Origin of the sequence: Paenochrobactrum gallinarii (genome assembly GCF_014205685.1) — a bacterium.
GTDB lineage: Bacteria > Pseudomonadota > Alphaproteobacteria > Rhizobiales > Rhizobiaceae > Paenochrobactrum > Paenochrobactrum gallinarii.
Window position 1 is genome coordinate 1 of sequence record NZ_JACIIU010000004.1, and the last position, 57671, is coordinate 57671.

A 57671-nucleotide genomic window follows, 5' to 3' on the forward strand; every position below is an offset into this window, starting at 1 on the left:
AAGCCACGAACGATAGTTTCTGACAACGGGACAGAAATGACCAGTCATGCCATTCTCAAGTGGTGTCAGGAGACAGGCATTGAATGGCACTACATAGCGCCTGGCAAACCAATGCAAAACGGGTTTGTCGAAAGCTTCAACGGTAGTTTCCGCGACGAATGCCTGAACGAGACCTTGTTCTCATCGCTCGCTCAGGCACGCACCGAGATCAAAGCATGGAAGGATGATTATAACAAAAACAGACCGCATTCCTCACTCGGCAATGTCACGCCGAATGAGTTCGCAATAAAAATGGCTCTAGAAAAACGGGCCGCTTAAGGCCAATAGTATAACCTAAGACTCTACTGAAAAATGGAGGAGCATTGGGGCCCAGGTCAATTCGTTAGCCATCACCGCTTTCAAAGGCTAGACTAATGTCTAGATTTGAACTTGAAACGCGCTTTGCAAGCTTAGAGAAACTTATACAGAAAGCAGCGACAAAAGGATTGGATGAGGAACACGCATCATATCTTTGTAAATTAGGGTGCGTTCAAGTTTGTGGTAATCTTGAGCGATGCATTGAAATAATCATTTGCAATCGGCTTTCCAACGCACCAAAACAATTCTCCAGCTTTCTCAAAACTTACTTTAAACGTGGAACGAATTATGATTGTGATAATATCATAGCATTATTACACAGACTGGATACAGACTGGGGGCATAAATTCAAAAACAATATAAAAGATAGCGATAAAGAAAGTATAAGCTCGTGCTACTCGGTTAGAAACTCAATCGCTCATGGTGGAGGTCAAAGTTTAGGGATAAAATCTTTACAGCAATACTATAATGCTAGCTTGAATATTGTCGCGGAAATTGAGCAAGCTGTGCGTTGACACCTTAATATAGATAACCCTTCAATCCTGCGTTTTCAGAGAAATTTAAAAACTATATCTATTACATGTTCATCCCCCCCAGAGCGCTAATGCTTTCTCAGCATCCGCCCTATGGTCTCTAATGCGATAGATAGTCTGTCTGGTCAGGCCTGTCTCCTTAGCAATAAAACTAATAGACACGCCATCTGACAAGCTAGACACGACCTTATCGAATGTAGCACGGTCATAACTAGGCTTCCTGCCTTTATAGTTATCCTCACCAGCCCTAGCCTTTGCACCCGCTATGCCAGCCTTCTGAGCCTCCTTAGTAGCCTCAGTTTGCGCTTGTGCAGTTGCAGCCATGAACGCTATCAGTGCGTCTCTAACAGCCATTTGGATAGGGTCTGTGGTTGAGCCATCGAATGTCATGTTATTGATCACAGTCTTGATGATCACACCACGGCGCATGAATTCCCTGATAGTGTCCGTAACGTCTGCATAGTTACGCCCTAAGCGATCAACCCAACGCACCACTAGAACGTCACCAGCGCGTAGCATATCAAACAAGCGCCTCCCCTCAGGACGATCTTTCATTAAGACACTGACACCAGATACACCATGATCAGCAATGACCTGATCAAACATAAAACCAGCAGCCTCAGCCTGTGCCTGTTGGTGGTCTAGGTTCTGCTCTGAGGTTGATACACGGGCATATAGAATGGTCGCCATAATATCCTCTTAGGGTGTACGTTAGATATATGTCCGAATGAATATGTGTACGAAAATAAATAGTCAACCCTAACGGACAAAAATAAATACACATTACATATGACCGCTAAGGTATACCCTATCGGACATACAGGCAGATGCCGCATGATCTAAGTGTGTCTGTCATTATCTGAATGGTTATACTCTTGTGCCTAGACCCTATCATAACATGACCAATCCAAATGCTTATCATTCATGCGTGTTTGAGACACTGGAACTAGGAAAAGCATAGGCCACGGGGGGGAAGCGATAATTCCACATATCCGATTACCGCCTGACATTTTTTCTAAAAAACAATCCGGTTATTGAACTGACTGAATGATCAGACACCAGATAGCAGGGATTATGATTATTCACTGTAGCGTCAGACCGCCTAGAGCGAGCCTGCCGAGAGGCTCCCTTAGAGAATCAGACGAATCAAATAATGATATTTAGAACAATCACGACTAAAAGCGTGGTACGTAAATGGGGTACGTAGCGTGGTACGCGGCCAACATTTCAACACTGCTAACTTATTGATTTTTAATGATAAGTACACTTCATATAGTGAATGGTGGAGCCAAGCGGGATCGAACCGCTGACCTCTTGCATGCCATGCAAGCGCTCTCCCAGCTGAGCTATGGCCCCATCAATCTTTGCTGCTTTTAAAGCAGGATGAACCGGGTGTTCATCTTAAAGATTCGCAAGTTTTAAACTTGCTATGGCGGCTACTTAAAGCGAGCCGCAAAGAAGATCAAGAGGTATTTTTCAACTCTTGTAAAAGTTTTGCACTTTTGTGCATAACTATTTGAAAATCGGCGGATATTTAAGCTTAATACCCGCCAATCTCTTAACTCGAAGGCGAAAATCAGCCTTCGTCGTCTTCATCACTGACACCGCCGCCGATCAGGCCGGTCATGTCATCCTCGTCATCTTCTTCTTCGAGGAATGTGTCGTCGCCGTCATCATCGAGCTCGACATCATCATCCAGATCCGGAATATCATCATCCTTCACATCACCATCTGCATCTTCAAGCGAGATGAATTCAGGTGCATCGGACGCAACATCCACGCCTTCTGCCTCTTCTTCTTCTTCTTCACGGCTATCAACCGATGTTTCGAAGTAAGAACGCGGATAAGATTGTCCTGTGTAAGGAGAAACAATCGGATCGCGATTGAGGTCATAAAATTTGCGACCCGTTTCCGGATCAATACGTTTAGTACCAAGTTCAGGTTTTGCCACGTCAAGCCTCGTCATTTTACTGGCTACAGCAGTCCGCGCAGGCACCTCACGAAGCCAAGCATCAGGACACGCCTTTTACGGTGTTTTTCCGGTGCATAAACGCAATTGTACACCTTTGTCAAAGACAAAGACGATATTGCCTCATCTTCGTCGCATGTTCTACATGTTTTTATCGCTCTTTCGCACCTTCACACTTGGTGAAAAGCCGCATTAAGGCACAGGATATTGTTTTGCAGGATGACCGCGTGAGCAAGCTGTGCTAGGAAAGCAACGCTTTTATCAATCCTGGTCGTTAAGACAGCGACCCCTTAATGCGACAAGCGAACAAACGAACATGTCCCATTCTGCTTCCCCGAAACCTGCAACCGCCCGCCGCTCATCAGAGCTGAAAGGCGAAATCCGCATTCCGGGTGATAAATCGATCTCGCACAGATCCTTCATGTTTGGCGGCCTCGCCTCCGGCGAAACCCGCATCACCGGCCTTTTGGAAGGTGAAGATATCATCAATACCGGCCGCGCCATGCAGGCCATGGGTGCCCAAATCCGCAAAGAAGGCGATGAGTGGATTATTAACGGCACCGGCAATGGCTGCCTGCTCGAGCCGGAAGCACCATTTGACTTTGGCAATGCCGGTACCGGCGCCCGCCTCACCATGGGGCTGGTTGGTGTTTATGATATGAAAACCACCTTTACCGGTGACGCATCCCTTACCTCGCGCCCGATGGCGCGCGTTCTCGACCCTTTGCGCCTGATGGGCGTGCAAGTCGAAGCAGCAAGCGGCGACCGTATGCCTTTGACCCTTCGCGGCCCTAAACTTGCAGCACCGATTCGCTACCGCGTACCGATGGCATCGGCTCAGGTAAAATCTGCCGTATTGCTGGCCGGCCTCAACACACCGGGCATCACGACTGTGATTGAACCGGTGATGACCCGCGATCACACCGAAAAAATGCTGCAAGGTTTTGGCGCTGATTTGAGTGTTGAAACCGATAATGACGGCGTGCGCCATATTCACATTGTTGGTCAGGGCAAGCTCACCGGCCAGACCATTGATGTACCAGGTGACCCGTCTTCAACCGCATTCCCGCTGGTTGCAGCTTTGCTTGTTGAAGGCTCCGATGTCACCATTCGCAATGTTTTGATGAACCCGACCCGTACAGGCCTCATCACCACCTTGCAGGAAATGGGCGCGAATATTGAAATTCTCAATGCACGCCTTGCCGGTGGTGAAGATGTGGCTGATTTGCGCGTTCGTGCATCAGACCTCAAAGGCGTCACCGTTCCGCCGGAACGCGCGCCTTCCATGATCGACGAATATCCGGTGCTGGCCATTGCTGCCAGCTTTGCCGAAGGCGAAACCATCATGGATGGTCTGGATGAACTGCGCGTCAAAGAATCAGATCGTCTGGCAGCAGTAGCCCGCGGACTTGAAGCCAATGGCGTGGATTGCACCGAAGGCGAAATGTCATTGACGGTTCGCGGCACTCCAAGTGGCAAAGGTATTGGCGGTGGCACTGTTGCCACCCATCTTGATCACCGTATTGCCATGAGCTTCCTCGTGATGGGCATGGCCGCAGAAAAACCGGTGACCGTTGATGACGGCAATATGATTGCCACATCTTTCCCTGAGTTTTTCGAGATGATGCGCGGTTTAGGGGCTCAGTTTGATGACTAAAGCTTTTACCATTGCCATTGATGGCCCTGCCGCTTCTGGCAAAGGAACCCTTGCCCGCAGGCTGGCCGAGCATTACGGCTTCCATCATCTGGATACAGGCCTGACCTATCGCGCAGTTGCCAGAACCATGCTGGATCAGGCTTTGCCGTTAAACGATGAGGCGGTCGCGGAAGCGATCGCCCTTTCTGTCAGCCTCAACCATCTTGATCGCAATGTGCTGGCTGCTCACGATGTGGGCGAAGCCGCTTCCAAAATTGCGGTGATGCCGGCTGTGCGTCGCGCCCTTGTCAAAGCGCAGCAAAACTTTGCGCAAACCCTGCCCGGCACCGTACTGGATGGCCGCGATATCGGCACGGTTGTCTGCCCTGATGCGCCGGTCAAACTCTATGTCACAGCTTCGCCTGAAACTCGCGCAGAACGCCGTTATCAGGAAATATTGTCCAAAGGCGGCCAAGCCGTTTACGATGATGTTTTAAGCGATCTGAAGCTTCGTGACGAGCGCGACATGGGCCGCAGTGATTCTCCATTGCGTCCGGCAAGCGATGCGCACTTGCTTGATACGACAAAAATGGATATAGAAACGGCGTTTCTGGCTGCTCAAAAGCTGATAGATGCGGCATTAGCCCGTCATTAGTTTTATCTGTTTGCCCAGATCATAAATACGCCAATCTTATTTTTTAAGATTGGGATACTTGTACTACACCTGCTTTGCTCCGCGTTCACCGCGCCGGATAGTCTCTTGATTTTATTCAAGAAACGGAACCGGAGCCAGGCAATTTGAAACACGAACCACCGGCGCTCAGTATCCGACTATATGACGGATACTTCAGGAGTTTACATGTCACAAATGAATCCTACACGCGAAGACTTCGAAGCTCTTCTGGCCGAATCTTTTGCATCTAATGACCTTGCAGAAGGTTACGTTGTCAAAGGCCGTATCGTTGCCATCGAAAAAGATATGGCAATCATCGATGCTGGTCTGAAGGTCGAAGGCCGGGTACCGCTGAAGGAATTTGGCGCCAAGGGTAAAGACGGCTCAATGAAGCCGGGCGATGAAGTCGAAGTTTACGTCGAACGCATCGAAAACGCCCTCGGCGAAGCTGTATTGTCACGTGAAAAAGCACGTCGCGAAGAAAGCTGGGTCAAGCTTGAACAGAAGTTCAACGCCGGCGAACGCGTTGACGGTGTTATCTTCAATCAGGTTAAGGGTGGCTTCACCGTTGATCTGGACGGCGCAGTTGCATTCTTGCCGCGCTCACAGGTTGATATCCGTCCTATCCGCGATGTAACCCCGCTGATGCACAACCCGCAGCCGTTTGAAATTCTCAAAATGGACAAGCGTCGTGGCAACATCGTTGTTTCACGTCGTACAGTTCTTGAAGAGAGCCGTGCGGAACAGCGCTCTGAAATCGTTCAGAACCTTGAAGAAGGTCAGGTTGTTGAAGGCGTTGTCAAGAACATCACCGATTACGGTGCGTTCGTTGACCTCGGCGGCATCGACGGTCTGTTGCACGTTACCGACATGGCATGGCGCCGTGTTAACCATCCATCGGAAATCCTCACCATCGGCCAGACCGTTAAGGTGCAGATCATCCGTATCAACCAGGATACACATCGTATCTCTCTCGGCATGAAGCAGCTTGAGAACGATCCTTGGGATGGCATTGGTGCGAAATACCCAATCGGCAAGAAGATCACCGGTACTGTAACCAACATCACCGACTACGGTGCATTTGTTGAAATCGAAGCCGGCATCGAAGGCCTGATCCACGTTTCAGAAATGTCGTGGACCAAGAAGAACGTACACCCAGGCAAAATCCTGTCCACAACACAGGAAGTTGAAGTTGTCGTTCTCGAAGTTGATCCGGTCAAGCGCCGCATCTCCCTCGGCCTCAAGCAGACCCTTGACAATCCATGGACAACCTTCGCTCAGAAATATCCGAAGGACACCATCGTTGAAGGTGAAGTTAAGAACAAAACCGAATTCGGTCTGTTCATCGGTCTCGATGGCGATGTAGACGGTATGGTTCACTTGTCCGACCTCGACTGGAACCGTCCGGGCGAACAGGTTATCGAAGAATACAACAAGGGCGATGTCGTTAAGGCAGTTGTTCTTGATGTAGACGTCGAAAAAGAACGTATCTCGCTCGGCATCAAGCAGCTGACCGGCGACAGCGTTGGCGAAGCAGCAACTTCAGGCGAACTGCGCAAAAACGCAGTTGTTGCATGTGAAGTAACCGCTGTAACCGACAACGGTCTGGAAGTACGTCTGGTTGACCACGAACTGGATAGCTTCATCAAGCGTTCAGATCTGTCCCGTGACCGTGACGAACAGCGCACAGAGCGTTTCTCCGTTGGCCAGAAGCTCGACGCACGCGTCATCGCTTTCGACAAGAAAACCCGCAAATTGCAGGTTTCCATCAAGGCTCTCGAAATCGCTGAAGAAAAAGAAGCAGTTGCACAGTACGGTTCGTCTGATTCAGGCGCATCGCTCGGCGACATTCTTGCTGCAGCAATGAAAAAGTCAGAAAACAACTAATTTTCTGACCAAGCGAAAAGCTTAAAAAAATGCCCGCCGATATCCCTATCGGCGGGCATTTTTGTTTGTACTTATTGGCTTTGCAATCAGGCGATCTGCAAGAGCTTGATCAGGCCGAGGCTGATGGTGACCAAGAACAGCAGCGATAAAACGGCTGTCAGTGTAACCCGACCACCGGCCTGCGCCACCGAGCGCACATCAACACCCAAGCCCAATGCCGCCATAGAAATGATTGTCAGAACCGTTGCGGTGTGCTGGATCACCGGCAGCAACGCTTCAGGGATGACACCCAGTGAGCGCAAAGCCAGCATGCCTAAAAAGCCGATAATGAACCAAGGCACCAGTTTGCTTAAACCCGGACGCGATCCTGCCTGACTATTACCATAGATGAGCGCCAGCACGAGAATAACCGGCCCCAGCATCAAAACACGCACCAACTTGACCAATGTGCCCAATTGCAGGCTCAACGCGCTCACAGGGGCTGTAGCGGCCAAAACCTGCGGCACTGCATAGACAGTCAAACCAGCCATCACGCCATATTGGGTGAAAGACATATCTAAAAGCGGCACCAGCAACGGCAATAGCAGCACAACCACCACACCCAGAATAGCAGTAAACGCAATAGATGCTGCCACATCATCGCTTTTAGCCTCAATCACAGGCGCAGCAGCGGCAATAGCCGAGTTGCCGCAAATCGAATTACCGCAAGCAACCAGCATCGCCATTTTCGATGGCAAACGTAACAAGCGACCGATGCCGTAGCTCACCGCAATTGTCAGCATAACAACCGCTGCAATACCGGTAATCAATCCGGCACCAGCGGCAACAATAGCCGATGTGCTGATTGATGCACCAAGCAAAACCACGGCAATTTCCAGTAGCATTTTTGCGGAGAAATTAATGCCGCCGGTAAATTTTGCCGATGGTCGTATGGTGGAGCGAATGGCAGTGCCAAGCAAAATTGCCAGCACCAGCGCCTCCAGCCAGGCGCGGCCAAAAATTTCAGCTTCGATCATTTCCAGACCAACCGCCACCAGCGCCACACCGCTGCTCAGCAGCACACCCCGCCAGTTTTTGTGAACAAATGCGTTTAACTTTTCTGTCATTGCCATACACTTTGAGACTAGAGCGTGTCGCGCTTAATCATATCCGCAGCGCTCGCTCTAATGTTTAATTTTACGCCTGTCTTTATCCCAAAACCGGTATCCACTTTTGGGAGACATGCTTTATTTTTCTCATCTTATGCAACAAATTATCTGTTCAATCCATTTCATTATATGGCATGATTTGTTCGATTAAATCGAATAATGGTAGTGTAATGACGCTGGAACAGCTCCGCATTTTTATTGCAGTCGCCGAGAAAGAACATCTGACTCAGGCGGCCAGTGAACTCCATCTGACGCCTTCGGCCGTCAGTTCGACCATCCGCACCTTAGAAGATCGCTATAGCGCCACCCTCTTCAACCGGATTGGCCGCCGTATTGAACTGACCGATGACGGACGGATTTTTCTGGATGAAGCGCGCGCCACCTTGGCGCGTGCCCGTGCAGCCGAATTGACCCTGTCGGAACTCGGCGGATTAAAACGCGGCAGTCTCTCTATTTTTGCCAGCCAAACCATTGCCAGCTATTGGATGCCGCCTCTGCTTGCCCGCTTCAAAGCTGCATTTCCGGCCATCAATGTGGCACTGCATATCGGCAATACCCATAGTGTTGCCGAGGCCACGCGCGAAGGCATTGCCGATTTAGGTTTTGTTGAAGGCACGATCCACGAACCGAGCTTAAATATAAAACGCGTGGGTGAAGACCAGCTTGTTCTGGTGGTTGGCAAAGACCATCCATGGATTCCCCATCCGCCTGCCGGTTTTGCTGATCTTGTGCAAGACGGACAATGGATTTTGCGTGAGGAAGGATCCGGCACCAGAGCCGTTTATGAAGATGCTTTGCGCGCGCAAGGTTTTGCACCTGAGCAACTGAAAATCGCGCTGGAACTTCCCTCCAATGAAGCGGTTTGTTCTGCCGTTCAATCGGGTGTTTATGCAACGGTGATTTCTGAACTGGCCGCCGCGCCGCATCTCTTATCCGGGCGACTGATCAGAATTGCCATGGCACTGCCACAGCGCCAGTTTCTGCTGGTTTCGCATAAAGAACGCTATCGCACCAAAGCCGCGCAGGCTTTGATTGATTTATTGCCAGCATGTTAGAGCGTGCCGCACTTAATGTTAGCCGCTGTGCTCGCTCTAACCTTCTGTTTTTTAAGCATGTCTTTATCCTAAAACCGCTGCCCACTTTTGGGAGACATGCTCTAGCGTATTTGCTTCAGCAAAGCCTGATCGGGGAAGCAGGTTGGTTGCATCCCTGCTTTACTCTGCCAAAGGCCGATGGAACGGCGAGTTTTAAAACCAGCCAAGCCATCAGGATTGCCGACATCATAACCATGCCCTTGCAGCCTCTTCTGCATAGACGCCACATCGGAACGATACATCTGACCGACCGGTCCCCAAGAGGTTTTAAAATTATCAGCACCATAAGCGATACGATCACCAACATGCCCGATAAACAAGGCATAAAGATCGCTCATATTATAGGCTTTCAGCACATAAAAATTCGGCGTCACGATAAAGGCGGGGCCATGCCGGCCAGCAGGCATCAGCAAGAAACCTTCACCTTTTAACTCATTGGCCGGAAAGGCTTTGCCGTTCACACGTTTGATGCCAAGACGCGCCCATTCAGCAATAGTTTTGCCTTGATCAGGGCCCTCCAGCGAGCAGGAAAGGCTTGCCGGCACATCCACTTCAAAGCCCCAGTCCCTTCCGCGCTGCCAGCCTGAATGGTGCAGATAATTGGCGATCGAGCCAAGCGTATCCGGCACGGAATTCCAGATGTCGCGTTTGCCGTCGCCATCAAAATCCACCGCATGTTGCAGATAAGAGGTAGGCATGAATTGTGGCTGACCTAATGCGCCTGCCCATGAGCTTTTCATGGCATTTGTATCAATAAGCCCACGCTCAACGATTTGCAGCGCTGCAATCAGCTCTTTGCGGAACATGTCCTTACGCGTTGCCATAAAGGCTTTGGTGCCAAGCACTTCAAATGCATTATAAGGGATTTTCACCCCGCCAAAGCCGGATTCACGCCCCCAGACAGCCAGCAAGGTTTGCTTTGGAACGCCATATTGCTTTTCAACAGCCCCGAGCACAGAGGCATATTGCTTCAGCCGCGCCTGCCCGCCTCGGGTCAGTTGCTGCATGGTTTTAGCGTTGAAATAATTGGCTGGCGCGCCGAATTCTGCCTGTGTTTGTTTTTTAGGTGTTGTCGGCTTGGTGCCTGGAATAACCAGATCCGGTAACTTCCAATTGATGCTCACACCGGCAAAAGCCTTATTGAAAGTGCCACTCGAAACACCTGCGGCTTGCGCTTCAGGCCACAGGTCTTTGACGAGCCAATTCTGAAAAGCTTTTTCAGTAGCGGCTTGATTATTTTGCGCCTGAGCAGCACCAAAATGTGCAAAAAACATCAAAAAAACACTCAAAAACACGTAAAATCGCAGCAACACTTTGAAAAAATAGCAGCGATTTTGCATAAATTTGAACCTTTTTTACTGATTTTCACTAAAAACTGGTACGTGCCCGCAGTGCCGCCGACAAAGTGCCTTCATCCAGATAGTCAAGTTCGCCACCCACCGGCACACCATGTGCCAGACGCGTGACTTTCACTTCAAAACCGGAAAGCTGATCGGTGATATAATGCGCGGTGGTTTGCCCTTCGACGGTGGCATTCACCGCCAGAATAACTTCCTTAATCACACCTTCGGATACGCGCTCCACCAATGTGCGAATATTGAGATCATCAGGGCCGATGCCATCAAGCGGCGACAAACGCCCGCCCAGCACATGATAGCCGACATTCATTGTGCCAGCACGCTCCAATGCCCAAAGATCAGACACATCTTCCACCACGATCAACATGGACGGATCACGGCGCGGATCGGTGCAAATGGTGCAAGGCTGCGCCGTATCGACATTGCCGCATGTGTGACAAATGCGAACTTTTTCGGCAGCCTCCTGCATGGCGCCGCCAAGCGGCACCAGCAAAGCTTCTTTTTTCTTAATCAGATGCAAAGCAGCGCGACGTGCCGAACGTGGCCCCAGCCCCGGCACCCGTGCCAATAGCTGAATCAAGCGTTCGATTTCGGGGCCGGCAATACGTTTGGACATGGTTTATGCAATCAATGAGGAGACATGAAAACGGCAGCGCATTTTTTGCACTGCCGCAAATTTTAAATAATCAGAACGGCAGTTTGAAGCCCGGAGGAATTGGCAGACCAGCGGTGAGAGCCTGTGTCTTTTCAGCCATTTGCGCTTCCAGCTTTGCCTTGGCATCATTGTGTGCTGCAATGATCAGGTCTTCCAAAATTTCGCCTTCGCCTTCCTTCATCAATGAAGGATCGATGTTAAGCGCCGACAAAGTGCCTTTGCCGGAAAGGGTCACAGAAACCAGACCGCCGCCGGAGCTTGCAGTAGTTTCCAGATTGGCGATTTCTTCCTGCATGACTTTCATCTTAGCCTGCATTTCTTTCGCCTGTTTCATCATGCCAAGCATGTCACGCATAAGAATTACTCCTGTTCACAACGCATAAGAACATAGCCTTACCCGCCAAATCAAACTGATCGATTATTCATCGTCTTCCGAAGATATATCGATGAGGTCTGCGTCTATATCAATATCCAGATCGGAATTTTCCGGTGCTGAAATGCGCACATCGGTGATTTTTGCTCCCGGAAAGGCTGCAAGAATGGCCGCAACATCCGGATCAGCGCGCGCATCCGTTACCAGAGTTTCGCGGCGCTCTGTTTCTGCCTGTGCAACGGTTTTACCATCCACATCACGCGCAACGGTCACAACCCAGCGCACACCTGTCCAGCTCAGCAGCTTTTGCGAAATATCGCTGGCCAAGCTTTTAGGTGCATCATCGGTAAGGCCAATTTCCAAGCGCCCCGGTGCAATGCTGGAAAGCTTCACATAGGTTTTGACAAGAATTTTGAACTGCACATCACGATGCTGATCGGCAAGTGCAACAATATCTTCCAGACTTTTCAGCGGAACAGCCGGTGCAGCCTCGATTTCAGGTTGCTGAATTCTTTGCTGTGCCGGTTCCGGTGTGCTTTCCACCAGACGCATGACCGGCGCGGCAGCGCCATGATTACTAAGCGCGGCAGCGCCATGACTGGTAAGCGCGGCAGCGCCATGACTGGTAAGCGCGCCAGCGCCAGTGCCTTGCGCCATGACCATGCCTGAAACAGCCTGTGCCTGATGACCGCCGCCGCCATTTCCGCCATTGCCACCACCTGATGATGGCGCTGATGAACTTATCCCCCGCGGATTATGATCACCGCTTTGCAAGTCCTTCAAAGCTTCATCCAATGTTGGCAGATCAGCCGCATGTGCCAAGCGGATCAGCAACATTTCGGCTGCCTGTACCGGACGCGGTGCGGTTTCCACTTCCGCAATGCCCTTCAACAACATCTGCCATGTGCGCGACAAAACACGAATGGAAAGACGGCTAGAAAAATCACGGCCACGGCTGCGCTCATCTTCCGAGATCGACGCATCATCGGCAATATCCGGCGTAAAGCGCAGACGTGTCACCAGATGATTGAAATCCGCCAGATCTGTCAGCACGACAGAAGGGTCGGCCCCCACATCATATTGAGCGCGGAACTCTTTCAAAACACCGGCCACATCACCGCGCATCAGCATTTCAAACAGGTCGATAATACGCGCACGATCGGCAAGCCCCAGCATGGCGCGAACCGCATCCGGCTCCACCTTGCCGCTGCCATGGGCAATGGCCTGATCGAAGATCGACAGCGAATCACGCACCGATCCTTCACCAGCGCGCGCAATCATCGCAAGCGATGTGTCATCAACATCGATCTGCTCAAGACCGGCGATTTTGCGCAAATGTTTGGCCAGAGTGCCCGATTCGATACGGCGCAGGTCAAAGCGCTGACAGCGTGACAAAACCGTGATCGGTACTTTGCGGATTTCTGTGGTTGCAAAGATAAATTTTACATGCGGCGGCGGCTCTTCCAATGTTTTCAGCAGGCCGTTGAAAGCCTGCGTGGAGAGCATATGCACCTCATCGATGATATAGACTTTGTAACGCGCAGAGACAGGGCGGTAACGCACCTGCTCGATAATTTCGCGAATATCATCAATACCCGTATGCGAGGCAGCGTCCATCTCAATCACATCGACATGGCGGCCTTCCATGATCGCCTGACAATGTTCGCCCATCACCGACAAATCGATGGTCGGCTGATTAACGCTGTCAGACTGGTAATTGAGCGCACGCGCCAAAATACGGGCAGTTGTGGTCTTACCGACACCGCGAACCCCTGTCAGCATCCATGCCTGCGCAATGCGTGATGTTTCAAACGCATTGGAAAGGGTGCGCACCATTGGCTCCTGGCCAATGAGATCATCAAAGTTTTGCGGGCGGTATTTTCGAGCCAGAACGCGATAAGCGCCGTCTGCGGATGTCGTGTCCATTCAAGACCCTTCCGTTATCTGTTCGCTCGTATCTTCATCAATTGTTCGGGCGAGTATTGAAAGCTTAACACAGTTTGAAGCTGCGATGCCAATACACAAGATGTGTCCCGCACAAGAAAAAGAGAAAGGAAAAGGTGGGAGGCTGGCACGGCGACCCGTGCCTTGCTCGTTAGGGCTGCTTCCTTCCGGACCTGACCCGGTTGGCGAGTGGCTCGTCCACCACCAACCTCCCAAGGTTCATATCGTCAATTCGGCTACAAAAAGCAAGCCATGTTCAAAAAAAACTGTTATTGATTGCATTATGAAACAGTTCGCTCTCGATGACAGGCTTAATGCCGACACTTTTCCCGTCATGTCGCTTGGTCTTTGTGACCTGCGGCTGATGAATGATCAACGCTGGCCGTGGCTGATTCTGATCCCGCGTCGCCCTGATTTGACCGAGCTTTTCGATTTAACACCGCTCGATCAGACCATGCTGACATTCGAATCAGACATGGTGGCCAAAGCGCTGAAAAACGTCACCGGCTGCGACAAGATCAATACCGGCGCGCTTGGCAATATTGTTCGCCAGCTCCATTGCCACGTCATCGCCCGCAATGAGGGTGATGCCGGCTGGCCGGGTCCTGTCTGGGGTCATGGTGTCCGCGTGACTTACAGTGAAAGTGACGCCCAAAGCCTCATCGGAAAAATCCGCAACGCTTTATAATTTTTCCAATCAACCAGCAAAAGCCATGTGCATGTCCCTTCCCCTGTTTCAATTCCCGGATAATGAGCCGAGCAAACTGGTCGGCTTTGCTGGCAATCGTCTTGATCGCCAATCGGAAAAGCGTAGCGATACAGCAAGCCATGATGCTTTGGCGCAAAGCGACACGCGCCTGATGGTGCTGGAAGGCGGCAGGCTGGTGCTGGATTATTCAGATCCTGCCAATCCAAACGCTCTTTTCAGCCTTGAACAAGTGCAGGACTTTCAGCCTGATCTGGACAATGCCATTTTGTTAGGCTTGCAGGATGGTTATTCCGTGCTGGCTGTCACGGCACAGATCAACACTGATAATTTGGGCGAACCACTTAAAGCCGTTCCCTATCGCGCCATTTATGTCGACAATATCCTGCCAGACGATATGACCGGCGCGATGGCAGAAGCGATTGCCCTCGATGCATGGCATAAAAACCACCAGTTCTGCGGGCGTTGCGGACAAAAAACCTCGATGCGCGCCGGTGGTTTTAAGCGCACTTGCGATGCCTGTGACACGGAAACGTTCCCGCGCACCGATCCGGTGGCGATCATGCTGCCGGTGCGTGGCGACAAGTGTATTTTGGCACGCAGCCCGCATTTTGCTCCCTTAACCTATTCATCGCTTGCCGGTTTCATTGAGCCCGGTGAAACGATTGAAGCAGCCGTGCGCCGTGAAAGCGCAGAGGAAATGGGGCTTAATATCGGGCGGGTCGGCTATTATGCCAGCCAGCCCTGGCCGTTTCCTTATTCGCTGATGATCGGTTGCCATGCGGAAGTTTTATCCGATGATTTCACCGTTGATTTTGGCGAATTAGAAGACGGGCGCTGGTTTTCCCGCGATGAAGTTCGCCTGATGCTTGCTGGCACGCATCCGGACGGGCTGATCACACCGCAGAAAAATGCGATTGCCAGCCATCTGATTGCCGCTTGGGCCAATCTGGACGCATAAATAAAAAAGAGCCGGATAAACCGGCTCTCTTTGATTATTATTCTGCCGGAAGGGCTACCGTATCGCGGAAATCAGAACCGCGATAAACGCCTAAAATCCGTATTTCTGTTGTGAAAAAGCCCAGTTCTTCCAGTGCCAGACGCACGGAACGATCTTCCGGATGGCCTTCAATATCCGCATAAAACTGTGTCGCCGTAAAAGCGCCGCCGATCTGGTAGCTTTCCAGCTTGGTCATGTTCACGCCATTGGTCGCAAAACCACCGAGTGCCTTATAAAGAGCAGCCGGCACGTTGCGCACACGGAACACAAAAGTGGTCATGATGCGGGTGTCGTCTGTCGGGCGCGGTTCCCATTTTTTGGTCTTCGACAAAACAACAAAACGGGTGACATTATTTTCAGCGTCCTCGACATTCTCTTCCAGAATATCCAGACCATAAAGTTCAGCTGCCAAGCGCGGTGCAAGCGCTGCCATTGATTTGTCACCTGCTTCCGACACGATGCGGGCAGCACCGGCTGTGTCACCGGCAATCACCGGCTTCCAGCCATTATCACGGATAACCTTACGGCATTGTCCCAGTGCATGCACATGGCTGTGCACGCTTTTGATATCTTCGCGCTTAGTGCCCGGCAAAACCATCAACTGAAAATGGATCGGCAAGAAATATTCGCCAACGATATGCATGTCAGACAATGGCAGCAGATAATGAATATCCGCCACACGGCCAGCCAGCGTATTCTCGATCGGAATCATCGCCAGATCAGCCGCACCACTTTCCACTGCATTAAAAGCATCCTCAAATGTCGGGCACGGCAGTGGCTCCATAAACTCAAACATATTACGGCAGGCGGTATCAGAATTGGCGCCTGCTTCCCCCTGAAATGAAATACGATTCGTTTTCACAGCCGTCTGTGTCATTTGGAATGCTTTCTATAATTAAAATTAAAGCGCTTTAGCGATCATCTCGCGGGCGCGGTCGAGATCTGCCGGAGTATCAACGCCTAAAGGTTGGCCGCTGACCAGTTCGACATCAATGCGCATACCGTTTTCCAGTGCGCGCAATTGTTCAAGGCTTTCCCGCTGTTCTAAATAGGAACGCCCCAAAGAGACAAAGCGCTCCAAAGCAGCGCGCTTATATGCATAAAGTCCGATATGGTGATAAAGCGGGCCCTCGCCCCAAGGAGCTGTCGCACGGGTGAAATAAAGTGCGCGCAGGCGATTCTCTTGTGCCAGCGGTGAGCCGACGATTTTCACGACATTCGGATTGGTTTTTTCTGATTCTGCTGTAATTTCGACACCCAGAGTGGCGATATCAACGTTAGCATCATGCAGTGGTGCCAAAGCCTTGATGATCAGCTCGGCTCCAATGGTTGGCAGGTCGCCCTGCACATTGATAACCGCTTCCACCAGACCATCAGGATCAAGTGTTTGCAGCGCTTCATAAATACGATCGGAGCCCGATTCGTGGTCGCTGCGTGTCATCACGGCTTCCAGTCCGTGTGCCTGTACTGCCTGTAAAACCTCAATACTATCGGTTGCAACAACAGTGCGCCCGAGTTTGGCCGCATGGGCACGCTCTGCCACATGCACGATCATCGGCTTACCGCAGATATCGGCCAAAGGCTTGCCAGGCAAACGGGTAGAACCCATTCTTGCAGGAATTATCGTCAAGGTTTTCATGGTCTTCAACTTACGTTAGAAATTGAACAGAACAGACAGAATTGCCGGACATTACTGATAAAGTGTCAAAACGTCACGGGTGTTGCACCCCTTATAAGTGTTGCAAGAAAGAAGTAAAAGCCCTAGTTTCCCGCCCAATGCGGGGATTTTATAACGATGTTTGCCTTCCAAATGAGGTCTATAGAGCCGGCTTTGGAAAGCGTTATGATAGAGGAGCGCTGACCACAGATGAATTCAAGCCGAGCTAACAAGTTTTTCATGGCCCTTCTGGCCACTATATTTGTTGTCATGACAACAAGTCTTCTTTCTGATTCGCTATTTCATTCGCCAGCGCCGGAAAAAGCCGGCTTTGCGATTGAAGTTGCCGATGGTTCGGCACCTGCTGCCGGTGGCGGCGCGCCTGCTAAAGAAGAAGTATCGATCGCAACCTTGTTGCAAACAGCTGATGCAGAGCGCGGCAAGAACGTTTTCAAGCGTTGCGCTGCTTGCCATACCAATGAAAAAGGCGGCGCTAACAAAGTTGGACCAAACCTTTATGGCATTGTTGACCGTCCGGCTGCTTCAGTTGATGGCTTCGGCTATTCAGCTGCGATGAAAGAATTTGCCGCTGGCGGCAACAAATGGGACTTCGACCATCTCAACAAGTTCCTCACTTCGCCTAAAGGCTTCATCAAAGGCACAAGCATGGGCTTTGCCGGCGACAAGAAAGACAATGAACGCGCTGATCTGATCGCTTTCCTTGCAACTCTTGCCGACACACCAGTGCCGATGCCAAGTGCGGATGCTGCACCGGCAGCGGAAGCTCCGGCGGCTGAAGAACCAGCCAAGGAAGAGCCAGCACCAGCTGCACCGGCAGAAGATAAACCTGCCGAGGAAGCTCCGGCTCCGGCTCCGGCCAACTAAAACGAACGCGCTTGACTTAAAAAGCCGGATCATTTGATCCGGCTTTTTTTATTTGCGCATAGTTTGTGCATCAAAGACCTTTATTCCTCCACAAAATTCAATAAGTTGTTCTTAATGGATAGGGTTCAATAATCTTGGAGGCGTTTTGATGCGGCTATTGGGGATCGGTGCTACCGTCATTGCGGTATGGGCAGGAACAATCGCACTCTCATATGCAGATGAGCCGCAATGGCGCACGGCAACCAGCCTGACCGGCGAACCTGCCCACGCCGACAATTTTACCCGCTATGATTATGTGAACCCCGATGCGCCTAAAGGCGGCACGCTCAACCAAGTGGGTGTCGGCAGCTATGACAGCCTCAACCCATATGTGGTGCAAGGCGTTCCCGCTGCCGGTCTTGTCGAATTTGGTGGTGGTTTATTATATGATACATTGATGACCGATGCCCTTGATCAGGGCTCAACTATGTATCCGCTGATTGCCGAAGCCACTCAATATCCGGATGATTTTTCATGGGTGAAGTTCAGGCTCAACGAAAAAGCCCGCTGGCACGATGGCCAGCCCATCACCGTTGAGGATGTGATCTGGTCTTTTGACATTCTGAAGAAACAATCACCTATGTATAATAAATATTACGGTGATGTGGTTTCGGCTGAAAAGACCGGCGATCATGAGGTGAAGTTCACCTTCTCGCAGAAAAACAATCGCGAATTGCCACAGATTTTAGGCCAATTGGTCGTCCTGCCCAAACATTGGTGGGAGGGTAAAGATTCAACAGGCAAACAGCGTGATATCACCCGCCCGACATTGGAAAAACCATTAGGATCAAGTGCTTATAAAATCGAAAGCACCGTTCCGGGCAAAACGATTATCTGGTCGCGCGTTGATGATTACTGGGGCAAAGACCTGCCTGTAAATATCGGCCGCAACAATTTTGACCATATAAAATACGAATATTTCCTCAGTGAAGACGCAACATGGGAAGCCTTTAAAAAAGGCGGCATCTATGATTATCGTCTGGAAAACAGAGCACAGCGTTGGGCGGAACAATATAATTTTCCAGCCTTTGAACGTGGAGATGTTTTGAAAAAAAGCTTCGAAATTCACTCTTCCGGGCGCATGCAAGGCTATTTCCTCAACAACCGCAAAGAAAAATTCAGTAATATCAAAGTGCGTCAGGCGCTTACATTATTGTTCGATTTTGAAGCCGCCAACCGCATGTTGTTTTACAATCAGTATAAGCGCATCAACAGCTATTTTGCCGGTATTGATTTAGCTTCTTCCGGCCTGCCGGAAGGGCGTGAGAAAGAAATCCTCGAAACCGTGCGTGCAGAAATTCCGGCTGAAGTTTTCACGGAAGAATTCAAGCTGCCGGTTTTTGATGCCCCGCAGAAAACCCGCGAATATTTGCGTGAAGCGATCAAACTTTTTGGCGAAGCAGGCTGGACACCCAAAGACGGCAAGTTGAAAAATGCCGCTGGTCAGACCTTCGCAATCGAGTTTTTGGGCAAAGACCAGACCGATGAGCGCATCTTCAACCCATATATCAGCAATTTGCGCCGTGTTGGTATTGATGCCTCAATCCGCATTGTTGATACCGCCCAATATCAGGCACGCGTCAATGATTTTGACTATGATGTGATCTCCACCATCATTGCCCAAACCTATTCGCCGGGCAACGAACAACGTGATTTCTGGGGTACAAAAGCAGCCGATTTTAAAGGCAGTCGCAATTATGCCGGCATCAAAAATCCGGCAATCGACAAGCTTATTGATTTTGTCATTTATGCCAAAGACCGCGACGAACTGGTGGCAGCAACCCATGCGCTCGACCGTGTGCTTCTGTGGAACTACTATGTTGTGCCGCAATGGTATTCAGAAACCATCAATATCGCTCATTGGAACAAATTCGGCATTCCGGAAAAACAACCGGATTATGCCGGCATTGATCCATTTTCATGGTGGATTTTGCCGCAAAAAAACAATTAATAACTTAACAACCAAAAGGAAACGAATAGGTCTTAAGATGCACTGATGCGTTACTTTCCTTTTTGACCTATGCGCATAAAAATAATGAAGACGATATGCGATGCGCGGTGCATAGTCTGATACACCGCGTGATCAGCCAACAGTTAAGGCGAATAAATGGGTGCCTATATTTTACGCCGCTTATTGCTAATGATCCCGACAATGCTTGGAATTATGGCAATATCTTTCGCTGTGGTGCAGTTTGCACCGGGCGGGCCGGTTGAGCGGGTGATTGCACAATTATCCGGACAAGGCGGCGACGCCTTAGACCGCCTTTCCGGTGGTGGCGGTGATATGAATCAAGGCAATAGTTTTGATAGCCCGTCCGGTTCCAAATATCGTGGCGCTCAAGGGCTTGATCCGGAATTTATCGCCAGTCTGGAAAAGCAGTTTGGCTTTGACAAACCGCCATTAGAACGCTTTGGCCAGATGCTGTGGAACTATATGCGCTTTGATTTTGGCACCAGCTATTTCCGCGATATCAGCGTGCTGGATCTGATCAAAGAGAAAATGCCCGTTTCCATCTCACTGGGGCTGTGGCTGACTTTTTTATCTTATTCCATTTCCATTCCGCTCGGCATCCGCAAAGCGCTGAAAGACGGCTCCCGTTTTGACACATGGACAAGTGCTGTCATCATTGTCGCTTATGCTGTTCCAAGCTTTCTGTTTGCCATTTTGCTGGTGGTGCTTTTTGCCGGCGGCTCATTCTTCGACCTCTTTCCGCTGCGTGGCATCACCTCCGATAATTTTGATCAATTGAGCCTTGTTGGCAAAATTACTGATTATCTCTGGCATATGGCTTTGCCGGTCACGGCACTGGTGCTTTCTGCCTTTGCCACCACCACTTTGCTGACCAAAAACTCCTTTTTAGAAGAAATCCGCAAGCAATATGTGACGACAGCACGCGCCAAAGGCTTGAATGAACGACAGGTGCTTTACGGCCATGTTTTCCGCAATGCGATGCTGATCGTTATTGCCGGTTTTCCGGGTGCCTTTATCTCCGCCTTTTTCACTGGTTCCTTGCTGATCGAAACCATCTTCTCGCTCGACGGACTTGGTCTGCTTGGCTACCAATCAATTCTTAACCGTGATTATCCTGTGGTTTTTGCAACGCTTTTCATTTTCTCGCTCGTTGGCTTATTTGTCAGCCTTCTCTCCGATCTGACCTATACATGGATTGATCCGCGCATTGATTTTGAGCGGAGGGACGTGTGATGAGCGACACAACAACCACAATCACACAGCCAAAGGTCAAGCGCCCTTTTTTGTCGCCGCTTAACCAAAGACGCTGGCGCAATTTCAAGGCGCATCGCCGTGGCTGGTATTCTTTATGGATTTTTTCCTTCCTGCTGATCGCTGCCCTTTGCTCCGAACTGATCGCCAATGATCGCCCTATTCTGGTGTCCTATAAGGGTGAATTATTAGCGCCTGTTCTCATCGACTATCCGGAAGAAAAATTCGGCGGCTTTTATGCGGTCACCGATTATCGTGATCCGGTCATTCAAGATGAAATCAACAGCAATGGCTGGGCTTTGTGGCCGCCAATCCGCTATTCATACCGCACTGTCAATGATGCCATTCCGCAGGCTGCTCCTTCCAAACCCTTCTGGCTTTACACCAAAGAAGAGCGCTGCCAGCGTTATCCGCTGGGCGTGGAAGACCCCAATTGCACCTTTGGCAATATGAACCTGCTGGGCACCGACGACCAGGCGCGTGACGTGTTTGCCCGTGCCCTTTACGGCTTCCGCATTTCGGTTCTTTTCGGCCTTGTCCTCACCGCGGCCTCGGCCGTTATCGGCGTCACTGCCGGCGCTGTGCAGGGCTATTTCGGCGGCTGGGTTGATCTGCTATTCCAGCGTTTCATCGAAATCTGGTCGTCGATTCCGGTGCTTTATCTGCTGCTGATTATTGCCGCTATCCTGCCGCCCGGCTTCTGGGTGCTGCTCGGCATTATGCTTTTATTTTCATGGGTGGCTTTTGTCGGCGTGGTGCGTGCCGAGTTTTTGCGCGCCCGTAATTTTGAATATGTGAATGCAGCGCGCGCATTGGGTGTTTCCAACCTGACCATCATGTGGCGGCACTTATTGCCCAATGCGATGGTGGCAACGCTCACCTTCCTGCCATTTATTTTAAACGGTTCGATCACCACCCTCACTTCGCTGGATTTCTTAGGCTTCGGCCTGCCACCAGGATCTGCCTCACTGGGGGAATTGCTGGCGCAAGGTAAAAACAATTTGCAAGCCCCGTGGCTTGGCATCACCGGCTTTGCTGTCATCTCTGTCATGCTGTCGCTGCTGATCTTTATTGGTGAAGCCACACGCGATGCTTTTGACCCGCGAAAGTCGTTTCAATGAGCCATCAACAACCCCTACTCTCCGTTGAAGATCTCTCGGTTGCCTTTCATCAGGAAGGCCGCACCAGCACTGCTGTTGATCATATCTCATTTACCATCGACAAAGGCGAAACCGTTGCGCTGGTTGGAGAATCAGGTTCCGGTAAATCCGTTTCCGCTTTATCCGTGCTGAAGCTTCTGCCTTATCCGCCCGCAAGCCACCCGAGCGGCAAAATTCTGTTTGAAGGCAAAGACCTGCTCAACATGCCGGAAGCGGAATTGCGAAAAACCCGTGGTAATGACATTACCATGATTTTTCAGGAGCCGATGACCTCGCTTAACCCGCTGCATGTGATTGAAAAACAGATCAGCGAAATCCTGAAAATGCATCAGGGCATGAGCGAGAAGGCCGCGCGTGAACGCACATTGGAACTGTTACATGAAGTGGGTATTCGCGAGCCTGAAAAGCGCCTGCAATCCTATCCGCATCAGCTCTCCGGTGGTCAGCGTCAGCGTGTCATGATCGCCATGGCGCTCGCTAATAAGCCCAAATTACTGATTGCCGACGAACCAACCACGGCACTTGATGTCACTGTTCAGGCACAGATTTTGCAATTGCTTGCCGATTTAAAAAAGTCGCAAGGCATGTCGCTGCTATTCATCACCCATGATTTAGGGATTGTGCGCAAAATTGCCGATCGTGTTTGCGTGATGACCAAAGGCAAGATTGTCGAAAGCGGCCCTACGGCGGAAATTTTTGCCAATCCGCAGCATGAATATACCAAACACTTGCTCGCTGCGGAGCCTAAGGGTATGCCGCCGCGCTCCGATACATCCGCACCTGTTGTGATGCAGGGGCGCGATATCAAAGTCTGGTTCCCGATTAAAAAAGGCTTCATGCGCAAGACCGTCGGCCATGTCAAAGCCGTCAACGGCATCAATGTGGAATTGCGGGCCGGTCAGACGCTGGGCGTGGTGGGAGAATCAGGTTCCGGCAAAACCACATTGGGGCTGGCGCTTTCGCGTATGATTTCATCCCAAGGCGAGATCCGTTTTGATGGCCGTGAAATCAACAAATACAGCTTTGCCGATATGCGCCCCCTTCGGCGTGAGATGCAGATTGTGTTTCAGGATCCGTTTGGGTCGCTCAGCCCGCGTATGCCGGTGGGTGAAATTATCTCCGAAGGCCTGCTGGTACACGAACCAAAACTTGGCCATGAAGAACGTGACCAACGCGTGGTGGAAGCTTTGCGCGAAGTGAAACTTGATGCGGACGTGCGCTTCCGTTATCCGCATGAGTTTTCCGGCGGCCAGCGCCAGCGCATCGCTATAGCGCGGGCGATGGTGCTTAATCCGAAATTCGTGATGCTGGACGAGCCGACCTCAGCGCTTGATATGAGCGTACAAGCGCAAGTGGTGGATTTGCTGCGGGATTTGCAAGCCAAGCATAATCTGGCTTATCTTTTCATCAGCCACGATCTTAAAGTTGTGCGGGCACTCGCCAATGATGTGCTGGTAATGCGCAATGGTCAGGCGGTGGAATATGGCCCGTCAGAGAAAATCTTCTCTGAACCGGAAACGGATTATACCAAAGCACTGATGGCTGCTGCTTTCCATATGGAAACGGCTGATAAGGGGGGAGTAAATCAATGAGCGAGAAAGCCGCAAAATCAGGTAAAATCCTGCTGGCAACCTCTGGCTGGGATCCGGCCATCTGGATAGAAAACTTTGCTGACAAAGCAAAAGGGCGGGAAACCGTTTTGCCGGATGGTGATTTCAACCGTGAAGATGTGCATTATGCCGCCGTTTGGAAACAACAGCCCGGCTCGTTGAAAGATCTGCCTAATCTGAAGCTGATCATCTCGCTTGGTGCCGGTGTTGATCATGTTTTTCATGATCCGTTTATTCCGGATGTGCCGATTGTGCGCATTATCTCGCCGGATCTGACCATGCGCATGACTGAATATGTGGTTTGGCAGGTGCTTGACCATCATCGTTTGGGCAGGCGTTATCGCCAGCAGCAGAGCGAAAAAATCTGGCACGAAGACCGCCGCCAGCCAGCTGCCAATGAAGTGACCGTCGGCATTTTGGGGCTTGGCGTACTTGGCAGTGATGCCGCAGAAAAACTGATGAATATCGGCTTTAATGTGACCGGCTGGAGCCGTCGTGAGCGCCAGCTTGACGGTGTCACCACCTATCACGGAGCAGACGGCTTTAAAGCGTTTTTGAAAACCGCTGATATTTTCGTGTCTCTTTTGCCGCTGACACCGGACACCAAAGGCTTATTGTCGATGTCGATGTTTGCGCAAATGAAAGAAGAAGGCCCGCTGGGCGCGCCTGTTTTAATCAATGCCGGACGTGGCGGCTCGCAAAATGAAGCCGATATTCTGGCAGCGCTTGATCGTGGCATCTTGTCGGCAGTAACCCTCGACGTATTTCAGCAAGAGCCATTACCTACTGACAGCCCGCTTTGGACACATCCGAAAGTGACCATCACCCCCCATGCGGCGGCAGCCTCTTCGGCCAGCGCATTGGTGCCGGCAATCATTCAACAGATCGAAGCTTTCGAGCGCGGCGAAGTTTTACAAAACCTCGTTGACCGCAGTAATCAATATTAAAGCTTGCGCTTATAGCGAATGGTTTCAAAACGGCAGGCTAAAGCATCATAAAGCAACAGCCTGCCGATAAGCGGCTCACCAATGCCGGTAATGAGTTTAATCACTTCCATCGCCTGCAATGAGCCGATAATTCCGGGCAAAACGCCCAATACACCGGCCTCTGCACAAGCAGGTGCCGACCCCGCAGGCGGCGGCACCGGAAACAAATCCCGGTAACGCGGATTAAGCCTGCCTGTCTCATCTTTTGCATATGGTTTCAGCACCGTGACCATGCCGTCAAAACGACCGATTGCACCCGAAACAAGCGGGCGCTCAAGCACCTCACATATTTCGGCAAGCATATAGCGCGTTTCGGAATTATCGCAGCCATCGACCACAATATCGTAATTTTCGATCAATGCGCTTGCATTATCTTGGTTCAAGCGCAGGCAATGAGCTTCAACCGATATATGCGGGTTTTGCCGTGCAATAGAGCGCACCGCACTTTCCACCTTCGGCTGGCCGATAGCGGCTGTGTCATGAATAATCTGCCGCTGCAAATTGGAAAGTGACACATGATCATCATCGACAATGCCGAGCATACCGACACCTGCGGCTGCCAGATATTGCAGGATTGGCGAACCAAGCCCGCCTGCGCCCACCACCAAGACGCGCGCTTTTTTTAATTTCTGCTGACCCGCACCGCCAATTTCCCGCATGATAATATGGCGCGCATAGCGCTCCAGTTCCAAATCGGAAAAAGGGGAATAGCTCACGTTTTTGCCTCAGCTATAAGGGGTCAATGCCCCTGAGGATACCTGAAAGAATTGCGCATCGCCATGCAGAGTTTCGAATAAAGCCTTGTCAGTGCCAGTCATGAACGCCTGACAACCAAGATCATCCAGAATGCCAAACAGCGCTGCACGCCGCCCTATATCAAGATGCGCGGCTATTTCATCCAAGAGCAGGATCGGCGCCATGCGTGAGAGCTCGCCGGTCAAACGTGCATGAGCCAGCACCAGCCCGATCAGCAATGCTTTTTGTTCGCCTGTCGAACATAAAGCCGCAGGCATTTGCTTTGGCCTGTGATGCACAATCATCTCGGTGCGGTGCGGGCCATCAAGCGTGCGGCCGCTGGCTCTGTCGCGCATCCGCCCGTCACGCAGGCTGCGGCGAAAATCCTCTTCCAGATCAAGTGCTGCCTCGAGCCCGATTCGCTGCTCCAGCGTGCCTTCCAGAAAACAATCCGCTTTCGGAAACGGACTGTCATCCGGCATATGCTCAATCATGGTTTTGATAAGCCGCATCATTTCGGCACGCGCTGCCGCAATAGCAATGGCAAGTTCCGCCATCTGATTCTCAATCGCATCAAGCCATTGCGGATCACTCACACCGTCACTCAGCAAACGGTTGCGGCTGCGCATGGATTTTTCGTAATCCACCACCCGTTTGCCGTGGCCGGTATCAATGGCCAGCACCATCCGATCAAGAAAACGGCGGCGATCACCGGACCCACCGGTAAAAAGCCCGTCCTGTGACGGCGTCAGCCACAAAATACGGGCATAATTTAACAATTCATCGGCAGCAGTGGCGGAGCCGTTGATACGCACCCGCCGCCCTGCTTCACCGGCATTATTACCAGCCGTGCCGGTGCCGATTTCGGCCTCGCCATAAAGATCATTTTCCAAGGTCGCATGAATGGCAAAGCCATCGGCAGCATCATGACGGGACACATCGCCATAAGCAGCACGGCGCAAACCGCGACCGGGCGACAGAAAAGAAACAGCTTCCAGAAGATTGGTTTTGCCCGAGCCGTTATCGCCCGTCAGCACCACATGACCCGCCCCCAATGGCAGGTTCAGCACATCGTAATTGCGAAAATTATTAAGCTTAAGCCGCCGGACCGAGACCCGGTCCAGACGGCTTTTATGATCACCCGACGTGCTCAAATCATCAACTATACGCGCATCGGCATTAAGACATACAGCACATCTTCGTCACCGGTGTCGCGCACCACTGTCGGAGAGCCTGCATCAGCCAGCATGAAAACGGCTTCAGAGCCGGAAAGCTGGCTGGTAATGTCGAGCAGATATTTCGAGTTGAAACCGATTTCAATCGGATCCGCATCATAATCAGCGGCCAGCTCATCGGTCGCAGAACCTGAATCCGGATTGTTAACGGTCAGGGTTAACTGACCATCGCTGATCGACAGTTTAACCGCACGGCCGCGCTCGCTCGAAATTGTCGACACACGATCCACCGATGAAGCAAAATTCTGGCGGTCAATCACCAGTTTCTTGTCATTGCCGGATGGAATCACCCGCTGATAATCAGGGAAAGTACCGTCAATCAGCTTTGAGGTCAGAACAATCGAACCAATGGTGAAGCGGATTTTTGCATCCGACAATTCAATGGTGACATCTGTATCCGGCACATCCACCAGTTTCTGCAATTCAGCAACGGTTTTGCGCGGGATGATAATGCCCGGCATACCTTCAGCACCGCTTGGCGCTTCCAGCTCGGCCCGTGCCAGACGGTGACCGTCGGTGGCAACAGCGCGCAATTTCAGCTGACCATCGCTTTCAATTGCATGCAGATAAATACCGTTGAGGTAATAGCGGGTTTCTTCCGTTGAAATCGCAAACTGGGTGCGATCAATCAGACGTTTGAAATCCAGCGCCTTCATAACAAAGCTATGGGTGAAGCTTCCCGCTGTCAGCTCCGGAAAATCGGACTGCGGCAGGCACTGCAAACGGAAAGACGAACGGCCGGAAATGACCGAAACCGAATTGCCGTCAGGATTGGTTGCAAGCTGCACCTCGGCACCATCAGGCAATTTACGCACAATGTCATAAAGCAGATGGGCAGGGACAGTCGTAGCGCCGGCTTCTTCAGCCATTGCTGCGGTTGCTTCATTAATCTCCAAATCCAGATCGGTTGCCTTCATCGCAAGGCTTCCGCCTTCGGCATGCAGCAACACGTTGGACAAAATAGGAATCGTGTTACGGCGCTCCACAACACGATGAACATGGTTGAGAGATTTCAGAAGATTGGAACGTTCCAGAGTAACACGCATGATAAACGAACTCGCTGACTTCTGGTCACACAAGACGCCGCACCATCGTTTCATACGAAGCGCAAGCCTTGCGCGACTGGCTGGGCGAATGACCGCCCCAAGGGATAGTAAAGTGGCAGAAAACTAGCCAAAAAAGCAAGCCCGCACAACCACATCAACCGTGGATATGCGGGCTTTATGTTGATAACTTGTGCTTTTAAAGCCGCTTTACGCTGCCTGATCGTTAATCAGACGCTTTAACAGCTCCAATTCCTGCGCCAATTTGGTGTCGGCACCGGCCAGATCTTCGATCTTACGCACCGCATGCAAAACCGTTGTATGGTCACGTCCGCCAAAGCGGCGACCAATTTCCGGCAGGGAACGCGGAGTGAGCATTTTCGCCAGATACATCGCTACCTGACGCGGCTTTACGATGATGCGGGTACGACGGCTCGAGAGCAAATCCTGCTTTGACACATTATAGTGGCGGGCAACGATGCGCTGAATTTCTTCAATACGGATGCGTTTTGGCTCACCGGCGCGGGTCAAATGACCCAGCAATTCGTCAACGCGGTCGATGGAAAGATCAGGCTCGAAAGACTGACGGAACAATAGCTGATTGAACGCACCTTCAAGCTCACGGCCGGAACCGGTGACTGTACGGGCAACATGGCTCAGAATTTCTTCCGAAATATTAAGCGTGTAATCTTCAACCTGCGCTGCAACCAAACGGCGCTTGAGCATTTCAAAACGCATATCATAATCAGGTGCTGCGACTTCCAGTGCGACACCACCCTGCAAACGGGAGCGAACACGTACATCAAGCGATTCAAGTTCTGACGGCGGACGGTCAGCTGCAACAACCACCTGTTTAGCGCTATCAAGCAAAGTGTTGAGCAGGTGGCAGAACTCGTGCTGGATCGACTTACCCTGCAAGAACTGCATGTCGTCGATGACGAGAAGATCGATATCGCGCAGCTGTTCTTTGAAAGAAAGCGCATTGTTGTCACGGATTGCAGTTGCAAAACGCCACATGAAATATTCAGCCGTTAGGTAAACAACGCGTGGCTTTTCAGGGCGCTGGATAGCAGCCGCGGCAATTGCCTGCAAAAGATGCGTTTTACCAAGACCAACGGAAGCATGGATAAACAGAGGATTGAAACGAACAGCACTGGAACCGGCTTCCGCGATGGTGCGGGCAGCAGCCAGAGCAACGCGGTTGGAAGCGCCATCAACAAAGCTGTCGAATGTATAACGCGGATCAAGCGGAGAGCCGAGAACCGCGCCTTGCGAACCGGATGACGGGGTTTCCATGGCAAGGGCTGCACCGCGCTTTTCATTGGTTGGCTGACCAACAGGAAAAGCAATCTTTTCACGTACCGGCGCACGGGTCTCTACCGGCTGCGGTTCCGAAGCCACAGCAACTTCCGCGACAGGTGCCGGACGGGTTACACGGCTCATACCGCGCACAACGATCTCGACTTTGAGGATCTGCGGGTTTTCTTCCTGCCAAAGCTGGGTCAGAAGCTCGGTGTAATGGTTATTGATCCAGGAACGCAAGAAAGCGGTCGGTACAGACAAGCGCACAATGCTCTTGGACAGATCGTCCAATTGCAGGCGGCCAAACCAGCTGGAATAAATTTCGCTGCCAACGCGGGCTTTGAGCTTGGAGGTCAGACGCTCAAACGCGGCTTCGCTATCATTAATTGTTGCAATCATCTGTTGATTATTAATCTGAGAAGCCGATGTTTCAGTGCCACAATCCGCATGCGTATTATTGCTCTTCGCTGCTGTCACTTTGTTGCCCGTCACTATCATCGCTTCATCTGCCTTCACATTACGGCGCGCCGTTTCCGGCGCTTGTCATTATTTTTTAAAAGAAACAACCTGTTGTCAGGTCAAAACTGAAATCCGCAACTGTTACATCACCGACTCACATTTCCTTCTTCAACCATGCTGATTGCCCGAATTCAGATTTTCAACAACCGCTCTTTGCCGATGAAGGTCAGCGAAGACCTTTCAGGGTTAATGAACGGTAAACCGCATAACCCCAGCTCAAATGAAGGTCACAAAAAGCCACCTTCAGATTGTGAACCTGAAGCATTCATTTCATATTTATTTGCTTAAACCTGGGTCAGAAGCCCGCCCCGTTGATGCCTGAACATTAGCTAAGGTTTTGCTAAAAGGGCAAGCCCAGATTTTGCATTTTTAAGAGAGCTGAGGATGACCGAAAAGAGCATCTTGACAATGAGAATCGGGTAAAAAACGCGTAAGACCATTGGATTCAAAGCACTTTATTTTTTTGGAATTTGCGACTCCGCACCCCAGAATTGCTGCAAAAAAAATATTAATTATTCGCTTGACTCTAAAGCCCTTCCGAGTCCGTCCGGAGCCTGTGGATAAGCATGGATTAAACTTGTAACTACATGATACTATTGACGAATATTTGTGCCTTAAACGCAATAATCTTACGTGATTTTTTTGGCCCTCAATACCGATTCCAATAGAAATGAAAGCTATATCAGCAGGATAGGATGCGTAGTTTCAGCCATCTCCGATTTTATGAAGAATCGTCGAAAGAGCTAAAGTATGGTCCACACCCAGCCTCATCAAAGAGCAGGCAGAAAATGGGGATCAAGAAGCTTGTATTTAACGTTGGCCACGCCAGAACAAATGACGCGAGACAAAAGCTGGTCTGCTTAACGCCAGCATCTCATCATTTTCATCATCCGGCAGCGCCTGAGAGACGAATGACGCAGCCTGTCCGCACTTAAAGGCGGTACTCATATGCCGACAACAAAAAACCCGGCTGTAATAGCCGGGTTTTTTAAAACTACTATCAAAATCTGGCAGCTATTAAGCTGAGAGACCCTGAACGCGCTTGGTCAAACGTGACACTTTACGCGATGCGGTGTTCTTATGCAGAACGCCTTTGGTTGCAGCGCGCATCAGCTCTGGCTGAGCGGCCTGCAGAGCAGCCTGAGCTGCAGTCTGATCGCCAGCGAGGATCGCATCTTCAACCTTACGGATGAAAGTGCGCACGCGTGAACGACGTGACTTGTTAACTTCAGTGCGGGCAGCAATCTTGCGCACCGCTTTCTTGGCCGAAGGAGTGTTGGCCATAAATGCCTCTCTTTTTACTGTCAGCAATCCAGCGGGTCTATAATATTAACCGCCGTGCACAAAACTATAAGGGCGGCACATGTGCCACCGAACCGTGGGGCGCTTATAGATCAGCTTTCCATCAACGTCAACGCAGATTCTGACCATATGCGCATGGAAACACCCGTTTTATAGCGTTTTAAGCCTATCAGACCCTTGTTTTCGTTCAAAATATTTGAATTTCAGCGCCTGATAAAAGGAGCAGAACTTGTCCCGCATAAAGCTCTGCCCGTCTGATTCCACTCTGTTTAGCGATTCTTGAAGTCCGGTTTACGCTTTTCAATGAAGGCACTCATGCCTTCTTTCTGATCTTCCAAGGCAAAGAGCGAATGGAAAAGACGACGCTCAAACCGCAAGCCCTCATTAAGCGAGACCTCATAAGCACGGTTGACGGCCTCCTTATTCATTAAAACAGAAGGACGTGAAAAACCGGCAATCTTCTGGGCGGTCTTCATCGCATCATCAAGTAAGGATGCAACAGGCACAATACGAGAGACCAGACCGGAGCGCTCCGCTTCATCAGCATCCATCAAACGGCCGGTCAGACACATTTCCATTGCCTTGGACTTGCCGACATAATGGGTCAGGCGCTGTGAGCCTCCCATACCAGGCATAATACCAAGAGTGATTTCCGGCTGGCCGAATTTGGCATTATCGGCGGCAATGATAAAATCGCACATCATTGCCAATTCGCAACCACCACCCAGCGCATAGCCGGCTACGGCTGCGATCACCGGTTTGCGCACATAATCCATATGCTGATTATCAGCAAACATGTCATTTATATATGCATCAACAAAACTGACCGGCTGCATCTCTTTAATATCAGCGCCAGCGGCAAAAGCTTTGTCAGAACCGGTCAGCACAATAACACCGATCGCGTCATCTGCTTCCAATGCCGCCAGCGCATCGCGCAGTTCTTCCAGCAATTGTTTGTTTAAAGCATTGAGCGCTTCAGGGCGGTTCAGCTTTACCAGCCCGACCTTGTCATGCGTTTCGACGATGATGGTCTGATATGTCATCGGGTCAATCTCCTCCTCTTGAATCTTCAGCATTATTGAACCAGCACCATCTTAGCCGTCCAGTTTTTTTTAAATCTGACATAGTGTTAGTTATTTTAAAAATTAAATTACCCAATAAGATGCCATTGATTTGCCATATATAAATACAAGTATATCAGCCTTATATATTAAGGATATTCTATTATGAAAATTAAATTTTATATTTTACCAATATTGTTTTTATCCTCATCCATTCATTCAAGTTTTGCGCAAACAACACCATCAAATAACATAATTGTTATTGCGTCTCCCAAATCACAGTCTTCGACAAGCTTCCAGAACGAAGTATCTTATGCGAAAACATTCGATATTATGATTATGAATACAGGGGAAACTGATGTCGACCTGGAAAAAATCTGCCTGAAAGCCTATGATGAAAGTGGGAAAGCTTACCATATGGATGCAGTTGATGAAAAACTGATTTCCGGCAAATTACCATCAGAACAATCTCTGAAAGGTTTTGTATCGTTCAGTGATACAAAACCTGCTGTCTACGCTACGCAAGTCGTTAAGATATCGAGCGAGTGCGATTAATTCTGATATTAAAAATAAAATGTCGCCGGTTCATCCGGCGATATTTTATATTCAGGGCTACAATATCCCTTGTACTAATCCGGCACCACACATTCTGGCTAACAGCCAATAAAATGAGTTTGCACTCAATGCTGGCAGCTCTCGCACCAGAAGGTCGAGCGCCCGCTTTGTGTGATGCGTGTAATCGTACCGTTGCAACCTTCGCGGCGGCAAGGCTCCCCTTCACGACCATAGACTGAGAAAGAATGCTGGAAATAACCAAGCTCGCCATCGGCCTGCCGGTAATCGCGCAGGCTTGAACCGCCTGCGGCAATTGCATCAGCAATCACTTCCCGAATATGAGTGGCAAGCCTGTCAGCCACAGCTGGATCTGCGCCACCTTGTGTGGTGACAGAACCGGCACTGCGCAATGGCGAAAGCCCTGTACGCCACATCGCTTCACAAACATAAATATTGCCAAGCCCTGCAATCAGGCTCTGATCCAGCAATGCAGCCTTTAAAGGTGCTTTTTTGCCTGCAAAGGCTTGATCCATCCATTCGCCAGACAATAAATTGCCGGTCGGCTCCAGCCCGAGTTTTTCCAAAAAAGGATGCTCATCCAGACGGCTGGTTTGCGCCAGCACCAAAAAACCGAAACGACGCGGATCATTATAAATAATATTGGTCTTCTGCCCCTCATCATTCATTAATGAGAAGATCAAATGGTCATGTGCGCTTTTCTTAGAGCGCTCATGGATAAACTGTCCGGGCAGATTTTCCGCACTTTCGCTTTCAATGCGATATGAGCCGGACATCCCCAGATGCGAAATCAGTGTCTGATCATCTTCCAGATGAATGGTCAGATATTTTGCCCGCCGTCCCAGCGCCTCAATACGCTTTCCGGTGATTTTATCCGCCAGATTTTCAGGGAAAGGAAAACGCAAATCGGCGCGGTTTTGCTGCACTTTTTCAATTCTTGCCCCTTCCATAAAGGGCTGCAAACCACGGCGAACCGTTTCTACCTCAGGTAATTCAGGCATTTATCACCTTCATCATTAAAAAGCTTTATTTTCAGCCATAACGCAGAAGATGCGTATGGTCACCATCTATCTCAACAGCCAAGGCTCAACAAAAAACGCGCAAGTCAATTTGTTAACCTTGTTTTTTAAGATCATTAAAATTTTGAGGCAGTAGATTGGATATCAGGTTCGCATAATGGCGGGATTTAAGAAAATGCCTGGATTATTAAACAGATTTGCAAAAAACCGCTCAAGCGCTTCGGTTCTGGAGTTCTGCTTGATAGGCGCACTTACATTTGTTGCTATTATCAGCGCGGTTCTGGTGGTTTCGGCCAGCAGTGAATCTTTTGCCTTTATTCCTCAGGCAATCGCGACCTTGTTTAACTTTTAAAATTTCAATTTATAAAGGCAGCTCTTTTGCCGTCTTAATGACCAGATCGCCTAAGCTTTCGACATATAGTGCGCCTTTAACCGTCCGCTTAATCAGCACATTACGACGGTCTTTTTCATCGCGATGACGCGAAACCAGCTCCAAAGCCCCCATACTATCCAAAGCCCGTGTTATCACCGGTTTGCTGACGCCTAAATGCAGCGCGAGGGCGCGCACCGTATGCGGTGGCGGATCGAGATAAATTGTCAGTAAAATCGCCATCTGCCTTGTGGTCAGATCATGCATTTCATCACGAACCTGCGTCAGTGCAAGGTTTTTCAGCAAGGTCAGCGATTGCAGTGGTTTTAGCTCAACCGGCATCAAGATAGCTCTTTGTTACGAATAACCCACATAAAAGCGTGTCTTTGCCGGTTGCGCAAGCAGATCAGCGGGCTAAAGTTAATCAGCCCGCGAGTATCTATTCAATTTATGCTTTGCCGAAACGATCCGACAGCACCTGATAGATGGTACGGATGGCTTGTGCTGCGCCACCAAATGGTGCCTCCGGCTTTTCAACCGGTGTCCAGCCATAAATGTCGAAATGCGCCCACTGAGCACTGTTTTCAACAAAGCGCGACAAGAACAAAGCAGCTGTCACAGAACCGGCAAAACCATCAGTGGTGACATTGTTCATATCGGCAATGCGTGATGAAAGCTTCTTCTCATATGGCTCCCAAAGCGGCATACGCCAGACAGGATCAGCCACCTGATAAGCCGATTTTGCCACAGAAGCAGCAAGCTCTTCATTATGGGTGTAGAAAGGCGGCAGATCAGGCCCGAGAGCCACACGAGCAGCACCCGTCAAAGTTGCCATATCAATCAGCAATTCCGGCTTTTCTTCATCAGCCAGTGCCAGAGCATCAGCCAGAACCAGACGGCCTTCGGCATCGGTATTGCCGATTTCAACAGTCAGACCTTTGCGGCTGGTCAGCACATCGCCCGGACGGAAAGCATCACCGGCAATGGCATTTTCTACCGCCGGAATAAGTACGCGCAAACGAACAGGCAGCTTTGCCGCCATAATCATCGCTGCCAGACCAATCACATTGGCTGCACCGCCCATGTCTTTTTTCATCAACAGCATACCGGCAGGGGTTTTAATATCCAAACCACCGGTATCAAAGCAAACGCCCTTACCAACCAAAGTAACCTTCGGATCTGTTTCCTTGCCCCATGTCAGATCAAGAAGGCGTGGCGCTTGCGCACCCGCGCGACCGACCGCATGGATCATCGGGAAATTATTTTTCAGCAATGCATCGCCAACGGTCGCGTCAACCTTGGCGCTATGGGCTTCGCCTAAATCGCGCAAAGCCTGTTCCAAGGCTTCCGGCCCCATATCATTGGTCGGTGTATTGATCAGATCACGGGTTAAAGTCACTGCTGATGCAATGCGGTTGATCTCGGCCAGATCAGCACCTTCCGGCAAAGCCAGACGCACGAGCCCCTTGGCGGAACCTTTGCGGTAACGGTTAAACTGATAACCGCCGATCAAAAAGCTGAGCGCCGCCAGTGTGGCATCGCTTTCAAGGTTTTCAATGTGCCAGTCACCTGCCGGCAAAAGCGATGACAATTTACCGGCAAGCATGCGGTTTTGGCCTTCACGGTCAGGCTCGCCAACGCCAAATAAAGCGCCGGCAATGGCCCCTTTTTCATTAGGAACCACCAGAAATGCGCCAGCCGCGCCATCAAAATCATGCGCCTTTGCCCAAGCCGCAGCACTCGCGCTTAAGCCCGCCTCTTCCACTTTGTTTTTTGCAACAAACCAGACCGGCAGGCTGGTATCTGATTTTTTAGCCAGAAGTTCGAGGCGCGTAGCCGACATTATCATATTCCTTTTCAATGACCTGCATCTGTTGCGGACTCATGACCAGCAACAATATGCAACATGGATAGAGCGATAATTAGCCAAGTTTATGGGCAATGGGAATGATCAATCAAAAGCGACAGCCAAATGAGAGATATTTTTTAGGGCAAATTTACCAATAAGGATAAAAACACCAACATATACGCATAAAGATTTCTTTATGTCCCATTGTGAATTTTGTCGTGATCTGCTAGTGAAAAGACATGAAAAACATTTTGCCATAGCCGCTCTTCCATCAATCCCGATGGGAAGTCTCAAGAGCGGCAGGCAATAGATAAAACACATCAACAGCCATCGGAGCTATCAGATGACCGCCAAACAAGATTACGTCGTCAAGGATCTCAGCCTTGCCGATTGGGGCCGCAAGGAACTGGATATTGCAGAAACCGAAATGCCGGGCCTGATGGCCGCGCGCGAAGAATTCGGCCCGACCCAGCCTCTTAAAGGTGCCCGCATCTCCGGCTCGCTGCACATGACCATTCAGACAGCCGTTCTGATTGAAACATTGACTGCTCTTGGCGCTGAAGTTCGTTGGGCATCATGCAATATTTTCTCGACACAGGATCACGCTGCCGCTGCCATCGCTGCAACCGGCGTGCCTGTTTTTGCCATCAAAGGCGAAACACTGGAAGAATACTGGACCTATACCGACCAGATTTTCCAATGGACTGACGGCGAACCATCCAACATGATTTTGGATGATGGCGGCGACGCTACTATGTATATCCTGCTTGGCGCACGCGCTGAAGCCGGTGAAGATGTGCTGAGCAACCCAACAAGCGAAGAAGAAATCTACTTCTTTGCCCAGATCAAAAAGCGCATGGCAGAAACCCCAGGTTTCTTCACCAAACAGCGCGCAGCCATCAAAGGTGTGACGGAAGAAACCACCACCGGTGTCAACCGTCTTTACCAGTTGCACAAAAAAGGCCTTCTGCCTTTCCCTGCCATTAACGTCAATGACAGCGTCACCAAGTCGAAATTCGACAACAAATATGGCTGTAAAGAATCGCTCGTCGACGGTATCCGTCGCGGCACCGACGTGATGATGGCCGGTAAAGTGGCTGTTGTTTGCGGCTACGGCGATGTGGGTAAAGGTTCTGCACAGTCACTACTGGGTGCTGGCGCACGTGTGAAAGTCACCGAAGTTGACCCGATCTGCGCTTTGCAGGCTGCGATGGACGGCTTTGAAGTGGTAACTCTTGATGATGCAGCTTCAACTGCTGATATCGTCATCACCACCACCGGCAACAAGGATGTGATCACCCTTGATCACATGCGCCAGATGAAAGACATGTGCATTGTCGGCAATATCGGCCACTTCGACAATGAAATTCAGGTTGCAGCACTCAAAAACCTGAAATGGACCAATGTGAAGCCACAGGTCGATCTGGTTGAATTTCCGGATGGCAAGCGCATCATCCTTCTCTCCGAAGGTCGCCTGCTCAATCTTGGTAATGCCACCGGTCACCCAAGCTTTGTGATGTCTGCTTCTTTCACCAATCAGGTGCTGGGTCAGATCGAACTTTATACCCGTCCTGAAGCTTACGAAAATCAGGTCTACGTGCTGCCGAAACACCTTGATGAAAAGGTTGCACGTCTGCACCTCGACAAGCTTGGCGCGAAACTGACTGTGCTTTCTGAGGAACAGGCTGAATATATCGGCGTCACTCCACAAGGCCCTTACAAGTCAGAACACTACAGATATTAATAATCTGTTAACCACAACGCTACATGTTGAGGTCGGGCAATTTATCTTTTGCCCGACCTTTCTTTTTGTCATTGAGACGCTTCACGGGGATTCCACATAAGGGTATTGTGGACTGATTCGACCGTAGCTTTATTTTCAAATGCCCCCGGATTCCGTCAGGAATACCGAGCCATTTGAATTTAACCTTTTGTCCCAGTTTATAAGCTGTGTGTTGAATGTTAGACTACGCATCGTGCTTGTCCTAAAGACACATGACGCTCTATGTAATTCCAGACAATGAAATCCGGCTTCTCACGCTGAATTTTATTGTTTTCTCGCGGCGGAGAACAGAAACAATGCAAGGCCTTGGCTCATTTCAGAGCTTACGAAGCGATTCCGGTCAGTTACCGGCCAAATCCTGCATCGACACGGGGCCTGAAGCTATAAGCGTTAAAGGTATCAGCGCACACGCATATCAATGGCTAGGCGCGCTCAAAAATAAAACCTTTTCTCTGGCACTCTCCACCACCGCGTTTTTTTCCTTCACCACTCTTAGCCGCGCCCAAGACAGCCAGTTTTCCGGCCATATCGAGCTTCCCTTCGGCACTGTCAGCGCTTTGGATGTGGTGCAATTTGCGACTTTTGCCGGTGCGATGGGTGCCGCCCTGCTGACCGCTGGCTGGCTGATCCGTGACCGCAGCAAAATGGTCAATGAAACAGCCGCTCTGCGCGCAAAATGCGCAGAACTCAGCATGACGGCACAGCGCAATGAAGCGCTTCTTAATCTCAAAGACCAGCGCATCATTATCTGGGACGGCTATAATGCCAATTCCGAAGTCGTTGGCCTGTTGCCGGATGATACCGGCGCGCCGCTCGACCGCTCATTATTTTTAGCCTTTGGCCGCTGGCTGCGTGCCGATTCCGTAATGGCGCTTGAACATGCCATTCGTGATTTGCGCGAAAAGGCGATCACCTTTGACATGGTGGTCGAAACCGTCAACGGCACTTTGCTGGATGTCAACGGCCGCACCTCCGGCGGCTTGGCCATTGCCCGCTTTATCCATTTGCAGGGTGTGCAGGCCGAATGTGCGGTTTTGAAAACCGAAAATCATCATCTTTATGAAACACTCAATCTGTTGCGCAGCCTGATGAACAGGCTCGATCAGGCCGTGTGGATCAGAGATGATCAAGGTCGCCTTGAATGGGTCAATGATGCCTATATCAAAGCGGTTGAAGCCGCAGACGGTATTCAGGCTGTGCAGGAAGGCCGCGAATTGTTTGGCACCCAAGCCCGCGAACGCATGGAGCGCGAACGGATGGGGCCATCCGGCTTCCGCAGCCAATTGCCGACCGTCATTGCCGGTGACCGCCATATATTTGACGTAACCGAAGTGCCGGGTGAAGCAGGCTCTGCCGGTTTTGCTTCCAATATCAGCGAAATCGAACAAGTACGTGAAGAGCTGCAACGCACGCTTCGCAGCCATGCCGAAACGCTTGATCAGCTTTCCACAGCAGTGGCGATCTTCGATCCGGAAATGAAGCTGCAATTCTTCAATCAGGCGTTCAGCAGCCTGTGGTCGCTTGATACCGCCTTTTTGGAATCGCGTCCGAGCAATGCACTGCTGTTTGACCGTTTGCGCAGTGACGGCAAATTGCCGGAACAGCCGGAATGGCGCCGCTGGAAAGATTCAATGCTTTCGGCCTATCGCTCGGTCGAGCCGCAAGAGCATATGTGGCACCTGCCCGACACCCGCATCATGCGCGTTGTTGCCAATCCGCATCCCAAAGGCGGCGTGACCTGGTTCTTCGAAAATATGACCGAGAAGTTTGAACTGGAAGGCCGCTATAATACGCTGATCCGTGTTCAGGGTGAAACGCTTGACCATCTGGCCGAAGGTGTGGCCGTGTTTGGTGCCGATGGCCGCATCCGTCTTTCCAATCCGGCCTTTGCCAATTTGTGGTCATTGCCGTCCGGCATGGTGGTGGAAGGGGTGCATATCACCGACATCACCCGCATGACCGAAAAGCGTGCCGGAAGCCCGATCTGGCAGGATTTCATTTCCGCTGTCACCGGTTTTTCCGATGTGCGTGATGGTCAGGCCGGACAAATCGAACTATCAGACGGCAATGTATTGTCTTATGCACTGGTGCCGCTGCCAAAAGGCCAGACCATGCTGACCTTCATCGATGTGACCGATACGGTTCATGTCGAGCGCGCCTTGAAAGACAAAAACGAAGCGCTGGAATTTGCCGACCAGATTAAGAACGATTTCGTTCAGCATGTTTCTTATGAGCTGCGTTCACCGCTTACCAATATTATCGGCTTTACCGAACTGTTGCAGACCCCGTCATTCGGCTCGCTCAACGAGCGCCAGCATGAATATCTCGACCATATCAGTTCGTCTTCCTCTGTGCTTCTCACCATTGTGAATGACATTCTGGATCTGGCGACAGTGGATGCCGGTATCATGGAACTGGAAATTGATGATGTGGATGTGAGTGCCGCTATCAATGAAGCGGCCGAGCGGGTGGCAGAGCGTCTGCGCGACCATAATATCGGCCTTGCCGTGCATATTGGCGAAGATGCCGAGCGTTTCCGCGCCGATGCCAATCGTCTGCGTCAGGTTCTCTTCAACCTGCTCAGCAATGCTGCCAATTATGCGCCGGAAGATAGCGACATCCGCCTGATGGTTGAGCGTGAAGACGATGAAATTGTTTTCAGCGTGCAGGATGAAGGTCCGGGCATGCCGCGCGAAGTGCTTGATAGTGTTTTCCAGCGCTTCCAGTCCCACAATAATGGTGGCCGCAAACGTGGTGCTGGCCTTGGCCTGTCCATTGTCAAAAGCTTTGTTGAGCTTCATGGCGGCGCAGTTCACATTCAAACCGCCAGCAATAGCGGCACCACAGTCACCTGCCGTTTTCCAATCGAAGCGCGCAGTTTCCGCGCCGCAGCTGAATAAATCATGTCCGCATCAGAAGTTTTTGAAATCCGTCTGCCCGATGAAGCAGCCACCATCGCTCTGGGCGAAGATCTGGCACTGGCGCTTAACCGCGGCGACTTAGTTACATTATCCGGTGATTTAGGTGCGGGAAAATCATCACTTGCACGCGCGCTCATTCGCACCATCGCCAATGATGAATCTTACGAAGTTCCAAGCCCGAGTTTCACCCTCGTGCAGGCCTATGATGAATTGCGCCTGCCCATCGCCCATGCCGATCTTTATCGCTTGTCTGGTGGCGATGAGCTTGATGAACTGGGTTTTGACGAATTTTTGCAAGATGGCGCTGTGCTGGTTGAATGGCCGGAACAGGCTGACGGCATGTTGGGCACACCTGCCTTTGCCATTGAATTGCGCCATCCGGCAAACGGAGAACAAGGCCGCCTTGTTACCATTACCGCGCAAACAAATGCAGCCAAACGCTTCACCCGCTCCCGTGCTATCCGCACATTTTTAGAAGAGCATAAGCGCCTGTTCAATGCGCAGCCAGCTAAACGCCGCTATTTGCTCGGCGATGCTTCGCCTCGCGCCTATGAAACAGTGTCTTCGGATTTTGGCACCGAAATTCTGATGAACGCGCCAGAGCTTACCAGCGAGCCTTTATTGCCGAATGGCAAAACCTATCGCAAAACCGCACATATTGCTGAAAGCTGTATTCCGTTTTCCACTATCGGCAAATTGATCAAGGCTCAAGGTTTTCGCGTACCAGAAATCTATGCTGAAGATTTAGCCAATGGCTTTATTTTGATGGAGCATTTGGGCGTTGATGGTGTGCTGGATGAGAACCGTCAGCCCATCGTGACACGCTACTTAGAAGCTGCCCGTTTCTTAGCGCATTTTCATCAGGTTGAATGGCCGTTGAGCGTTAAGGTCGCCGGTTGCGATGATTATCAATTTGCACCATTTGACCGCGATGCGATGATGATCGAAGTTGATTTACTGTGTTCGTGGTATTTGCCGCGCATCACCGGCAAACAACCCGATGAAGCACAAAAACAATCCTATCACGATGCGTGGGACGAGGTTTTTCTAAAACTCGCAACGGCTGAAAAAAGCTTGCTACTGCGTGATTATCATTCGCCAAATCTCTTTTGGTTTGAAGAAAAATCCGGCATTGACCGCATCGGCATGATTGACTTTCAAGATGCTATGAATGGCCCTGCCGCTTATGATCTGGCGTCGCTTGCATTGGATGCGCGTGTAACCATTGCAGCAGAGCTTGAGCAACAGATCATTGCCGCCTATTGCGAAACCCGCAAAAGCTTGGAAAAAGCCTTTGATGAGGCCGCCTTCATGAGCGCTTATGCGATTATGGGTGCGCAGCGTAATTCCAAAATTCTTGGCATTTTTGTGCGTCTGGATGAGCGCGACGGCAAACCACATTATTTGGCACACCTGCCGCGTATTCAGGATTATTTGCGCCGTGTCCTCACCCATCCGGATTTGAAACCGGTGGCGGACTGGTACGAAAAATATGGTTTACTTACGGAGAAAAAACCATGAACCATCTGAAAAAAGCAATGGTTCTGGCTGCGGGTTTAGGCAAAAGAATGCGCCCGATCACCGACACGATCCCCAAGCCAATGGTCAAGGTTTCCGGTAAAACACTGATTGATTATGGCTTGGATTCACTTGTGGAAGCAGGTGTCGGGCAAGCAGTGGTTAATGTGCATTATCTGGCCGGCATCTTAGAAAAGCACCTGGAAAACCGCCACGATATAGCAATCAGCATTTCGGATGAGCGCGCAGAACTGCTTGATTCCGCAGGCGGCATTATCAATGCCTTGCCGCTCCTCGGGAGTGAAGCTTTTTACATCCTCAATGCGGATACATTCTGGGTTGATCAGCAAGGCGAGCCTGCCAATTTGCTAAAAATGGCAGAAGCTTTTGATGAAACCCGCATGGATATTTTGCTGATGGTTGCCCGCCTTGATCAGGCAACCGGCTATGACGGCAAAGGCGATTTTACCCTGACACCGGAAGCCCGGCTTTTGCGTCGTCAAGACAATGATCCGCAACCGGTTATTTATGCCGGTGCCGCTATTATTCACCCGGGCATTTTCAAAGATGCCGAGGCAAGTGTTTCCTCGCTCAACCGCTATTTCGACCATGCCATTGCGAATAAACGTCTATATGCTATGCCGATGCATGGCCATTGGATAACGGTCGGTACACCCGATGCGATTGAAGACGCAGAAAAGGCGCTTGCAGCCCTGAACTAAAGCCGGTCTGACTAAAAAGGAGAAGAGAAAAGAATGAGCACCCAAAACCCGCACATCTTTTCCATTCCGCCCGGCACGCCCTTTCTGCCAAGCTTTGTCGATGCCTTGCTGCAAGGTAAAATCATCAAAGGTTTTCCGGCTGATCCAAGCGATCCTTTAGCACTGGCCAAAGCCACCATCTATGTGCCGACACGCCGTGCGGCACGTAGCCTGCGCTCACTTCTCGTTGAAAAAAGCCATGCGCGTTCGGCAATCCTGCCTTCTATCCGTGCGCTCGGTGATGTGGATGAAGATGCCGTATTTTTTGATGCAGATGCGCGGGAATTTCTGCAACTCAACCCGCCGATCAATAAGGCTGAGCGCTTGCTGCTGCTCACCCGCCTGATCAAGCCCTGGCGCGAGAGCCTGCCTGAACATGTGCGCGCCCTTTTTGGCGTTGAAGATGTTTCCGTGCCGACCACCACCGCTGATGCCATCTGGCTGGCGCGAGATCTGGCCACATTGATGGATCAGGTCGAAACCGAAAGTGCCGATTGGGCAGAATTGCAACTCATCGCGCCTGATGAACTTGCCGATTGGTGGCGGGTCACATTGAGCTTTCTGGAAATCGTCACCACGCTTTGGCCGGAAGTTTTGAAAGAGCGCGGTGTTACCAATCCCGCAGCCTATCGTAATCGCCTGATTGAAATCGAAACCGATCGGCTCAAACGCTCCCCCCCCGATGGACCTGTGATTGCTGCCGGTACAACCGGTTCTATTCCGGCCACTGCCGAACTGATTGCAACGATCGCAAAGCTGCCGCAAGGCGCACTTGTGCTACCCGGCCTTGACCGCGACCTTGATGATGCGGCCTGGCACATTTTAGGCAGGCCTGAACAAAATCCATCCACTTTCGGTCATCCGCAATATGGTTTTTATCAGCTGCTCACCAGCATGAGCACCAATCGCGATGCAGTGGAACATCTGCCCGATCATTCGCCTGAAAAACGGACATTAGAGCGCATTGCGGCTGAGGCTTTGCGGCCGGCAGAAAGCACCGAGCATTGGCGCGATCTTTTACAACAGCCCGATATGACGATTGAGCATCGCTTGGCAGCCACACGTCAGATTGATCTGATTGAAGCGGCCAATGAGCGCGAGGAAGCTTTAAGCGTTGCCTGCGCTTTACGTGAAGCCATCAGCGATCCGAACAAAACCGCAGCTCTTGTCACCGCCGACCGTAATCTGGCGCGCCGTGTGGCCGCAGAACTTGCCCGTTTCGGCATTGAGGCCGATGATTCCGGCGGGCGCTTTTTGCGCGATGCGGAACCTGTCACCCTCATGCGGCTAGTGATTGAAACCGTCTTTAATCCGGGCGATCCGGTGGCATTGCTGGCATTGCTGAAACACCCGCTGACAAAGCTTGGCAAACCCCGCATCGAGCGCCGCTTAGCCGCAGAAGCGCTGGAACTGATCGCTTTTCGTGGCGGCACAGGTCGCGCGTCCATTGCTGAATTGCCGGATTTCTTTGAAGGTAAACTTACCGAAGGGCTGAATGCCAACCGCAAGCCTTTATGGATTGACCTGACCGTTGAAGAACAGATCACAAATGCGCGGGCTTTGTGTGAAGAACTCTCGCAAGCGGTTAAACCACTGGCTGATTTCACCAAAAGTGCCGGTCAGCACACGGAAATGGCGGCAATTGTGCGCGCAAGTGTGGAGGTGCTTGAAACCCTCGCACGTGATGAGCAGGGAAATGTCGGCGCACTTTATTCCGGCGAGGCAGGTGAACAATTTGCCTCCCTTTTGCGCAATCTGATTGGCACGCAAGCCGAGCTGGAATTTGAAACCATTGAATGGCCAGCCGTTTTTGAAGCATTGATTTCCGGCGAAACTGTCAAACCACGCCCCGGTGGCAATCCGCGTTTGTTTATTTGGGGTGCGCTGGAAGCCCGTCTGCAAACCATTGATACGGTGATTATCGGTGGCCTCAATGAAGGCAGCTGGCCGTCCAAAACCCGCAATGATCCTTTCATGTCGCGCCCGATGAAAGCGCAGATCGCACTGGAACCACCGGAACGACGTACCGGCCTTGCGGCTCATGATTTCCAGATGGCTTTGGGCATGGATCACGTCGTGCTTTCACGTGCTGATCGCACCGACAATGCACCAACCGTGCCTTCACGCTGGCTGCAACGCCTGCAAACCGTGCTTGGCAATGAAGTGACCGATCATATGCGCCAGCGTGGGGCACGCTTTTTGCATTGGGCGCGTGAAATTGACCGCTCTGCGGATGTGCCTTTCGTTAAACGTCCGGAGCCGAAGCCGCCGGTTGAAGCACGGCCTGACCGCTTCTCGGTCACCGATATTGAAACATTGCGACGCGACCCATATGCGATTTATGCGCGTAAAATCCTGAAACTGAACCCGCTTGATCCGCTGATCCGTGATCCGGGACCTGCCGAGCGCGGCACGCTGTTTCATGATATTATTGGTCATTTCACCCAATCCGGTTTTGATGTCATGGCGGAAGAAGCCCATCAAAATCTGATCGAAATCGGACGCCAACTCTTTGCTGATGCCGATCTGCCGATTGAGATCGAAGCTGTCTGGTGGCCACGCTTTGAAGCTTTAGTGCCGGAGTTTTTAAACTGGGAGCGAGATCGCAACTACAACGTCAAAACCCGCCATGCCGAAATCGCCTCGAAAAAACGCGAAATCGGCTCGCTCGGCATCACGCTTTCAGGCCGCGCCGACCGTGTTGATGTGATGCAGGACGGCACCACTGAAATCATTGACTTTAAAACCGGTTCCACGCCCTCACCTAAACAGGCACATATTTTGCTGTCCCCGCAGCTGGCACTGGAAGCAGCCTTGCAAGCGCGCGGTGCCTTTGAGGAGGTTGGCGAAATACCGGCTTCTGATCTTCTTTATGTGCGCCTTAAAGCCAATGGCGCGGTGGTACCGGAATCCATTTTGAAAATCAGCCGGCCGGAGCCAAGCCAAAAAACCGCCCCCGAAATTGGCGAAGAAGCATGGCGCAGGTTAGAAGAATTGCTGAGCGAATATAAGAGCCAGAGCAAGGGCTATTTATCCCGTGCCCTGCCGTTTCGTGAAACCGATCTCACCGGCGATTATGACCATCTCGCCCGCGTGCTGGAATGGTCGGCCGGAGGGGCAGATGGTGGCGCTGATGGCGGTGAAGGATCGAGCGAATGAAAAAGCCGTTGAACATTCCGCCGGAAACAATTTTGGCGCAGAACAAAGCTGCCAATCCGTTTGATAGTGTCTGGGTATCAGCCAATGCCGGTTCCGGCAAAACGCATGTTTTGACCGAGCGTGTTATTCGCCTATTGCTGGAGGGCACAGATCCTTCCAAAATCCTCTGCCTGACTTACACCAAAGCGGCAGCTGCGGTGATGCAGAACCGTGTTTTCTCACGGCTTTCCGATTGGGCAATGCTAGATGATGCGCAACTGGCAAAAGTGCTGGAAAAACTGGAAGGGCAAAACCCCTCCAATGCCCGTCTGAATGTCGCGCGTCGTCTGTTTGCCCGTGCGCTGGAAACGCCGGGTGGTTTGAAAATTCAGACTATTCACGCATTTTGCGAAGCCATCCTGCATCAGTTTCCACTGGAAGCCAATATTGCCGGTCATTTTGAAATGCTCGACGATTTGATGCAGACAGCACTCATCGCTGAAGCGCGTCGTCAATTGCTGGAAACAGCGCATAATGGCGGCAACCTGATTCTGGCTGAAGCCTTCACACAGGTGCTTGATGCCGCAGGGGAATTTGGCCTGCAAAATCTGCTCGACGAAGCCATCTGGCAGCGCCATGGTTTGCAGGAGTTTTTGCGACAACTTGGTGTGCCTTCAGAACGTGAAGCTGCATTACGCAGCATTTTCCGTTTTGAGCCTCATGAGACAGAAGCAACAATTCTCAATGACCAATTGCCGGTATTGGAATTTGAGGAAGATGTGCTTGATCTCATCCTTTCTATCCCGAAAGGAGCAGCGCGCGCACAGGATTTTGCGCTGCAACTAAAACAGCTGAGCAAAGTTGAAACTTTGCGCGACAAGCAGGAAGTGCTCACGGAAGCATTTTTGAAAAAGACCGACGGCATGCCGAAAACGGCCTCTTATGTCGGCTCGGCAGCAGTACGAAAACTGTTGCCTGATTTTGATGATCGCTTCACCGAAGTTTCGACCCGCATTTATGAGGCGATGGAGCGGATAAAACTATTGCGTCTGGTGCGGCTCAATCTTGCTGCCTATCAGATTATCGATGAGCTGTTGTCACGCTATCAATTGCTGAAACGCCGTCGCGGCTTGCTGGATTTTGATGATCTCATTACCCGCACCGTGGCGCTTCTTGCCCGTGATGGTGCGGGGCAATGGGTGCAATATAAGCTTGATCGCGGCATTGATCATGTGCTTGTCGATGAAGCACAAGATACCAGCCCTGACCAATGGCGCGTGATCCGTATGCTGTCGGACGAGTTTTTCTCCGGCCTTGGCCAGCGTGATGTCCGGCGCACATTGTTTGCTGTGGGTGATGAAAAACAATCAATCTACTCTTTCCAAGGCGCTGTGCCGGAAGATTTTGCGGCCTCCGGCCAAGACGTCAAAAAACAAGCCGAACGTGCCGAGCTTACTTTTGAAAAAGTGAGCCTCAACTTTTCCTTCCGTTCCACGCCTGATGTTTTAAGCGCCGTGGATGAAGTATTTTCACGCCCCGAAGCCTTTCGCGGACTTGGGCTTGAACCCGCCCCGACGCTTCATGCCGCCATTCGCAGTGATGCACCGGGTGACGTTGAAATCTGGGATATGCTCACACCACATGTGGTGGAAGAGCCGGACGACTGGCGCACCCCTGTTGACCATTTGGCAGCACCCGCCATCCGCCTCGCCGACCAGATTGCAGCTACCATCCGCCACTGGCTTGATAGTGGCGCAATTATTCCCGGTAAGGGACGCAAGATCGCGCCGCGTGATATTATGGTGCTGGTGCGCAAACGCGACCAGTTCATGCCTGCACTCTCGCGTGCACTGAAAAACAATCTCGTGCCTGTTGCGGGCGCTGACCGTTTGCGCCTGACCTCTCATATTGCCATTCAGGATTTGATGGCAATCGGGCGTTTTGTGTTGCAGCCAGCCGATAATCTCTCGCTCGCAGCCTTGTTAAAAAGCCCGCTTTTCGGCTGGGATGATGATAAACTATTCGCGCTTGCCCATGATCGCGCCAAAGGCCAGATATTGTTTGAAAAACTCTATCAGGCTTCCCGCGACGATACCGAGCTTGCCAAAGTGCACAAAAAGCTCAGCCATTGGCGCTCTATGGCCGATACAATGCCGGTTTATGAGTTCTACACCCATATTTTAAGTGCAGATGGTGCGCGCCGTTTGCTGCTGGCGCGTCTTGGGCCGGAAGCCGGAGATATTATCGACGAGTTTCAAAATTATGCACTGGCAACCGAGCGCGCCGGACTGCCGGGCTTACAATCCTTTTTAGAGACACTGGAAGCCGCCACGCCGGAGATTAAGCGCGAGCTTGACCAAAGCCGCGATGAAGTGCGCATCATGACTGTGCATGCCTCTAAGGGGCTGGAAGCGGCTATTGTTTTTCTGGTTGATCCTGGCAACAGCGCATGGACAAGCAGTCAGGCACCCAAACTCATCGCCATTCCGATGCATGAGCCGGACGGCTTTCAGGGCAAGGGCTATTTATGGCAACCGAACAAGTCTCTTGAAACAAGTGCCACGGTTGAGCAGCGCGATGAATTGAAAAACCGCTCTGAGGAAGAATATCGCCGCCTTCTTTATGTGGGTATGACGCGCGCCGAAGACCGTTTGATTGTCTGCGGCTATCGTGGTGTGCGCGAAAGCGGCGAGACATGGCACAAGCTTGTTGATGACGCTTTAAGCCCGCTTTCGGATGCTTTCGAGCATCCGGTGGAAGGGGTAAGCGCGCGGCGTTATCAAAAAACACCGCTTGGCGACATCACCCTTCATGAAGCAGAAGACACTAAACCACATAGCTATCCGCCATTGCCTGAGGCTTTCCGCACCCGTATGGCACCGGAAAAGGGCATGCCCCGCCCGCTGACACCATCAGGGGCTTCCGCTCTGATTGAACTGGAAGATGCGCCGCCAATCGGTAATCAATCGCCAGTGCTGGAGCCATTAAACAACAGCCCCGCTTTTGCGCTCCAGCGCGGCACTATCATGCATGCTTTGTTGCAGCATTTGCCTGATGTGCCCGTTGATGAACGTAGCTCAGCTGCACAACAATATTTGCAACATGCCGGAAAAGACTGGAGCGCAGAAAACCGCGAAAAAGCCTGGAAGTCGATTGAGACAATTCTCAATGATGCAGCCTTTGCCGAGGTTTTTGCCGATGGTTCCAAGTCTGAAGTTTCAGTAATGGGGATGTTGGATTTAAACGGTAAAGAACAAGCGGTTTCGGGCATTATCGACCGCTTAAGCGTGAGCGATACAACAGTTCGCATCATTGATTATAAAACCAACCGTCCGCCTGCCCTGACGCTTGAGGAAGTGCCTTCTGCCTATATCACGCAGCTTGCCCTTTACCGTGAGCTGATGAAGCCGCTTTATCCGCTGCATAAAATTGAAGCGGCAGTGCTTTTCACCGAAGCACCGATCCTGATTGAACTGCCGGTGGAGATAATGGAGCAGGCCATCCGAAAACTTGAAAGACACAAATCTGAGAAAATTGCGGATGAATGAGATTAACCCGTAACATTCATTCGCACCTTTAAATAATACTCTGTTTTTCTACGTGCATCTTTTCCGAAAACCGCTTTGCACTTTTTCGGGATGCACTCTATATGCTTGACGTATGGCACATCAAACACCACATAATGTGTCAGATAGAATCGAAAAGGAACGCCCCATGGCAACCGTAAAAATTGACAACAGCAACTTCCAGTCCGACGTTTTGCAGGCAGATGTGCCTGTTGTCGTAGATTTCTGGGCTGAATGGTGCGGCCCTTGCAAAATGATTGCACCGTCATTGGACGAAATCGCTGCTGAAATGGCTGGTCAGGTTAAAATCGCCAAGCTCAACATTGACGAAAATCCGGAACTGGCAGCTCAATTCGGCGTGCGTTCAATCCCGACCCTGTTGATGTTCAAGAACGGTGAAGTTGCAGCCAATATGGTTGGTGCAGCACCTAAAAGCCGTTTGGCGGACTGGATCAAAAACTCAGCTGCTTAATCGGCTGATGTTTAAGATTAAAAAAAGCGGCTTCTCACGAAGCCGCTTTTTTTATGATCTCATTTTAAAACTGCTCAAACAGCCCTGATCACACAGGCGGCGTGCCATTTTCATCCAGCACATCACCTGCCAGATAGAGCGAACCACCGATCAAAATACGTGGCGGCACTTCATCATTGGTGCTCGCATCACGCAGCAGCTTCAAAGCGTTGGCAACAGAGTGAACCGGTTCTGCCGGAATGCCAGCGGCTTCCGCTGCCAGTGCCAGATCAGCATTATTGATGCTCGCGTCACTGGAGCCAATCGGGACCGTGAAAACACGACGCGCCATACCGGCAAAAGCTTCAAAAAAGCCTTTCGGGTCTTTGGTATTGATCATGCCTGTGATCAAATAAAGCGGACGCGGGACACGATCTTCCAGCTCGGCAAAAGCTTCGGCAATAACAAGCCCTGCGGCCGGATTATGCCCGCCATCAAGCCAGATTTCAGAACCGGTAGGGGCAAGATCAACCAATGCGCCATGGGTCAAACGCTGCATTCGTGCAGGCCATTCCACCACCAGCATGGCTTTTTCAATGGCTTTATCGGTCAGATCAAAGCCGGCCATGCGCACAGCTTCAATGGCTGCTGCCGCATTAGAAAGCTGATGACGCCCCGGCAAACGCGGCAAAGGCAAATCAACAAGCCCTTCCTCGTCCTGAAAAACCATCCGGCCATGTTCTTCAAAAGCGATGAAATTCTGTCCGTAAACTGTGACCGGACATCTTAAGCGTTCTGCCTTATCCACCAGTACATCAAGCGCTGCCACGCTTGGCTGAAAGCCGATAACCACCGGACAACTGCGCTTCATAATACCGGCTTTTTCGCCGGCAATTGCTTCGATTGTGTCGCCCAAAAATGCCGTATGATCAATGCCGATTGGCATGATGACGGAAACAGCCGGATCTGGAACCACATTGGTGGCATCAAAGCGTCCGCCAAGGCCCACTTCCAGCACAACGACATCGGCCGGATGCTCGGAGAAAAGCACAAACGCAACAGCGGCCATGATTTCAAAAACGGTGATATATTCACTATTATTGGCCACAGCGACACGCTCAACCGCCTCGGCCAGCACATCATCCGAGACATATTGGCCGCCGCCCTGCGCGCCCAAGCGATAGCGCTCGTGCCAATTGACCAGATGCGGCGAAGTATGCACATGCACGCTCAAACCCGAGGCTTCCAGCAATGCGCGTATAAAAGCTGACGTCGACCCCTTACCATTGGTGCCGGCAATATGAATAACAGGCGGTAAATTGAGATGAGGATTACCCAGCCGCTCTAAAAGCCGCAGGATCCGATCCAGTGATAGATCGAATCCCTTTGGGTGCAATTCCATCAACCGCTCAATGGCAGCGGCAGCTTTGCTCATGATAATGACTTCTTAAACGGCAGGATCGGTTTTGGCTGCCACTTCTTTTGTCTCTGCTGATTGTGTCGCTGGCTGCTTCATCATCATTTTCAAAAGACGGGCAATGGTTTCTTTCAGCTCGGTGCGTGGCACAACCATGTCCACCATACCGTGCTCCATCAGATATTCTGCGCTCTGGAAACCTTCCGGCAGTTTTTCACGGATGGTCTGCTCGATCACGCGCGGGCCTGCAAAACCGATCAGGGCGCCGGGTTCTGCAATATGGATATCACCCAGCATTGCATAAGACGCGGTCACACCACCGGTGGTCGGATTGGTCAGAACAACAATATACGGCAGGCCAGCTTCTTTGAGCATTTCAACCAGCACAGTGGTGCGCGGCAGCTGCATCAAAGACAGAATACCTTCCTGCATACGTGCACCGCCGGAAGAAGCAAACAGCACCAGCGGACGCTTCAGTTCAATGGCTTTTTCAAAGCTTTTGATGATAGTTTCACCGGCAGCCATACCAAGCGAACCGCCCATAAAGGAAAATTCCTGCACCGCCGCAACAATCGGCAAACCTTCAATGGTGCCGACAGCGCTGATGATTGCATCTTCAAGGCCGGTGCGGTTGCGATAGTCTTTCAGGCGATCAATATAGCGCTTTTCATCGCGGAATTTCAGCGGATCAACCGGAACTTTTGGTATTTCAAGCGTAGTATATTCACCATTATCAAAGAAGAAACGCAGACGATCTTTGCCCGGAATACGCATATGGTGACCAGAAGCCGGAATAACCCATTGGTTATTTTCCAAATCCTTATGGAACACCATCTCGCCGGTCGACGGATCCTTGATCCAGAGGTTTTCCGGCATTTCACGACGGCCAAGCATCGAGTTGATTTTTGGACGAACGTAATTTGTAATCCAGTTCATGGTGACTTTTCCGTAATTTTTCTTGTTCTTATTATGGGTAACTTATTGGGCAGCTTCAAGGCGGACGACACGAACGCTTGCAGAAAGTTCGCCGACCAGTTTTGAAACATCAGCAACAGGATCACCTGTCACTTTGCCGTTTTCATCAAGGTTTGCGGCAACCGCATTGACAATCGCCGAGCCGACGACAACGCCGTCCGCAGTGGCGCTGATCGCGCGTGCCTGTTCAGGTGTTTTAACACCAAAGCCAACGCAAACAGGCAATTCTGTATGCGCTTTGATATTTTTCACAGAAGCGGCAACCTTGGCTGTATCAGGCACAGCCGAACCGGTAATACCGTTCATTGAAACATAATAAACAAAGCCGGAAGAGTTTTTCAAAACCGCAGGCAGACGTTTTTCATCCGTGGTTGGCGTTGCAAGGCGAATGAAATTCAAGCCTGCTTCCAGTGCCGGAATGCACAATTCCGCATCCATTTCAGACGGCAGATCAACAACAATCAAACCATCAATACCGGCAGCTTTAACATCACGCACAAAAGCATCCACACCGTAAATATAAATAGGGTTATAATAGCCCATCAACACGATTGGTGTGGTGTCATCGCTTTTGCGGAACTCTTCCGCCATTTTCAAGGTCTTTTTCAGGGTCTGGCCAGCATTCAGCGAACGAAGACCAGCGGCCTGAATAGCAGGGCCGTCAGCCATCGGATCAGAAAACGGCATACCAAGCTCAACCACATCAGCACCGGCTTTCGGCAGCGCTTTCATCACAGCCAGCGAAGTTTCAAAATCCGGATCACCGCCCATAAAATAAGTGATAAGAGCCGGACGACCTTCCGCTTTCAAAGCCGCAAATTTATTATCCATACGTGCGGTCATGATCAGATCTCCATGCCCAAAAGTGCGCCAACAGTGTGAACGTCTTTATCACCGCGTCCGGAAATGTTGACGATGATAATTTCATCCTTGCCCATTGTCGGAGCCATTTTAATGGCCTGTGCCAGCGCATGAGCCGATTCAAGTGCCGGAATAATACCTTCCGTGCGGGTGGTAACCTGAAACGCATCCAGCGCCTCATCATCCAAAATCGGCACATAATTCACGCGGCCTGTATCACGAAGCCATGCATGTTCAGGGCCAACGCCTGGATAATCAAGACCGGCAGAAACGGAATGACCCTCTAAAATCTGGCCATCTTCGTTCTGCAATAAATAGGTGCGGTTGCCGTGTAAAACGCCCGGACGGCCTTTGTTCATGGATGCACAATGTTCATCGCCATCCACGCCGCGGCCACCAGCTTCAACACCGACAATTTTAACGCTCGCATCATCAAGGAATGAATGGAACAGACCGATAGCATTGGAACCACCGCCAACGGCTGCGATAATCACATCCGGCAGACGGCCTTCTTTTTCCAAAATCTGTTCGCGTGCTTCGATACCAATCACCGATTGGAAATCGCGCACCAGTTCCGGATAAGGATGCGGGCCGGCAGCTGTACCGATCAGATAATAGGTGTCTTCCACATTGGTGACCCAGTCACGCAAAGCTTCGTTCATCGCATCTTTCAAAGTGCCGTTACCAGCCGCAACCGGCTTGACCTCAGCACCCAGCAAATGCATGCGGAACACATTCGGCTTCTGACGTTCAACGTCGGTGGCGCCCATATAAACCGTGCAAGGGAAACCAAAACGCGCAGCCAGAGTGGCCGATGCCACACCATGCTGACCAGCGCCGGTTTCTGCGATGATGCGGGTTTTTCCCATACGTTTGGCAAGCAAAATCTGACCAAGGCAATTGTTGATTTTGTGGCTGCCGGTGTGGTTGAGGTCTTCGCGCTTAAAGTAAATTTTAGCGCCGCCCAGATGCCTGGTCAGGCCTTCAGCATAATAGAGCTTGGAAGGACGACCGGCATAATTTTCCGACAGGTTTTTCAACTCTGCCTGAAATTCAGGATCTTCCTTGGCGGCAGCGTAAGCGTCCTGCAATTCGAGAATAAGTGGCATCAGTGTTTCGGCGACAAAACGGCCGCCGAAAATGCCAAACATGCCCTCTTCATCAGGACCGGTCTTATAAGAATTAGGTTCCATTGCCTTGCTCAACGCATCCGCTCCACTTGTGATCAGGATTTGGCTTGTGAGGCAGCCATTGCTCTGGCCTCACCTGCCGCCTGTAAAAATTCTTCAATCAGCCGCACGTCTTTTTCACCGGCGCGCGCCTCAACACCGGACGAGACATCTATCGCCTGCGCACCTGTCTGAACCAGCGCCTGCGCAATATTGCCCGCATTAAGCCCACCCGAAAGCATGTAATCCACATCGCCGTCAAGCTTTGTCAGCAATTCCCAGTCAAAGGAAACACCGTTACCACCGGGTAATTCAGAACCCTTCGGCGGTTTGGCATCAAACAGGAACCGGTCTGCGATCCCTTTATACGGCTTAATCGCTTCAAGATCATCAAAATTACGTATCGCGAAAGCTTTAATCACCGGCAGGCCAAAACGCTCTTTAAGAAGTTTGACGCGCTCCGGTGTTTCCTGCCCGTGCAATTGCAAAATATCAGGGCGCACATGGCTCACAATCTCGGTCAGATAATCATCATCGGCATCAACCGTGACTGCTACAACCTGCGCCCGCCCTTGTGCCGCCATACGCAAACGGCCAGCCTCTTCCACACTGACATGACGCGGGCTTTTAGGGAAAAAGATAAAGCCGATATGGGTTGCGCCACCATCGAGCACAGCCGATACCGCTTCAGGGGTCTTGAGCCCGCAGATTTTAAGATCAAAATTCATGCACGTCACGTTGCATAAATTCGTTCAACTGTCGAGCATTTCGTATGCTGATCCTTAACAACACGCTGCTTAAAAGCATGTTTCAATGCTTGTCGTAGCCTTGCGCGATCAAAAACTCGTAAGCCTCAAGGACATTGAGCGGCACGGCCTGCGCCACCTGAAAACCTTTCGCCGGATAATCGAGAATACGGGCCAGATCGCCTGTCAGTTCATTAATCAGCAATTCCATCGGAACCTGATCTGTCGGCTGCTCTTCAAAGGAGATTACAGGCGCAGTCACCATAATGGAGGCTTCCGGCCAGCGACGTGCCGCCGTCGCCCTTACCCGTCGCTGCGTTTGGGGTTTGGTCACCATAATAGCGCTTAAAGCACCTGGTGCCATCAGTTCTTTTGTAAAGAGAATATTCTCGCCAATATTGGTGGCAGCTTTTTCAAGCATCACCGCCTCTTCCGGCACACCGGCTGCGGCCAGCACTTCGGCAAAAGCTTCTGCTTCACTGGCCGGATAAAGCCCTTCCGTCCAATTGCCGGAATGACCGGTCAAAACGATCAGCGGTGCCAAACCTTCATTAAAAAGTTCAGCTACTCTTTCCGCCACGCGCAAATCATAGCTACCAAAGCCGACAATCAGGTCAGCAGTTTTAAGCGGATCGTAAATGCTATGGAAATCCCAGAGCACTTTTGCAGAAGCGAGAATTTGATTATTCATGAAAACTCGATGGCTTGCAATGCTGCGCCGTTACGTGTGAGCCAATGACGGCAATCCACTGTATCGGGGCATAAGTCGTGACACAATTTCCAGAAAGCCGGACCGTGGTTCATCTCAATGAGATGCGCCACTTCATGCGCCACGAGATAATTAATCACCGGCGGGGGCGCCATGCCTATCCGCCACGAAAAAGACAACACACCCTTGGAGGTGCAAGATCCCCAACGGCTTTTTGTATCTTTAAAACGAACCGCCGTGGCTTTGCGCCCAACAGCAGACGTATGTTTTGCAACCAGCATCTCAATTTCGCGCTTGATCTCTTTTTTTAGAAAATCAGCAATACGACGCGATAGATGCTCGGCACTTCCATAAACGATTAATTGCGGCTGACCGTTATCGCCCGAACACACATGGGTAATCCCGCGCTTGTCAGGTTCATGCACGATCTGATGATCAACGCCACGAAAGGGAAAAACGCCACCGGCACGAACATTTTCGACCGCCGGAATTTGGGTGATGCGGCTTTCCAGCCAGCCCTGATGGCGCGAAATAAAACGGTCAATCTCGCTGCTTGGCACCCTTGGCGGCACCGTCACACGCAGTCCTTTTCCACCGGCATCAATGCGTAAGGTAAATCTGCGGGCACGAGGGTTTTCGACAATTTTTAATGGCAAAACCCGTCCCGCAACTTCATGAGTGCGAGAGCTTGTATCAACAGATTGTTTCGCAGGTGACGCGCGAAAAAAGGAGAAAGCCATAAAATAACCGTAAATGATTCGCAGCAAAACTTCAGCAGCTAATGCGGCTTTATGATTTCCTCCGTTAAAAACTATAAGAGACAACAAAAAACGCAGTGCACCATAAGGCACACCGCGTCTCATTTTTCATATTAATTTCAGTATGTTATTATAAATTCTCTTACTGAATTACGCCTGATCGGCAGAACTATCACCCTTCGGTGAACGCCCTTCCATAAAGCGATCAAACTCCTGCCGATCTCTGGCACGACGCAATTCTTTCATATGAAGCTCGAACTCCGCCTTAGCTTCATCAAGCTTGCGACGCTCTGCTTCCAGACGTGCAAGCTCCTGATCACGCCACTCGTCAAAAGCAGCATTGCCGCTTGAACGATAGACGGAACCGCCATCAAAATTCCTGAAACCCTTACGGGCAGCATTCATGACATTATCAGTGGTCGCATTGACGTCTTTTTTAAAGCCATCCAGACGATCACCCCAGATGATATAAGCCAGCATAGCCAGCCCCAAAGGCCAGAAGACAATAAAACCGATGACCATCAAAGCTATCGTGGCAGGTGTCCATGCCGGGCGAATTAATGCAGCATTCTTCATGTCATACCTCTTAAAGTTGACAGCCTGTCTTTTAGGTAGCCTCATGCTAAGTTTTGCGTATCAACCATAGCTCTAACAACGCATATCCGCACAAAAAAGCCGATCCCTGAATGGCCGTTTCATTTCGAAATTAGGAAGTGAAATATGGCAATTCAAGAACCGGCAAAATTAATTCAGTAATATCTAATATAATTCACTTTATATGGTTGTTTCCCGATTGCGAAAACGCATACGCCGCAATTCACCCGGTGTTGTGCTGCGGTTTTTCTTCAAAGCGGTCGTCATATGACTCTGTGAAGAAAAACCGATTTTGTCAGCAATATCCGCCAGACTCTCATCTGTTTCCTGCAAGCGGCGTTCCGCCTCATTCAAACGTAACATCAGCAAATATTGATGCGGCGTTTGGCCAAAGCTCTCCCGG

At 50.9% G+C, this 57671-nt stretch carries 48 protein-coding genes, 1 tRNA gene, 1 other RNA gene and 2 pseudogenes (1 of these 52 running past the window's edge); 23 read left to right on the forward strand and 29 right to left on the reverse strand.

Going from position 1 to position 57671, the window contains the following annotated elements; translation table 11 throughout:
* A partial coding sequence (locus FHS77_RS05855) for an integrase core domain-containing protein (protein WP_184221290.1) occupies positions 1 to 318 on the forward strand: 318 nt, incomplete at its 5' end.
* Positions 319 to 413: 95 nt separating this feature from the next.
* A complete protein-coding gene (locus FHS77_RS05860) occupies positions 414 to 872 on the forward strand; it encodes a HEPN domain-containing protein (protein ID WP_184221292.1) in 459 nt (152 codons plus the stop codon).
* Between the two features lie 69 nt (positions 873 to 941).
* On the opposite strand, the gene FHS77_RS05865 is transcribed toward FHS77_RS05860, so the two are convergent.
* From FHS77_RS05865 to FHS77_RS05875, 3 genes are all read right to left on the reverse strand, one after another.
* Positions 942 to 1580 carry a recombinase family protein gene (locus FHS77_RS05865; RefSeq protein WP_184221294.1) on the reverse strand — a complete coding sequence of 213 codons (639 nt, stop codon included), beginning with the start codon at positions 1578 to 1580 and terminating at the stop codon, positions 942 to 944.
* 590 nt (positions 1581 to 2170) lie between these two features.
* Positions 2171 to 2246, reverse strand: a tRNA-Ala gene (locus tag FHS77_RS05870).
* A gap of 220 nt (positions 2247 to 2466) precedes the next feature.
* Positions 2467 to 2841, reverse strand: coding sequence for a TIGR02300 family protein (locus FHS77_RS05875; protein WP_184221296.1), 375 nt, complete (start codon positions 2839 to 2841; stop codon positions 2467 to 2469).
* A gap of 334 nt (positions 2842 to 3175) precedes the next feature.
* Here FHS77_RS05875 and aroA point away from each other — a divergent pair, with 334 nt between their 5' ends.
* From aroA to rpsA, 3 genes are all read left to right on the forward strand, one after another.
* Positions 3176 to 4516 (forward strand): 3-phosphoshikimate 1-carboxyvinyltransferase, encoded by a 1341-nt coding sequence (gene aroA, locus FHS77_RS05880; RefSeq protein WP_184221298.1) that lies wholly within the window; start codon positions 3176 to 3178, stop codon positions 4514 to 4516.
* The gene (gene cmk, locus FHS77_RS05885; protein WP_374786213.1) at positions 4509 to 5150 is read left to right on the forward strand and encodes a (d)CMP kinase; all 642 of its coding nucleotides are present in this window, start codon (positions 4509 to 4511) and stop codon (positions 5148 to 5150) included. The genes aroA and cmk overlap by 8 nt, the downstream gene beginning before the upstream one ends.
* 204 nt (positions 5151 to 5354) lie before the next feature.
* Positions 5355 to 7055, forward strand: a complete 1701-nt coding sequence (gene rpsA / locus FHS77_RS05890; protein WP_184221302.1) for a 30S ribosomal protein S1 — start codon at positions 5355 to 5357, stop codon at positions 7053 to 7055.
* Positions 7056 to 7141: 86 nt separating this feature from the next.
* Here rpsA and FHS77_RS05895 read toward each other — a convergent pair whose 3' ends face one another.
* Positions 7142 to 8161 (reverse strand): YeiH family protein, encoded by a 1020-nt coding sequence (locus tag FHS77_RS05895; protein WP_184221304.1) that lies wholly within the window; start codon positions 8159 to 8161, stop codon positions 7142 to 7144.
* Positions 8162 to 8373: 212 nt separating this feature from the next.
* Here FHS77_RS05895 and FHS77_RS05900 point away from each other — a divergent pair, with 212 nt between their 5' ends.
* Entirely contained in the window at positions 8374 to 9258 is an 885-nt protein-coding gene (locus FHS77_RS05900; RefSeq protein ID WP_184221306.1) for a LysR family transcriptional regulator, read from the forward strand.
* A gap of 101 nt (positions 9259 to 9359) precedes the next feature.
* Here the strand turns inward: FHS77_RS05900 and FHS77_RS05905 are convergent.
* The 5 genes and pseudogenes from FHS77_RS05905 to ffs form a co-directional block, all read right to left on the reverse strand.
* Positions 9360 to 10499 (reverse strand): annotated as a pseudogene (locus tag FHS77_RS05905) (lytic murein transglycosylase); the annotation flags it as partial.
* 166 nt (positions 10500 to 10665) lie between these two features.
* Positions 10666 to 11271, reverse strand: a complete 606-nt coding sequence (recR, locus tag FHS77_RS05910) for a recombination mediator RecR (protein WP_184221310.1) — start codon at positions 11269 to 11271, stop codon at positions 10666 to 10668.
* A 70-nt stretch (positions 11272 to 11341) separates the two neighbouring features.
* Positions 11342 to 11665, reverse strand: a complete 324-nt coding sequence (locus FHS77_RS05915; RefSeq protein WP_184221312.1) for a YbaB/EbfC family nucleoid-associated protein — start codon at positions 11663 to 11665, stop codon at positions 11342 to 11344.
* Positions 11666 to 11728: 63 nt separating this feature from the next.
* Complete coding sequence (locus FHS77_RS05920) at positions 11729 to 13609, reverse strand: DNA polymerase III subunit gamma/tau (RefSeq protein WP_184221314.1); 1881 nt, start codon at positions 13607 to 13609, stop codon at positions 11729 to 11731.
* A gap of 134 nt (positions 13610 to 13743) precedes the next feature.
* Positions 13744 to 13840, reverse strand: an RNA gene (gene ffs, locus FHS77_RS05925) — signal recognition particle sRNA small type.
* A gap of 70 nt (positions 13841 to 13910) precedes the next feature.
* On the opposite strand from ffs, the gene FHS77_RS05930 reads away from it, so the two are divergent.
* Positions 13911 to 14315 carry an HIT domain-containing protein gene (locus FHS77_RS05930; RefSeq protein ID WP_184221316.1) on the forward strand — a complete coding sequence of 135 codons (405 nt, stop codon included), beginning with the start codon at positions 13911 to 13913 and terminating at the stop codon, positions 14313 to 14315.
* 31 nt (positions 14316 to 14346) lie between these two features.
* Entirely contained in the window at positions 14347 to 15294 is a 948-nt protein-coding gene (nudC, locus tag FHS77_RS05935) for an NAD(+) diphosphatase (RefSeq protein WP_184221318.1), read from the forward strand.
* A 37-nt stretch (positions 15295 to 15331) separates the two neighbouring features.
* On the opposite strand, the gene FHS77_RS05940 is transcribed toward nudC, so the two are convergent.
* Together FHS77_RS05940 and FHS77_RS05945 are read right to left on the reverse strand one after the other, a co-directional pair.
* Entirely contained in the window at positions 15332 to 16210 is an 879-nt protein-coding gene (locus FHS77_RS05940; protein WP_184221320.1) for a prephenate dehydratase, read from the reverse strand.
* Between the two features lie 24 nt (positions 16211 to 16234).
* Positions 16235 to 16972, reverse strand: a complete 738-nt coding sequence (locus FHS77_RS05945) for a 3-deoxy-manno-octulosonate cytidylyltransferase (protein ID WP_184221322.1) — start codon at positions 16970 to 16972, stop codon at positions 16235 to 16237.
* Positions 16973 to 17200: 228 nt separating this feature from the next.
* Here FHS77_RS05945 and FHS77_RS05950 point away from each other — a divergent pair, with 228 nt between their 5' ends.
* The 6 genes from FHS77_RS05950 to FHS77_RS05975 all read left to right on the forward strand — a co-directional run bounded on the left by FHS77_RS05950 (position 17201) and on the right by FHS77_RS05975 (position 24854).
* Positions 17201 to 17875 carry a c-type cytochrome gene (locus FHS77_RS05950; RefSeq protein WP_184221324.1) on the forward strand — a complete coding sequence of 225 codons (675 nt, stop codon included), beginning with the start codon at positions 17201 to 17203 and terminating at the stop codon, positions 17873 to 17875.
* Between the two features lie 148 nt (positions 17876 to 18023).
* Complete coding sequence (locus tag FHS77_RS05955) at positions 18024 to 19865, forward strand: extracellular solute-binding protein (protein WP_184221326.1); 1842 nt, start codon at positions 18024 to 18026, stop codon at positions 19863 to 19865.
* Positions 19866 to 20021: 156 nt separating this feature from the next.
* Positions 20022 to 21119 carry a microcin C ABC transporter permease YejB gene (locus FHS77_RS05960; protein WP_184221328.1) on the forward strand — a complete coding sequence of 366 codons (1098 nt, stop codon included), beginning with the start codon at positions 20022 to 20024 and terminating at the stop codon, positions 21117 to 21119.
* Entirely contained in the window at positions 21119 to 22258 is a 1140-nt protein-coding gene (locus FHS77_RS05965; protein WP_184221330.1) for an ABC transporter permease, read from the forward strand. The genes FHS77_RS05960 and FHS77_RS05965 overlap by 1 nt, the downstream gene beginning before the upstream one ends.
* Positions 22255 to 23889, forward strand: coding sequence for an ABC transporter ATP-binding protein (locus FHS77_RS05970; protein WP_184221332.1), 1635 nt, complete (start codon positions 22255 to 22257; stop codon positions 23887 to 23889). The genes FHS77_RS05965 and FHS77_RS05970 overlap by 4 nt, the downstream gene beginning before the upstream one ends.
* Complete coding sequence (locus tag FHS77_RS05975) at positions 23886 to 24854, forward strand: 2-hydroxyacid dehydrogenase (RefSeq protein WP_184221334.1); 969 nt, start codon at positions 23886 to 23888, stop codon at positions 24852 to 24854. The genes FHS77_RS05970 and FHS77_RS05975 overlap by 4 nt, the downstream gene beginning before the upstream one ends.
* Here the strand turns inward: FHS77_RS05975 and FHS77_RS05980 are convergent.
* The 6 genes and pseudogenes from FHS77_RS05980 to FHS77_RS06005 all read right to left on the reverse strand — a co-directional run bounded on the left by FHS77_RS05980 (position 24851) and on the right by FHS77_RS06005 (position 32072).
* Positions 24851 to 25609: a molybdopterin-synthase adenylyltransferase MoeB gene (locus tag FHS77_RS05980; protein WP_343060960.1), complete on the reverse strand. Its 759-nt coding sequence runs from the start codon at positions 25607 to 25609 to the stop codon at positions 24851 to 24853. The two genes, FHS77_RS05975 and FHS77_RS05980, sit on opposite strands and share 4 nt — an antisense overlap.
* 9 nt (positions 25610 to 25618) lie before the next feature.
* Positions 25619 to 26782 carry a DNA replication/repair protein RecF gene (gene recF, locus FHS77_RS05985; protein WP_184221336.1) on the reverse strand — a complete coding sequence of 388 codons (1164 nt, stop codon included), beginning with the start codon at positions 26780 to 26782 and terminating at the stop codon, positions 25619 to 25621.
* Positions 26783 to 26790: 8 nt separating this feature from the next.
* Positions 26791 to 27909: a DNA polymerase III subunit beta gene (gene dnaN, locus FHS77_RS05990; protein WP_184221338.1), complete on the reverse strand. Its 1119-nt coding sequence runs from the start codon at positions 27907 to 27909 to the stop codon at positions 26791 to 26793.
* Positions 27910 to 28116: 207 nt separating this feature from the next.
* Positions 28117 to 29586, reverse strand: a pseudogene (dnaA, locus tag FHS77_RS05995) (chromosomal replication initiator protein DnaA); the annotation flags it as partial.
* 1158 nt (positions 29587 to 30744) lie between these two features.
* The gene (gene rpsT / locus FHS77_RS06000) at positions 30745 to 31011 is read right to left on the reverse strand and encodes a 30S ribosomal protein S20 (RefSeq protein ID WP_184221340.1); all 267 of its coding nucleotides are present in this window, start codon (positions 31009 to 31011) and stop codon (positions 30745 to 30747) included.
* Positions 31012 to 31298: 287 nt separating this feature from the next.
* Complete coding sequence (locus FHS77_RS06005) at positions 31299 to 32072, reverse strand: enoyl-CoA hydratase (RefSeq protein WP_184221342.1); 774 nt, start codon at positions 32070 to 32072, stop codon at positions 31299 to 31301.
* Between the two features lie 183 nt (positions 32073 to 32255).
* On the opposite strand from FHS77_RS06005, the gene FHS77_RS06010 reads away from it, so the two are divergent.
* On the forward strand, positions 32256 to 32645 hold the full coding sequence (locus tag FHS77_RS06010; protein ID WP_184221344.1) for a DUF4354 family protein: 390 nt from the start codon (positions 32256 to 32258) through the stop codon (positions 32643 to 32645).
* Between the two features lie 125 nt (positions 32646 to 32770).
* Here FHS77_RS06010 and mutM read toward each other — a convergent pair whose 3' ends face one another.
* Entirely contained in the window at positions 32771 to 33664 is an 894-nt protein-coding gene (gene mutM, locus FHS77_RS06015) for a bifunctional DNA-formamidopyrimidine glycosylase/DNA-(apurinic or apyrimidinic site) lyase (RefSeq protein ID WP_184221346.1), read from the reverse strand.
* Between the two features lie 175 nt (positions 33665 to 33839).
* On the opposite strand from mutM, the gene FHS77_RS06020 reads away from it, so the two are divergent.
* A complete protein-coding gene (locus FHS77_RS06020; protein WP_184221348.1) occupies positions 33840 to 34034 on the forward strand; it encodes a hypothetical protein in 195 nt (64 codons plus the stop codon).
* A gap of 9 nt (positions 34035 to 34043) precedes the next feature.
* Here the strand turns inward: FHS77_RS06020 and FHS77_RS06025 are convergent, their stop codons facing one another.
* Both FHS77_RS06025 and FHS77_RS06030 read right to left on the reverse strand, forming a co-directional pair.
* A complete protein-coding gene (locus FHS77_RS06025) occupies positions 34044 to 34394 on the reverse strand; it encodes a MarR family winged helix-turn-helix transcriptional regulator (RefSeq protein WP_184221350.1) in 351 nt (116 codons plus the stop codon).
* A gap of 106 nt (positions 34395 to 34500) precedes the next feature.
* The gene (locus FHS77_RS06030; protein WP_184221352.1) at positions 34501 to 35895 is read right to left on the reverse strand and encodes a leucyl aminopeptidase family protein; all 1395 of its coding nucleotides are present in this window, start codon (positions 35893 to 35895) and stop codon (positions 34501 to 34503) included.
* Positions 35896 to 36244: 349 nt separating this feature from the next.
* Between FHS77_RS06030 and ahcY the strand changes: the two genes are divergently transcribed.
* The 7 genes from ahcY (at position 36245) to trxA (ending at position 50060) form a co-directional block, all read left to right on the forward strand.
* A complete protein-coding gene (gene ahcY / locus FHS77_RS06035; protein ID WP_184221354.1) occupies positions 36245 to 37645 on the forward strand; it encodes an adenosylhomocysteinase in 1401 nt (466 codons plus the stop codon).
* Positions 37646 to 37980: 335 nt separating this feature from the next.
* The gene (locus tag FHS77_RS06040; RefSeq protein WP_184221356.1) at positions 37981 to 40584 is read left to right on the forward strand and encodes a sensor histidine kinase; all 2604 of its coding nucleotides are present in this window, start codon (positions 37981 to 37983) and stop codon (positions 40582 to 40584) included.
* 3 nt (positions 40585 to 40587) lie between these two features.
* Positions 40588 to 42126 (forward strand): tRNA (adenosine(37)-N6)-threonylcarbamoyltransferase complex ATPase subunit type 1 TsaE, encoded by a 1539-nt coding sequence (gene tsaE, locus FHS77_RS06045; protein ID WP_184221358.1) that lies wholly within the window; start codon positions 40588 to 40590, stop codon positions 42124 to 42126.
* Positions 42123 to 42845 carry a nucleotidyltransferase family protein gene (locus FHS77_RS06050; RefSeq protein ID WP_184221360.1) on the forward strand — a complete coding sequence of 241 codons (723 nt, stop codon included), beginning with the start codon at positions 42123 to 42125 and terminating at the stop codon, positions 42843 to 42845. Before tsaE ends, FHS77_RS06050 begins: the two co-directional genes overlap by 4 nt.
* Before the next feature lie 33 nt (positions 42846 to 42878).
* On the forward strand, positions 42879 to 46043 hold the full coding sequence (gene addB, locus FHS77_RS06055; protein WP_184221362.1) for a double-strand break repair protein AddB: 3165 nt from the start codon (positions 42879 to 42881) through the stop codon (positions 46041 to 46043).
* On the forward strand, positions 46040 to 49570 hold the full coding sequence (gene addA / locus FHS77_RS06060) for a double-strand break repair helicase AddA (RefSeq protein WP_184221364.1): 3531 nt from the start codon (positions 46040 to 46042) through the stop codon (positions 49568 to 49570). The genes addB and addA overlap by 4 nt, the downstream gene beginning before the upstream one ends.
* A gap of 166 nt (positions 49571 to 49736) precedes the next feature.
* Positions 49737 to 50060: a thioredoxin gene (trxA, locus tag FHS77_RS06065; protein ID WP_184221366.1), complete on the forward strand. Its 324-nt coding sequence runs from the start codon at positions 49737 to 49739 to the stop codon at positions 50058 to 50060.
* Between the two features lie 88 nt (positions 50061 to 50148).
* Here the strand turns inward: trxA and FHS77_RS06070 are convergent, their stop codons facing one another.
* From FHS77_RS06070 to FHS77_RS06110, 9 genes are all read right to left on the reverse strand, one after another.
* Positions 50149 to 51441 (reverse strand): bifunctional folylpolyglutamate synthase/dihydrofolate synthase, encoded by a 1293-nt coding sequence (locus tag FHS77_RS06070; protein WP_184221806.1) that lies wholly within the window; start codon positions 51439 to 51441, stop codon positions 50149 to 50151.
* Positions 51442 to 51486: 45 nt separating this feature from the next.
* Positions 51487 to 52392 (reverse strand): acetyl-CoA carboxylase, carboxyltransferase subunit beta, encoded by a 906-nt coding sequence (gene accD / locus FHS77_RS06075; protein ID WP_184221368.1) that lies wholly within the window; start codon positions 52390 to 52392, stop codon positions 51487 to 51489.
* Between the two features lie 42 nt (positions 52393 to 52434).
* Entirely contained in the window at positions 52435 to 53274 is an 840-nt protein-coding gene (trpA, locus tag FHS77_RS06080) for a tryptophan synthase subunit alpha (protein ID WP_184221370.1), read from the reverse strand.
* 2 nt (positions 53275 to 53276) lie between these two features.
* Positions 53277 to 54485, reverse strand: a complete 1209-nt coding sequence (trpB, locus tag FHS77_RS06085; protein ID WP_374786215.1) for a tryptophan synthase subunit beta — start codon at positions 54483 to 54485, stop codon at positions 53277 to 53279.
* Between the two features lie 32 nt (positions 54486 to 54517).
* Positions 54518 to 55189 carry a phosphoribosylanthranilate isomerase gene (locus FHS77_RS06090; RefSeq protein ID WP_184221373.1) on the reverse strand — a complete coding sequence of 224 codons (672 nt, stop codon included), beginning with the start codon at positions 55187 to 55189 and terminating at the stop codon, positions 54518 to 54520.
* An 82-nt stretch (positions 55190 to 55271) separates the two neighbouring features.
* Positions 55272 to 55898 carry a YdcF family protein gene (locus FHS77_RS06095; protein ID WP_184221375.1) on the reverse strand — a complete coding sequence of 209 codons (627 nt, stop codon included), beginning with the start codon at positions 55896 to 55898 and terminating at the stop codon, positions 55272 to 55274.
* Positions 55895 to 56656, reverse strand: a complete 762-nt coding sequence (locus FHS77_RS06100; protein ID WP_184221377.1) for a M48 family metallopeptidase — start codon at positions 56654 to 56656, stop codon at positions 55895 to 55897. The genes FHS77_RS06095 and FHS77_RS06100 overlap by 4 nt, the downstream gene beginning before the upstream one ends.
* A gap of 168 nt (positions 56657 to 56824) precedes the next feature.
* Positions 56825 to 57250: a DUF2852 domain-containing protein gene (locus tag FHS77_RS06105; protein ID WP_184221379.1), complete on the reverse strand. Its 426-nt coding sequence runs from the start codon at positions 57248 to 57250 to the stop codon at positions 56825 to 56827.
* Between the two features lie 198 nt (positions 57251 to 57448).
* Positions 57449 to 57671, reverse strand: partial view of an AraC family transcriptional regulator gene (locus tag FHS77_RS06110; RefSeq protein WP_246431246.1) — the final stretch only. It continues 722 nt past the right edge of the window; only the last 223 of its 945 coding nucleotides appear in the window; its start codon lies off the right edge, out of view; the stop codon is at positions 57449 to 57451.

What these genes read in the sequence shown, in the direction of transcription:
- FHS77_RS06050 (WP_184221360.1), top strand. Translation starts at nt 42,123, where the DNA reads ATGAACCATCTGAAAAAAGCAATGGTTCTGGCTGCGGGTTTAGGCAAA.
- FHS77_RS06005 (WP_184221342.1), bottom strand. Translation starts at nt 32,072, where the DNA reads ATGACATATCAGACCATCATCGTCGAAACGCATGACAAGGTCGGGCTG.
- FHS77_RS06100 (WP_184221377.1), bottom strand. Translation starts at nt 56,656, where the DNA reads ATGGCTTTCTCCTTTTTTCGCGCGTCACCTGCGAAACAATCTGTTGAT.
- trxA (WP_184221366.1), top strand. Translation starts at nt 49,737, where the DNA reads ATGGCAACCGTAAAAATTGACAACAGCAACTTCCAGTCCGACGTTTTG.
- FHS77_RS05950 (WP_184221324.1), top strand. Translation starts at nt 17,201, where the DNA reads ATGAATTCAAGCCGAGCTAACAAGTTTTTCATGGCCCTTCTGGCCACT.
- trpA (WP_184221370.1), bottom strand. Translation starts at nt 53,274, where the DNA reads ATGACCGCACGTATGGATAATAAATTTGCGGCTTTGAAAGCGGAAGGT.
- FHS77_RS05960 (WP_184221328.1), top strand. Translation starts at nt 20,022, where the DNA reads ATGGGTGCCTATATTTTACGCCGCTTATTGCTAATGATCCCGACAATG.
- FHS77_RS05945 (WP_184221322.1), bottom strand. Translation starts at nt 16,972, where the DNA reads ATGAAAACCTTGACGATAATTCCTGCAAGAATGGGTTCTACCCGTTTG.
- FHS77_RS05920 (WP_184221314.1), bottom strand. Translation starts at nt 13,609, where the DNA reads ATGGACACGACATCCGCAGACGGCGCTTATCGCGTTCTGGCTCGAAAA.
- addB (WP_184221362.1), top strand. Translation starts at nt 42,879, where the DNA reads ATGAGCACCCAAAACCCGCACATCTTTTCCATTCCGCCCGGCACGCCC.
- aroA (WP_184221298.1), top strand. Translation starts at nt 3,176, where the DNA reads ATGTCCCATTCTGCTTCCCCGAAACCTGCAACCGCCCGCCGCTCATCA.
- FHS77_RS05970 (WP_184221332.1), top strand. Translation starts at nt 22,255, where the DNA reads ATGAGCCATCAACAACCCCTACTCTCCGTTGAAGATCTCTCGGTTGCC.
- ahcY (WP_184221354.1), top strand. Translation starts at nt 36,245, where the DNA reads ATGACCGCCAAACAAGATTACGTCGTCAAGGATCTCAGCCTTGCCGAT.
- FHS77_RS06040 (WP_184221356.1), top strand. Translation starts at nt 37,981, where the DNA reads ATGCAAGGCCTTGGCTCATTTCAGAGCTTACGAAGCGATTCCGGTCAG.
- mutM (WP_184221346.1), bottom strand. Translation starts at nt 33,664, where the DNA reads ATGCCTGAATTACCTGAGGTAGAAACGGTTCGCCGTGGTTTGCAGCCC.
- dnaN (WP_184221338.1), bottom strand. Translation starts at nt 27,909, where the DNA reads ATGCGTGTTACTCTGGAACGTTCCAATCTTCTGAAATCTCTCAACCAT.
- FHS77_RS05860 (WP_184221292.1), top strand. Translation starts at nt 414, where the DNA reads ATGTCTAGATTTGAACTTGAAACGCGCTTTGCAAGCTTAGAGAAACTT.
- cmk (WP_374786213.1), top strand. Translation starts at nt 4,509, where the DNA reads ATGACTAAAGCTTTTACCATTGCCATTGATGGCCCTGCCGCTTCTGGC.
- FHS77_RS05955 (WP_184221326.1), top strand. Translation starts at nt 18,024, where the DNA reads ATGCGGCTATTGGGGATCGGTGCTACCGTCATTGCGGTATGGGCAGGA.
- FHS77_RS06025 (WP_184221350.1), bottom strand. Translation starts at nt 34,394, where the DNA reads ATGCCGGTTGAGCTAAAACCACTGCAATCGCTGACCTTGCTGAAAAAC.
- FHS77_RS06030 (WP_184221352.1), bottom strand. Translation starts at nt 35,895, where the DNA reads ATGTCGGCTACGCGCCTCGAACTTCTGGCTAAAAAATCAGATACCAGC.
- accD (WP_184221368.1), bottom strand. Translation starts at nt 52,392, where the DNA reads ATGAACTGGATTACAAATTACGTTCGTCCAAAAATCAACTCGATGCTT.
- FHS77_RS06070 (WP_184221806.1), bottom strand. Translation starts at nt 51,441, where the DNA reads ATGGAATTGCACCCAAAGGGATTCGATCTATCACTGGATCGGATCCTG.
- FHS77_RS05965 (WP_184221330.1), top strand. Translation starts at nt 21,119, where the DNA reads ATGAGCGACACAACAACCACAATCACACAGCCAAAGGTCAAGCGCCCT.
- nudC (WP_184221318.1), top strand. Translation starts at nt 14,347, where the DNA reads ATGTCCCTTCCCCTGTTTCAATTCCCGGATAATGAGCCGAGCAAACTG.
- FHS77_RS05930 (WP_184221316.1), top strand. Translation starts at nt 13,911, where the DNA reads ATGAAACAGTTCGCTCTCGATGACAGGCTTAATGCCGACACTTTTCCC.
- FHS77_RS05865 (WP_184221294.1), bottom strand. Translation starts at nt 1,580, where the DNA reads ATGGCGACCATTCTATATGCCCGTGTATCAACCTCAGAGCAGAACCTA.
- FHS77_RS05900 (WP_184221306.1), top strand. Translation starts at nt 8,374, where the DNA reads ATGACGCTGGAACAGCTCCGCATTTTTATTGCAGTCGCCGAGAAAGAA.
- FHS77_RS06010 (WP_184221344.1), top strand. Translation starts at nt 32,256, where the DNA reads ATGAAAATTAAATTTTATATTTTACCAATATTGTTTTTATCCTCATCC.
- FHS77_RS05975 (WP_184221334.1), top strand. Translation starts at nt 23,886, where the DNA reads ATGAGCGAGAAAGCCGCAAAATCAGGTAAAATCCTGCTGGCAACCTCT.
- FHS77_RS05895 (WP_184221304.1), bottom strand. Translation starts at nt 8,161, where the DNA reads ATGACAGAAAAGTTAAACGCATTTGTTCACAAAAACTGGCGGGGTGTG.
- FHS77_RS06105 (WP_184221379.1), bottom strand. Translation starts at nt 57,250, where the DNA reads ATGAAGAATGCTGCATTAATTCGCCCGGCATGGACACCTGCCACGATA.
- rpsA (WP_184221302.1), top strand. Translation starts at nt 5,355, where the DNA reads ATGTCACAAATGAATCCTACACGCGAAGACTTCGAAGCTCTTCTGGCC.
- trpB (WP_374786215.1), bottom strand. Translation starts at nt 54,485, where the DNA reads ATGGAACCTAATTCTTATAAGACCGGTCCTGATGAAGAGGGCATGTTT.
- rpsT (WP_184221340.1), bottom strand. Translation starts at nt 31,011, where the DNA reads ATGGCCAACACTCCTTCGGCCAAGAAAGCGGTGCGCAAGATTGCTGCC.
- addA (WP_184221364.1), top strand. Translation starts at nt 46,040, where the DNA reads ATGAAAAAGCCGTTGAACATTCCGCCGGAAACAATTTTGGCGCAGAAC.
- FHS77_RS06090 (WP_184221373.1), bottom strand. Translation starts at nt 55,189, where the DNA reads ATGAATTTTGATCTTAAAATCTGCGGGCTCAAGACCCCTGAAGCGGTA.
- FHS77_RS06095 (WP_184221375.1), bottom strand. Translation starts at nt 55,898, where the DNA reads ATGAATAATCAAATTCTCGCTTCTGCAAAAGTGCTCTGGGATTTCCAT.
- FHS77_RS06020 (WP_184221348.1), top strand. Translation starts at nt 33,840, where the DNA reads ATGGCGGGATTTAAGAAAATGCCTGGATTATTAAACAGATTTGCAAAA.
- FHS77_RS05915 (WP_184221312.1), bottom strand. Translation starts at nt 11,665, where the DNA reads ATGCGTGACATGCTTGGCATGATGAAACAGGCGAAAGAAATGCAGGCT.
- FHS77_RS05940 (WP_184221320.1), bottom strand. Translation starts at nt 16,210, where the DNA reads ATGACACAGACGGCTGTGAAAACGAATCGTATTTCATTTCAGGGGGAA.
- tsaE (WP_184221358.1), top strand. Translation starts at nt 40,588, where the DNA reads ATGTCCGCATCAGAAGTTTTTGAAATCCGTCTGCCCGATGAAGCAGCC.
- recR (WP_184221310.1), bottom strand. Translation starts at nt 11,271, where the DNA reads ATGTCCAAACGTATTGCCGGCCCCGAAATCGAACGCTTGATTCAGCTA.